Here is a 55,322-nt window from a genome sequence, read left to right on the forward strand (position 1 = left end):
GATGCGCTCGTGTGAGCGCTCACATCTTGTGGGTTCCGTAACGGGGTGTCAACTCATCGTGACCGTTTCGCGACCTTGCCGCGTCGCGCGGACCGAGCGGTACGGTGTGCACGTGACGACGACTCCGGCCCGTGGGGGCAAGGCCCGCAAGGCGCCGACGATCTTCGACGTGGCCGAACGCGCCGGCGTCTCGCACCAGACGGTGTCCCGGGTGATCAACGGCGACCCCACCGTGCGGGAGCAGTTCCGGACGCAGGTCACCGACGCCGTGGCCGCCCTCGGCTACCGTCCCCGCGCCGCGGCCCGGGCGCTCGCCGGGGGCCGCAGCCGCGCGCTCGGCATCATCACCGCGGGCGACGCCCTGTACGGGCCGTCGAGCACCGCCATCGGCTTCGAGCGGGCGGCCCGGTCCGCCGGGTACCACGTGCTGCTCTCGACCCTGCCCGAGGACCCGCGCCCCGTCGACCTGTCCGGCGCGCTCACGACGCTGCTCGCGCAGGACGTCGCCGCGATCGTCCTCGTCGCCGCGGACAACCGCGTGCTCGACGCACTCGCCTCGCTCACCGTGCCGGTCACCGTGCCCGTCGTCGTCGCGAACGCCGTGCAGCGCGACGCCGCCCGTGCACCGTCGGCACCGAGCGTCGCCGCGGTCGCCATCGACCAGGCGGCGGGCACCGCGCTCGTCATGCAGCACCTGTTCGACCGCGGACACCGGCGGATCGTGCACATCGCCGGACCGCACGTGTCCCAGGAGTCCGAGGTGCGCCGCGCGTCCTACCTGCGGATCATGGCGGACGCCGGTCTCGAGCCCGTCGTGCTCGAGGGCGACTGGACCCCCGCCAGCGGCTTCGAGGCCGCGCGGCACATCGACGTCCACACCGTCGACGCGGTGTTCGCCGGCAACGACCAGATGGCGCTCGGCGTGCTGCACGCCTTCGCCGACGAGGGGCTGCGCGTGCCCGACGACATCGCCGTCGTCGGGTTCGACGACATCCCCGAGGCGGCCCACTTCACGCCGCCGCTCACCACCGTGCGGCAGGACTTCCGGGCGATGGGCGAGCGGGTGCTCGAGAGCGTCCGGTCCCTCATCGAGGGCGAGCCGCGCGACGAGACGCTGCTCGCGCCCGAGCTCGTGGTGCGCCGGAGCGCCTGAACCGCACGGTCGGCGTCAGGGCAGGAGACCCGACCGGTACGCCCAGACCACGGTCTGCAGGCGGTCACGCGTGCCGATCTTCGTCATCACCCGGGTCAGGTGCGACTTCACGGTGCTCGTCTCGACGACCAGGCGCGCACCGATCTCGTCGTTCGACAGGCCCTCGCCGAGCAGCCGGACGATCTCGTTCTCGCGCGCGGTCAACACGTCCGGCAGCGGCTGCACCGAGGCGGTCCGACGACGTCGGACGAACTCGGCGACGACCCGTCGCGTGGTGGTGCCGTCGATCGCCGACCGGCCGGCTGCGAGCGCGCGGACCGCGCCGACGAACTCGTCCGGTTCGACGTCCTTCAGCACGAAGCCCTGCGCCCCCGCCTCGAGGGCGCCGAACACGTACTCGTCGAGGTCGAACGTCGTGGCGACGAGCACCGCAGGGGACGCCGGCGACCCGCGGCGCGCGTCCGGTTCGGCCGTCGGCGCGTCCGGTGCGTCCGGGGCGTCCGGTCCGACGATGGCCCGCGTGGCCTCGATCCCGTCGCCGCCCGGCATCCGGACGTCCATCACGACCACGTCCGGCCGGACGCGTCGGACCAGCCCGACGGCCTCGCGACCACCGGCGGCCTCGCCGACCACCTCGATGCCGCCGGCCGTCTCGAGCACGATGCGGAACCCGGCGCGGACGATGGACTGGTCGTCGACCAGGACGACGCGGATCACGTGGTGCTCCTCGTGTCCAGGTCGAGCCGGACCCGCCAACGGCCGCCCGCGACCGGACCCGCTCGCAGCCGGCCGCCGACGAGCGTCGCGCGCTCCCGCATGCCGACCAGGCCGTGTCCGGGTGGGCCCGCGGGAGCCTCCGACGGGCCGAGGTCGTTCTCGACGGTGATCGTGACCCGGTCGGCATCGGCGGACACGCCCAGCAGGGCGGGTGCTCCGGCGGTGTGCCGGCGGGCGTTCACCAGGGCTTCCTGCACGGTGCGGTACGCCGTGACGTCGGCGAGCGGAGCGAGGTCGGGGAGCGTCCCGTCGATCCGCGCGACGACCACCTGGCCGGAGGCGCGGGCCGCGTCGACGAGGTCGCCGACGTCCGCGAGTCCCGGGACCGGGGCGGTCCCGGTGGCGTCGTCCCCGGTCTCGCGCAGGATCCCGACGATCGCACGGAGCGCCTGCAGGGTCTCGCGGCCCTGCTCCCGGATGCTGCGCACCGAGTCCTTCGCCCGCTCCGGATCGACGTCGACCAGGCGTTCGGCGGCCCCGGCCTGCACCACCAGCCCGGTCAGGTGGTGCGCCGCGACGTCGTGGAGTTCGCGGGCCATGCGGGTTCGCTCGGCGGCGACGGCCGCCCGGGTGCGGGTCACCTGGTGCTCGACGGCCTCGGCTGCGCGTTCCTCGGCAGCACGCGCGTGGGCACGCCGCAGCGCGGTCCACGAGCCGACCGCGGCGCTCGCGCCGTTCACGACGACGGCGGTGAGGACGACGGCGACCGCACCGAGGACGAGGGTCAGGGGGTCCGACCGCGGTGCTGCACCGAGCAGCGCGGTGACCGTACCGGTCGCACCGACGACGGCGCCCACCGCCGCGATGCCGACGGCGGCGACGATCGCTCGGACCGCCGCCGCGGGCGGCCGCGCCGCGCCGACGGTGGCCGCGGCGACGACCGGGGCCACGCCCCACAGCGCGACGCCGGTCGGGACGGCCGCGAGCAGGGCCGCCTGCACGACCGCGACGGTCAGCAGCGTGGCCACGGGCCGTCGGCGACGCACCACGAGTGGTGCGCACTGCACCACCGCGAGGACGACCACCGCGGCGACCTGCGTGTCCGTGCCGGTGCGGGCGGTCCCGAGCAACAGGTCGGCAGCCCGCAGGAGGCCGAGCAGCGCGACGGTGACGACGGCCGACGCGACCGCGAGTGCGACGTCGCGGTTGTCAGCGGTCCGCGCACCGACACGGGCCAGGACACGGCGGACCCCTGCGGTCGCGGTACGGGACGACCCGGCGGACCCGGAGTCGGTCGACGCCGGGGTGCTCTGACGGTCTGCCACCGTTCGAGCATGCCAGGTGGCGCTGACCGAGCAGCGCGGCGCGTGCCCTGACCCGGCCATCAGTACGTCACGCTCGGAGCGAGCAGGTGGAACGCGACGGCGATCCCGGCGACCACCACCAGGGCCGCCACCACGAGCACCCTGCCGGTGACGGACGCCCAGCCGCGGTGCGTGCGGACCGCTCGCCACGCAGCGAGTGCAGCGGGCACGACCGCGAGCACACCGACGAGCTGCAGCACCTGCAGGACCCGCAGCGTGACGGTGCCGACGTCCTGGAACGCCAACGCCTGCACGGCGACCGAGGCCCAGCCGAACAGGGCCACCAGGGCCGAGACCTGGCCGATCCGCGACAGCAGGAGGAGCCGATCGCGGCTCCGGCTCCGGCCTCGACCGATCGCGGTGAGGGCCGTGACGGGCCAGCCGACCACCGACACCAGGAGCACGGCGAAGGCGGCGACCAACGACGGCAGGACGAGCGAGGCGACCTGCCAGGGTGCGGCTCGCAGCATCGTGAACGCCCCGCCCCACGCGATGGTCGTCACGGTGCCGTCGTCGTCACCGGCGGTGCGGGTCGCGAGCAGGGCGTCACCGCCGACCTCACGCCACAGGTGCGGGCCGATCGGCTCGTAGACGGCCGTCGTCGTGCCCAGCGGCTTCGGCGTCACCGCGACGGTGCCGTCCGCCCGGGCCGTGACGGTGGTCTGGCCGGCGAGGGCCAGGAGCGCGCCCGGGTTCGTGGCGGGGGAGCGCGACGTCACGAAGGTGCCGGCGAGGTCCGCCGCCGCTGCCCGCGCGGAGGCGGTGCTCATCCGGGATGTCCCGCCTGCGCTGTCGGTCGTCGTCGCGTCGCCCCGCAGGTACCGGTCGGCGAAGCCGCGCACGACCGCGTCCCGGAGCTCGATCGCGTCGGTGGCGGTGCGTCCGCTGCCGTTCATGGTGATGAAGATGCCCGCGTGCTCGTCGGGGAAGAGCCGCATGGCGCTGTGGAACACGATCGTGTCACCGTCGTGACCGGAGGCCGGCAGGCCGGGGGTGGACTCGTCGAAGAACCCGAGGTCCATCCGCTGACCCGCTGCGAGCGTGCCGAGGTCGTCGCTGTCGAGCGCCGGACGGTGCATTGACGCGAGGGTTCCCGGCTGCACGAGCGCCTGGTCGGTGGGCACGTCGCCGAGCTGCGCGAGCATGAAGCGTGCCATGTCGGTGACCGTGGACGACATCGCCCCGGCAGGAGCACCGTGCACGACCTCGGTCGGCCGCGCCGGTCCAGAGTCGTCGAGGTACCCGCGCGCGAGGCGTGCGTCGAGGGCTTCGGGCAGCGGCTGCGCGAACGACGAGGACGACATGCCGAGGGGTGTGAAGACGCGCCGCTGCAGCAGCGATTCGAAGGGTTCGCCGCTCACGCGCTGGGCGATGTACCCGGCGAGCGCTCCACCGTAGTTCGAGTACGCGGGTGTCGTGCCGGGCGTGAAGACCTGCGCCGGCGGGGCGTCGACGACGGCCGCTCGGAGCGACTCCTCGCTGCCGGGCGTGCCGATCAGACCACCGATGACCTCCTCGAAGCCGGCGGTGTGCGTCAGCAGGTTCCGCATCGTGACGGGGCCCTTCGGGGTGTCCAGGTCGAAGTCCAGGTACTGCTGCACGTCGGCGCCCAGGTCGATCTCGCCGTCCTCGACGAGTTGCATGACCGCGGTCGCGGTGGCCGTCTTCGAGACCGAGCCGACACGGAACAGGGTGCGGTCCGGGTCCACCCGCTCGGCGCGGGTCGAACCGGTCCCGGTGTCCGCCATGCCGTACCCCGCAGTGGTGAGGACGCGGCCGTCCGCGACGACGGACACGGCCGCGCCGGGGATGCCGGTGGCGGGGAGGGCTGCGCCGACGGCTCCGTCCAGCCAGGCGTCGACGTCGTCCTCGGTCAGGGTGTGCCCTCCCGGCTGGTGGACCGGAGGGGCCGGGGTCGCGGCGACCGGGGCGGCGGTCGCACCCGGGGTGGAGGCCGCCGCGGAGGCTGCGACGCCGGTGCCGAGGGCCAGCGAGGTGCCGAGTGCGACGGCAGCGGCGATCCGTCGGGCCCGTGGGACGCGCCCGGTGGGGGGAGTCGGGACGTGGTGAGGTGTCATGACTCCACGTTCGCCGGTCCCGCGGCGCAGCACAGGCGGCACGGGTCGGGACCTCGTTGCGACCTGGGTCGCAACTCCGTGCCCTCCCTGCGCCGCAGGACCCGCGCGGCGGCTCCCCGCGTCAGCGTGTCAGCGGCAGCCAGACGCGCATCGGCGCCGCACCCCGGTTGGCCCAGGCGTAGTACGGCACGGCGACCGCCGTCACCGCCGTCGCACCCGCATCCGCATCCGAGCCGGCCACGTCGTCGACGCCGGTCGTGTCGGTGGGGTGCGCCGCGCCTCCCGGTCGGTCCAGCCGTCGGTACGGCCACGCGGACTGCTCGTGTGCGGCCGGGGCGGACCCCGGCACGCGCAGCGTGACGACGCCGTCGAGCAGGTCGTCGCGGTGCTCCTCGGTGATCGGCGCGTCCGCGTCGACCGTCAGGTCGTCGACGGTGAAGCCCTGCTGGTCCGCCTGCTCGACGGCGTAGACGAGCGGGCCGCGCTCGATCGCGACCTGCCCACGGGCGGCGTCGATGCGGGCGTCGGCGACCCAACGGTGCGGGGTGGTGTCGAAGACGAGCTCGACGGTGTCGCCCGCGGTCCACGTGCGCTCGACCACGTGCAGCGTGCCCGCGGCGGGGTGGTCCCGGCCGTCCGGACCCGACACGGTCGTGGTGTCGGACCAGGCGGGGATCCGCAGGCCGAGGGCGAGCGGGCCGTCCTCGGTGACCGTCACGCGGACGCGGCCGTCGTGCGGGTAGCCGGTCTCGACGCGCACCGGGCCGAGGTCGGCGGTGGCGTACTGGTGGACCTGCAGGCCGCCGTCGGTCACGGTCGCCAGTGAGCCGTCGAGGCTCGCGAAGGTGCGCATGATGTTCGGCGGGCAGCAGGCGCAGTCGAACCAGCCGCGGCGCCCGTGCGCGGGGGAGCGGTTCTCGTCCCGGTGCGCGTGGTCCCGCTGCTGCAGCGGGTTGACGTAGAAGTACTCGGTGCCGGCCAGGCTCACCCCGGCGAGGAACGCGTTGTACAGCAGGCGCTCGATCGCGTCGGCGTACACCGGCTTGCCGGTGGCGAGCAGCAGCCGCCAGGCCCACTGGACCCCGCCGATCGCGGCGCAGGTCTCCGCGTAGCCGCGGTCCGTCGGCAGCTCGTACGGGTCGCCGAACGCCTCCCAGTCCCAGCGCGCCCCGAGGCCGCCGGTGATGAACGCCTTCGTCGCCGTCATGTCCGCGAACTGGCGCTCGCTCGCGGCGAGGAGCTCGGTGTCACCGGTCTCCACCGCGACGTCGACCGCGCCCGCCGCCAGGTACACGGCACGGACCGCGTGGCCCTCGACGGTCGCGGCCTGCCGCACCGGCACCCGGTCCGAGAAGTACGTCGGCTCGCCGCCGGCGCGCTCGATGATGCCGTGCCCGCGGGCGTCGACGAACCAGTGCGCCAGGTCGAGGTAGTCGCGGGTCCCGGTCTCGCGGTACAGCTCGACCAGGCCCATCTCGACGACGGGGTGCCCGTCGACGTCGCGCGTCTTCGGCGTGCCGTCCGGTGCGGTGCCGTCGCCGAACGTGCGCACCAGGTGGTCGGCGTTCTTGATCGCGACCTCGAGCAACGCGGTGTCGCCCGTCGCGCGGTGCTGCGCCACGGCGGCCTGGTACAGGTGCCCGGCGCAGTACAGCTCGTGGCTCCACTTGAGGTCGGTGTACCGCTCGCCGCCGCTCCGCACCTGCTGCACGGAGTCGACGTAGCCGTCCTCGGCCTGCGCCTGCGCGTACAGCGAGGTGACCTCGCGCTGCAGTTCGAGCAGGTCGTCGGCGGGGGCGCGGCCGTGCTCCCACGCGACGGCCTCGAGCCACTTCGTCACGTCGGAGTCCATGAACACCGGGCCGACGGCCTCGCCCTGCTCGAGCCCCGCGGCGATGCGCAGGTTGCGGAAGTTGCCGGCCGCCTCGAGCTGTCGGTGACCGCTCCGCACCGCGTCGCGGCCGTTGCGCTCCTGGCGGAGCGCCCAGAAGCCGCCGGTGATCCGGGCGTCGCCGGCGGGCAGCGGGCGGAGCACGACCCGTGCGTCGGCGGTCGGGAGGACCGGGGTCGCGGTGCGCGCACGGCGGTCGGTCGCGAGCGTGGTGGTCATGTCGCCTCCTTGCGATGTGACGAGCGGCGCCGGTGCCGGGGCCGGTGCCGGAAAACGCTTTCTGTCGCCGACGGTACGACACGCAGCAGGAGGCGCGCAAGGGCTCGTCCCCGCCGGTTCCGTATGATCGTGGGCACCACCCGACCGCCGGAAAGGGGTTTGCCGTGACCGTGGAGCGCACCGTGCGGCCCGTCCGGATCACCGACGTCGCCGCGCTCGCCGGGGTCTCGATCGGCACCGCGTCGAAGGCCCTGAACGGCACCGGGCAGCTGCGGGAGTCCACCCGGCAGCGGGTGCGGGACGCGGCCGATGCGCTCGGCTTCGTCGGGGACGCCCGGGCCCGTGCGCTGTCCTCCGGCCGGACCTACACGGTCGGCATGATCACCACGGACTCGTTCGGCCGGTTCTCGATCCCGGTGCTGCTCGGTGCCGAGGACGCCCTGTCCGCCGGGCAGATGGCCGTGCTGCTCTGCGACACCCGCGACGACCACGTGCGCGAGGCCCACTACCTGCGCTCCCTGGCGGCCCGCGGCGTCGACGGCATCATCGTGACCGGCCGCTCCGCCGACGCCCGACCGCCCATCGACGTGGCCATCCCCGTCGTCTACGCGTTCACGCCGTCGACCGACGCCGCCGACGTCTCGGTCACGCTCGACGACGCAGCCGGATCGTCGGCGGTGGCGTCGCACGTGCTGTCGCTCGGGCGGTCACGAGTCGCCGTCGTCACCGGGCCGTCCCGCGCGCGGTCCGCGGTCCGCCGGGCCGAGGGTGCGTCGGCGGCGCTCGGGACGCACCTGGTCGCCGAACCGCTGTTCGGCGAGTGGTCGGAGCGCTGGGGGCGACAGGCCGTGGACCTGCTCGCACGGCAGTCGCCCGACGTCGACGCGATCGTGTGCGGCAGCGACCAGATCGCGCGGGGCGTGTGCGATCGGCTCCGGGAGCTCGGGCGGTCCGTGCCGGGCGACGTCGCGGTCACCGGCTTCGACGACTGGGACGTGATGGCCCTGGCGTCGCGCCCGCCGCTGACCACCGTGGACCTGCGGCTCGAGGAACTCGGTCGCGTCGCCGGCCAGGCCCTGCTCGCCCTGATCGACGGCGGCACGGCCTCGTCGGCGTCCGTGACCCCGTCCCTCGTCATCCGCGAGAGCACCGTCGGCGCGTAGCGCGCGGGGGCGGCGGTCCGTTGCCGGTGCCGGTGCCGGCGGTCCCTCCCGACCGGTCACGACACCCCGTCACCCGTGGCCGAGCGGTCACGACTCGTCGCTCGGCGCGTACTGAGTCGACCCGTCGTGACCGCTCGACGGCGAGGCAGCGGGTTGTCGTGACCGGCACGCGCGCCGTCGTCGGGCCTGTCGCGGTACGGCGGATCGGGACTCGCCCGGCCGTGGGCTGTCGGGTGGTCCCGAATCGCGCGGTGTGGGCTGTCGAGTGGTCGGACCTGCGCGGGTGCGGGCGCCCGGCGGTCGCACGACGTCGTCACGCTCATCCGTCGAGCGGTCACGACCTGCCGTGGGTCAGGCGTCGAGTGGTCGGGAACGGTCGGCTGCGGATGCGCCGGACGACGATCCGTGACCGGTCGGCGGAACTGAGCGGGGTGTTCCGACCGCTGGGGGGAGGCGGGCGGACGAGTGCAACTGGCAGCCCCGCGCGGCGCGCCGGGCGTTGCACGGGTGAGCGCTCACGTGCCAGGATGTGAGCGCTCACGGAGAACGACGAGGTTCTGGGAGGAACGCATGGGCGACGACCGTCGACACCAGGTCGAGCACGGCCGGACGACGTTGGGGATCGAGCTCGGCTCCACCCGTATCAAGGCGTGCCTCGTCGACGAGGACCTCGTGCCGATCGCCGCCGGGTCCCACGAGTGGGAGAACGCGTTCGTCGACGGCCGCTGGACCTACTCGCTCGAGGCCGTCGAGACCGGTCTCCGCGCCGCCTACGCCGCCCTCGTCGCGGACGTCGAGGCGCAGTACGGCGTCCGCCCGACCACCTTCCGCGCCGTCGGGGTGAGCGCAATGATGCACGGCTACCTGGCGTTCGACGGCGACGGCGACCTGCTCGTGCCGTTCCGCACCTGGCGCAACACCTCGACCGGCCCGGCTGCCGAGCGGCTGAGCGAGGCGCTGTCCTTCAACGTCCCGCTCCGGTGGTCGATCGCGCACCTGTACCAGGCGGTCCTCGACGACGAGCCGCACGTGCCGTCGATCGCCGGCGTCACGACGCTCGCCGGGTACGTGCACCGCCGCCTGACCGGGCGGAACGTGCTCGGGGTCGGCGACGCGTCCGGCGTGTTCCCGATCGAGGGCGGCCCCGTCGACAGCGGCCCGGGGGAGCCCGGAGCCCGCGACTGGGACGCCGCGATGCTCGCCACGACGCAGGAGCTGCTCGGCGACCGGGTGCCCGACCTGCGCGCGCTGCTGCCCGAGGTCCTCGTCGCCGGCGAGGACGCGGGTGCGCTCACCCCCGAGGGCGCCGCCTGGCTCGACCCGACCGGGACGCTCGAGGCCGGCGTGCCGCTCTGCCCGCCGGAGGGCGACGCCGGCACCGGCATGGTCGCGACGAACGCGGTCGCACCCCGGACCGGCAACGTCAGCGTCGGCACGAGCATCTTCGCGATGGTCGTGCTCGAGCAGCCGCTCAGCACGCCGCACGAGGAGCTCGACGTCGTCACGACGCCGTCGGGCGACGCCGTCGCGATGGTGCACTGCAACAACGGTGCGAGCGAGATCGCGGCGTGGGCGCGGGTGTTCGGCCGCTTCGCCGAGGCCGCGGGCGAGCGGTCCGGCAGCACGCCGCCGGACCTCGACACCGTCTACGCCACCCTGTTGGCCGAGGCGGAGCACGCCGACCCGGACGCCGGCGGCCTGCTGTCGTTCAACTACCTGGCCGGCGAACCCGTCACGCACGTCGAGGACGGCCGCCCCCTGCTGCTGCGCAGCCCCGGCGCCCGGTTCACCCTCGGCAACCTCGTGCGTTCCGAGGTGCACGGCGCCTTCGCGACGCTGGCGATCGGGATGGACGTGCTGCACGGCGAGCACGTCCGGGTCGACCGGATGACCGCGCACGGCGGGCTCTTCCGCACGCCGGGCACCCCGCAGCGGTTGCTCGCCGCGGCGCTCCGCGTGCCGGTTGCCCTCGAGGAGACCGCCGGCGAGGGCGGCGCGTGGGGCATCGCCGTCCTCGCGGCCTACCTCGAGCACACCGACCAGCAGCTCGCCGACTACCTGTCCGGCACGGTCTTCGGCGGCGACGCCGTGCACGTCGCCGAGCCGGACCCCGCCGACGTCGACGGCTTCCAGACCTACCTGGGCCGCTACCGGGCCGCGCTGCCCGTGCAGGACGTCGCCGCGGCGGCGACCCGCACCAGTGCGACCACGCGCCCGGCCGACCCGACCGACGGCGCCGACCCGCGCCTCCCGGCAGAGCAGGAAGTGACCCGATGACCGACACCGACACGACCGACGCGACCACCCGGCGGGCCGTCGCCGAGGCGCGCGAACGCGTCGCCCGCCTGCACGGCGAACTCGTGCGCTACGGCCTGGTGATCTGGACCGGCGGCAACGTGTCCGAACGCGTGCCCGGCACCGACCTGTTCGTCATCAAGCCGAGCGGGGTGTCGAGCGACGACCTCACCCCGGAGAACCAGGTCGTCTGCACCCTCGACGGCGTGCCGGCCGAGGGCTGGGGCAACGCGCACGGACCGTCCAGCGACACCGCAGCACACGCCCACGTGTACCGGAACATGCCCGAGGTCGGCGGTGTCGTGCACACCCACTCGACGTACGCGACCGCCTGGGCCGCCCGCGCCGAGGCGATCCCGTGCGTCATCACCGCGATGGCGGACGAGTTCGGCGGCCCGATCCCGGTCGGCCCGTTCGCGATCATCGGCGACGACTCGATCGGCCGCGGCATCGTCGACACGCTGAGCGGGCACCGGAGCCGCGCGGTACTCATGCAGAACCACGGCGTGTTCACGATCGGTCGCGACGCGAAGGACGCCGTGAAGGCCGCCGTGATGTGCGAGGACGTCGCGCGGACGGTGCACATCGCGAAGCAGGGCGGCGAGGTCGTGCCCATCGACCAGGAGAACATCGATCGACTCTTCGATCGCTACCAGAACGTCTACGGACAGAACCCCGAAGGAGCGCTGCGATGACGCAGGACACCCCGACGCACGTCGTCGACCCCGCCGAGACGTTGGCGGGCTACGAGGTCTGGTTCCTCACCGGATCCCAGGGGCTCTACGGCGAGGAGACCCTGCGGCAGGTCGAGGAGCAGAGCAAGGCGGTCCACGCGGAGCTCGCCGGGCACCTGCCGGTGAAGCTGGTCTGGAAGCCCGTGCTCAAGGACGCCGACGGCATCCGCCGGGCGCTCATCGAGGCGAGCGCCGACGACAAGGTCATCGGCGTCACGACCTGGATGCACACGTTCAGCCCGGCGAAGATGTGGATCGGCGGGCTCCAGGCCCTCACGAAGCCGCTGCTGCACCTGCACACGCAGGCGAACGTCACGCTGCCGTGGGCGGACATCGACTTCGACTTCATGAACCTCAACCAGGCCGCGCACGGCGACCGCGAGTTCGGCTACGCCCTCGCCCGTCTCGGCGTCCGGCACGCCACGGCCGTCGGGCACGTCTCCGACCCGCGCGTCGTCTCGCGGGTGGAGAACTGGACGCGCGCCGCAGCCGGTGCGGCCGCGGTCCGTGAGCTCAAGCTCACGCGCTTCGGCGACAACATGCGCTACGTCGCCGTCACCGAGGGCGACAAGACCGAGGCCGAGATCGAGCTCGGCGTGCAGGTCAACACCTGGGCGGTGAACGAGCTCGCGGCGGCGGTCGCGGAAGCGGAAGCGGACACAGCAGCAGTGGACGCGCTCGTCGCGACCTACGACCAGTCGTACGACGTCGTGGCCGACCTGCGGGACGGTGGTGCACGGCGCCAAGCGCTCCGCGACGGCGCCGCCATCGAGCTCGGTCTCCGTGCCCTGCTCGCGCAGAACGGCAGTGCTGCGTTCACCACGAACTTCGAGGACCTCGGCACGCTCAAGCAGCTGCCGGGCCTCGCCGTGCAGCGCCTGATGGCCGACGGCTACGGCTTCGGCGCCGAGGGCGACTGGAAGACGGCGGTGCTGGTCCGCGCGATGAACGTCGCCGGTGCCGGCCTGCCCGGTGGTGCGAGCCTGATGGAGGACTACACCTACGACCTCACCCCGGGCGCCGAGAAGATCCTCGGTGCGCACATGCTCGAGGTGTCGCCGACGCTCACCACCACGACGCCGACGCTCGAGATCCACCCGCTCGGCATCGGCGGCAAGGACGACCCGGTGCGCCTGGTCTTCACCGCCGACGCGGGCGAAGCCGTCGTCGTCGCACTGTCCGACACCCGCGACGGCTTCCGCCTCACCGCGAACGTCGTCGACGTGGTGCCGCCGACCGCGGCCCTGCCGAACCTGCCCGTCGGCCGCGCCGTCTGGGAGCCCCGCCCCTCGTTCCCGGTCGCCGCCGAGGCCTGGCTCACCGCCGGCGCCGCCCACCACACCGTCATGACGACCGCCGTCGGCCTGCAGGTCGTCGAGGACCTGGCGACCATGGTCGGCACCGAGTTCCTGGTCATCGACGAGCACACCACCGCCCGCGGGTTCCGCGACGAGCTGCGCCTGCAGCAGACGTGGCACCGGCTCGACCGGGGGTTCTAGACCGTGGCGGCGCGCACGAACTGGGCCGGCAACGTCGTCTACCGGGCGTCGGCGCTGGCCCGGCCGAGCACGGTCGACGAGCTCCAGCAGCTCGTCGCGACGACCCCGCGCCTGACGGCGCTCGGGTCGCGGCACTCGTTCAGCACGATCGCCGACACCGACGCCGTCCAGGTCACGCTCGGCGACCTGCCGCCGCTGTTCGAGATCGACACCGACCGCCGGGTCGTGCGCGTGGCCGCCGGCTCGACGCACAGCCAGGTGGCGGCCGGTCTGGAGGCCCGTGGCTGGGCACTCGGGAACCTCGCCTCCCTGCCGCACATCTCCACGGCCGGGGCCGTCGCCACGGGCACGCACGGCTCCGGCACCCGGAACCCGTCCCTCGCACAGGCGGTGGTCGGCCTCGACGTCGTCCGTGCCGACGGCTCGCTCGCACGGGTGGACGCCGCGACCCCGGACGACGCCCTCGACGTGCACCGTGTGGCGCTCGGCGCGCTCGGCGTCGTCACCGCGGTCGAGCTCGCGATCGAACCGACGTTCCACGTCGCCACGACCGTCTCGCTCGACCTGCCGTGGGACGCGGTGCTCGAGCACTTCGACGCCGTCGTCGCCGACGGCTACTCGGTGTCGCTGTTCACCTCGTTCGACGACCGCGGCGCCCGGCAGATCTGGGTGAAGCACCGCCTGGGCGAGACCGCGCCGACGGTCGACCTCGTCGCCCTCGGTGCGCGCCCGGCCGACGGTCCGGTGCACCCGGGGGAGAACGACCCGGCCGGCGTCACCGAGCAGGGCGGCGTGCCCGGCCCGTGGTCCGAGCGCCTGCCGCACTTCCGGTCCTCGTTCACACCGTCGACGGGGGCGGAGATCCAGGCGGAGTACCTGGTCCCCGCGGGCTCGGCGGTCGCGGCGCTGCAGGCGCTCCGGCCGCTGCGGTCGGTGTTCGAGCCGATCCTCATCGCGGCGGAGGTCCGCACCATCGCGCCCGACACGGCCTGGCTCGCGCCGTCGTCCGGCCGGCAGTCGGTCGGGTTGCACTTCACCTTCCGCCGGGACGCCGATGCGGTGGCGGCTACGGTCGAGCGGATCGAGGACGTGCTCGCGCCCTTCGACCCGCGGCCGCACTGGGGCAAGGTCGCCGCGATGGACCCGGAACGGCTGCACGCGGCCTACCCGCGCCTGTCGGACTTCGCGGCGGTCGCGCGGGACCTCGACCCGACGGGACGCTTCCGCAACGCCTACCTGGCGCGTGTCCTGGCCTGAACCCGGGCGGCCGGGGCTGCTCACAGGCGCTTCGGATGGCTTGCCGGGCTGATCCACCGGGGCGTTGCTGAGCGTTCACATGTGCGAACGCAAAGGTCGGTGCATGGCGAACCTCAACCGCATCATCGGCATGGCCGGCAAGGTCATCGACAAGCAGCTGCAGAAGCGCGGGAACGGCGGGCACGGCGCACCCGGCGCCGGCTCGGGGCGTGGGGGGACGGACTGGCGCGACGTCGTCCGGAGCGCCGCGGACCGGCTGACCGGCGACGAGCGCGACCGGCAGGCGCAGCGGCCGGCGGACCCGTTCGGGCAGCAGCAGCACGGGCAGCAGCAGTACGGACAGCAGCGGTACGAGCAGCAGCAGTCCGGGCAGCGGCCGGTCGCGCAGCCGCGGAGGGGACCGGCCGACCCTGACGCCGTCGCCATCGCCAAGTACGACTACCTGCTCCGCACCGCCCCGCCGGAGCAGCTCGAGCAGGTCCACCACGACGCCTTCGCGCGGCTGACCCCCGCGCAGCGGCAGCAGATCCGGGACCGGCTGAACTCCGAGCTCCCGCCGCACGAGCACCTGCGTGACGACTCCGCCGGCGGCATGGCCCGGGCGATGACCCGCGGCGAGGTCGCCCGGCCGGGGTTGGTCCGCCGTGTCCTGGGCGGCGGATCGGCCGGGGGAGGCCGCGGCGGCCGCGGCGGTGCCTTCGTCGGCGGCGCGGCCGTCGGTGCCGGGGCGATGGCGCTCGGCGGCCTCGGGGCCGCCGTCGCGGGCGGTGCCGTGTTGAGCGCCGCAGCGGGGCCGGTGCTCGCCCAGGCCGCGGACCTCGGCGTCGACTTCGACGGCATCGCGTCCGGCCTCGGCGACCTCGGTGCCGCGGACCTCGGTGCCGCGGACCTCGGTGGCGCGTTCGAGGGGGTCGCCGGCGAGGGCGAGCAGCTCCTCGGCGGGTTCGGCGAGCAGGCGTCGGACCTCGGCAACGACTTCCTCGGCGGCCTGTTCGACCGCTGAGCGAGCCGCCCCGGTCGTCCGGACCACGGCCGGGGCCGCGCGTCGTGGCACCACCACGGGGGCGTGTGCGCGGACCGGTCGCCCCCGTAGTGTCGTCGACGGCAACGGAGGGGGAGCACAGTGACGCTGCCGATCGCCGGGTGGTACCCGGACCCGCAGGACCCGCAGCGCACGCGGTGGTGGGACGGTACCCGTTGGGGTGCCCAGGCGCCCGCGCCGGTCGTCCCGGTCCCGCCGCCGACCCCGGTGGTGACCGCACCCGCCGCGGCCTGGACCCCCGCGCCCGTGTGGGAGCAGGCACCGCGGCCGCCGGCACCGTCCGCGTACCGGTCCGTCCCGATCGCTGCGGCCGCACCGGTCCTCACCGGGCGCAAGGCCCGGATCGCGAAGGACCGCGCGACCCGGGCGATCAACCCGTACGGCTACGCCGGCCTCGTCCTCGCGCTCCTCGCCTTCATCGTGAACGTGTTCGCGATCCCCGGGATCCTCGGCCTCGTCTTCGGCGCGATCGGCCTGGCCCGTGCCGGCCAGCTCACCGGTCAGCGGATCACCGGCTTCGGGGTCTCACTCGCCGCGATCATCCTCGGGCTCGTGGCGTCGGTGTTCTTCGCCGTCCGCATGGCGCAGGTGGCCGCGCTGCTGTGACGGGCGGGAGCGGCACAGGACACCCGCGTCGGTCGAACACCCGGGCGCTCCGGCGCGGCCTCCGATGCGCGATCGCAGCTTGAGACGGCCGTCGGCCCTCACGGTGCCTCGTCTCAGCTTCTCGGCGTGGATCGTCGGTCACTCATCCCGTGGCGCCTTCTGTGTCGGGGTGCGCCTCGTGCCTGCATCAGCGACTGCGCGAGACCCGGTCGGCACGAGCCGGTAGGACGCACCGTCGGCGGTCCGCTCGAGCACACCAAGGTCGACGGCGTATGGCGGAGTGGTGCTCACGCGCACGCCAGCCGTTCGAAGCGCGGCGCCGGGTGCTGCCACTTCGGAAGCGAGGGTGTCGTGTGCTGCAGTGAGGAGCGGTGTCGGCAGCAGAGATGCGGGACGCCGCATCAGGCGGTGAGGGCGATCCGGGTCGCGCGGGCGATCACGTCGAGCGGGTCCGCTGCGCCAGTGACGAAGATCGTGATGACCGTGGACCAGTGGACGCCGCTGAGCACCGCTACTGCTCCTGCGGTCGATCCGTTCACGAGAACGGTCCCCGCGGTGGTCCATCCATCCGGTACCGATGCACGGAAGGACCGTGCGGTCTCGCGGCTGGCTGCTGTGAGGAGCGCTCCTCGGTACGTGCTGTTCGTCCGCTCGTCGAGGAGATCGCCTTGGAGCGCCGTGTTGATGTCGCTGCAGGCCTGCCGGGCAGTCGTCGTGCGCGTCGTCGTCACGCGGTCGTCCAGAGCGGCGAGACCAGCGGCAACGCTGCTTCCACCACCGAGGCGGCTGATCTGTGCGTCGACATCAGAGCGATCCTGCGGGACCGGCGGCATCGTCGCACTCGGGTCGTTCCGGGTAGCGATCGCGGGAAGGACCACCGCGAGGAGCGCATCCGCTGGGACGCCCCTTTCGCCCTTGTAGGTCGAAACTGCACCAGTCGCGCCACTCATCACGCAGGTGCTGACGGTTGCCTGCTCGGCCTGCTCCAAGGCACCCAACGCGTTCTCCACGGCCGTCGTGGGTCGGGCGCTCGACGATGGCGCCGTGAGGACCGGTGCCTCGTCACTTGTCGCAGCTGCACTCGGTTCTGCCGTCTTGCTCGGTGTGACCGTGGCGGTGGTCGACGCCTGGGCGCAACCGCTCACGATCAGGCCCGACACTGCGACGGCGAGCACCTGGCTGGTCACGCGATGCAGGGACCCACGCGTGCAGACAGTCATTCGAGTCACCGTATCGTTGTTCCGTGCCCCGCCTGCTCCACTGCCCCGCCGCCCGTTCGATCGCCTCCTTGGCGGTGCTGGTCGCCACGAGCGTGTCCCTCGCGGGCTGTTCCGCATCCCCAGAACCAGCCGCACCCCACACGAGCCCGGCGGCCTCTCGGACTCCGCAGGCGATCACGGCCGCACAGTTCTCCGAGCGTCTGGCCGCCTACGAGCGGAAGCACGACCTCCGCGTACGGGTCGACGCCATCGACACCGGTAACGACCACCACCTGGGCTTCCGTGCCACCGAGACCGTACCGCTCGACATGCGCGCTCTCACCGCGAGCGTGCTCGTGCTCGCCGATGCTTCCGACGATCAACTCGCAGCGTCTCCTGACGCCTCCGAGGCCACGGCCGAAACGGGAGCCTCCGCGACACTCCTGAACGCCGTCGCCGCTGCGCTGCAGACCAACGCGCCCGAAGCTCAGCAGACGCTCGTGGCCTGGCTCGGCGACGACGATGCCTTCCGTCGTCGCGCTGACGCGCTCCTTGGTCCCTCGTCTGCCGGACCGTCAGCGCGGAACTTCGCGACCCTGCTCGACGACGCCGTCTACGGCGAGACGCTTGCTCCTGAGCGTCGCAGCACGCTGCGGAACATCCTGCTCAACAATGCTGGATCCCCTGCCACCGCAGCCGGCACCGATGCACCGTGGGAAGTAGCCGGGGTCAGCGACAGGAGTCAAGCCGGCACCCTCGTCGAGGTCAGCACTCTCGAAGTGCCCTACCGCGCCTCGGGTGACGCGGCCCCCGTCGTACTCGCGCTCGTCGTCACCGGTGCTGCCGGCCCAGGGGCTGCGAGCCGAGCGGCCGAGGAAGTGTCCAGGCTCGTCACCCACGCCCTGCCGCCGACCCGCTGACGATCCGGGGAAGCTCACTTCGCTCCGATGGTCGGTGCCGCGCTGTTCAGCGGGACGGCTGAGTCCTTCCACGCGGATAGCATGCAGCGATGCAGCACCCCGTGAACGCCAGCAATGCTCCGCACTACACCTGGGGCGAGGTGAGTGACGGTTGGCGGCTTCTCGACGGGCATGACCTCTCCGTCATCGAGGAGCGCGTCCCGCCGGGTGGGCAGGAGGAGTGGCATGCCCACATCCACGCTCGTCAGTTCTTCTACGTGCTGCACGGTACCGCGGTGATGAGGACCGATCACGGCGACGTGAGCCTCGACGCTGGCTCAGGCATCGAGATCGTCCCTGGTGTCGGGCACCAGTTCACGAACCCTGGTTCCGAAGACGTCCGATTCCTCGTGATCAGCACGCCCAACTCGCGTGGAGACCGCGCCTGACGCCGCAGACCGTGGCGTCCCGATAGCCGATGACCCAGCGAGAGGACGAACGGCCGATCTCGATGGCGGCTCGGCCGTCCGTCACTGAGTTGGGCGGCCGGACCTACGAGGCCGTTCCCATGCTCCGGTCGGCTTCGCTTCCGCGAAGCAGATGAGTCACCTCATGCACCTCCGAGAACCGTCCATCGTCTGCGAGGGTGGCGAAGAGGTAGACCTCCTGCACGACGAGCGTCCCGTCCACCTTCGTGGCGTGAACTTCATGTCGGTCCGCGTAGGTCGTGCCCTGGACGAGCTCGTCGAGGACTCGCACCTCGGCGTGCGCCACGATTCCCCGCAAGTGGGTGATGTGGTCCTCGAACTGCGCACGATCGCTCCACACGCCGTCGGTCATCTGCCGGTAGTCGTCGGCGAAGTACCGCCCGATCGTGTCATCGACAGAACTGTCTCGGTCATTGAGGAGCGCTGTCAGCGCTGCCGCGATGTCGGCCATGGTGCATCTCCATTCTGTGCAACTTGCACAGAAACGGTAGCAGAGATACGTGCGACTTGCACGCGTATGCTCGAGGCATGGATCCAGCAGCAACGATCGCGAACGCCCTCGGCGTGATCCTCACCCGCGGGTTCCGCAGCGGGCTCTACGGAAGCGTCACGCTCGGCGTGGCTCCAGGGCTCACCGAGGGGAACTACCCGATCCTGAGCTTGCTCGCTCGATCCGGCGAGCCACTCTCGGCAGCGTCCCTGGCTCCAGACCTCGGCCTCGACCGCTCCGTTGTGAGCCGACGGGCCTCAGAACTGATCCACGCCGGCCTCGTCGCTCAGCAGCCCAGCCCGCGCGACCGGCGCCAAGCCCTTCTCACCCTCACACCGCGGGGCCTCGAAGCCATCGACGAAGCGCGCCGTCGCTTGGAGACCGTGATCACCGAGCACACGAGTACCTGGTCCGAGGCCGATCGCGCGAAACTCGCGACGCTCTTGTCACGCTTCACCGCCACACCGCTCGCGGAAACCGACCCCGCAGATCCCACCAACGACGGTGATCGATAGCGGTTCGGCTGCCGGGCACGGGAAAGGCTCGCTCTGTCGACAGCAGGGCAGTTCCCCTCCGCGTGCTCCTCACGCCCGACCGTGCGCGGGTCGCGCATGCTCTGGCGGCACACCGACCTCTTCGAGTGTGTGCCCGGTGCAGGGCTGACCTGTGACGCTTGCACGTTCCACACGGGTGACTGCGAACCAACGGATCGCCTCCCGGAGCTGGCACCAGGCAACGAGATACCAGCGTCCATCGGTGGACGCGAACAGGATGGGTTCGATGTCTCGGACTGTCCGATCGCCGGCGGCGGAGTGATACCGCACCCGGAGTACCCGCTGAGTTGTCATGCCTTCCTCGAGCGCGGACAGCACCGCACGCGTTGGACCCCGCGCGGCGTTCACCCATACGCGGTCCGCAAGCTGGACCGCCCGGTCGCGTGCGACCGGATCGAGGACGTCGAGGATCTTCTGCACACCGGCCGCGGCTTGATCCGCGTACGGCGCGTCGGGCGCAGCGGCAACGGCTGCCAGCAGTGCTGTCGCCTGTGATGACGACAACGTCACCGGCGGGAGGGTCGGCCCCGCAATGAGTCCGTACCCGCCGCCGGGGCCGGGTCGGGACCAGACGGCCGCGCCGCTGTTCGCCAGCGCAGCAAGATCACGTTTGACCGTCCGAGCTGACACCTCGAACTCGCGGGCAAGCCGATCGGCGGTGCACCCGCGAGCGCCCCTGCGTCGCAACATCTCCGACATCGCGTGCAGGCGCTCGGCCCGCTTCATCGAGAGAGTCGCAGGATCATGACGGAAATGGTGACACACAGCTGTCCATGCCCGCACCCACGCTGGTCACATGACAACGACTCCTCCTCGCAAGACTCCGATCATCCTCATCGCCGGTCACTGGCTCGGCGCGTGGGCGTGGGACGCTGTTGTCGATGCGTTGAACGCTGCGCAGTGGCAGGTAGTACCGATGACCTTGCCGGGGCTCGATCCCCGAGACCGTGACCGTAGGTCGAGGACCCTCGCCGACCAGGTCGACGCCATCGAGCAGCTCAGCGAGCGTCTCGGATGCTCCCAAGAGGAGCCGGCGGTGATCGTCGCCCACAGCGGCGCGAACGCTCCGGTGACCGTCTTCCTCGATCGTCACCCGGACCTCGTCCGCCGCGTCATCTGGGTCGACTCGGGACCGCTGGCCTCAGGGATGGCGTTCGCACCCGACCTTCCCGAGGAGATCGTGGAGCTGCCCCTGCCGCCGTTCGACCAACTCGCCGGTCAAGCCAGCGTGGAGGGTCTCAGCGACACTGATCTTCAGCAGTTCCGCGAGCGGGCCGTGTCGCAGCCCGCCTCTGTCCTTCGCGACCCGGTCGTGCTGCACGACCCTGGACGCGCCCGCGTGCTGACCACGTTGATCTGCTGCTCGTTCCCGAGCGCGCAGGTCCTCGAACTTGCCCAGAGCGGGCACCCGATGTTCGCGCCGATCGCGGAACTCGAACGAGTTGAGGTTGTCGACCTGCCGACGGGGCACTGGCCGATGTGGAGTCGACCGCAGGATCTGGCACAGCTGATCCTCGGCGAGACTGCCGTCTCTGACGGCTGATCGACGATTGCGTCCGGTACCCGATCGCCTATCGAGACGGCAGTTGTGTCCTCAAGGGACCGCGTCACGGCTTCTCGAAGTGGGTGGCCGGTCACTCATCCCGTGGCGCCTTCTGTGTCGGGGTGCGCTTCGTGCCTGCATCAGCGACCGCGCGAGACTCGGTCGGCACGAGCCGGTAGGACGCACCGTCGGCTGTCCGCTCGAGCACACCGAGGTCGACGGCGTCACGGCGGACGAGTGCGACGTCCTCGGCGACCATCGCGATCGCTGCGTTGAGCACCGGCTCCGGCACGGCGCGTGCGGGTCCGAGCCGGGCGAACACGAGCTCGACGATCCGGATCGACAGCGGGTGCCGCTCGTCGGCCCGCAGCGGCATCCGGCCGATCCGGTCGAATTCGAGCAGCGCGGCGGGCCCCTGCAGGTCGCGCAGCTCCTGCGCCGTCCGGCCGAGCGCGGCACTGTCCGGGCCGTCCTCGCCCAACCAGTCGAAGGCGGCGATCGCGGCGCGGGTCCGGTCGTCGAGTTCCGCGCCCCCGACCACCGCGGCGCGCAGCGTCGGGCTCGCCAGGACCGCGACGGCCTGCCGGGCCCGGGCGAGCGACCCGGCGGCGTCCATCAGAAGTACGTGATCCCGTGCGGCGTGCGCGGCGGGGTGAGCATCGCGCGGAGCAACTGGACCGCCGCGGGGTCGGCGGCCTGCACGAGACCGGCAGCCGCGAGCGTGACGGGGGAGACCGACCCGATGAGCAGCGCGCCGAGCTCGGCGACGTCGAGCCGGACGTCGGACGCGGCCGCGTCGACGTCGTCGGCCAGGCGCGTGACGGATCCCGTGCCCGACGTCACGTCGAGGCGGTACGTGCCGGTGGTGAAGCCGAGCGCGTCGCTGACCCCGAGGGTGAGCGAGCCGTCGACGGCGAACGGCCGCGACCCGAGCACCGCCGCCACGTCGAGCACGCGGAGCCAGACGTGGTCCTCCTCGTGGTCGACGTCGTACGCGCGGTTGTCCCCGAGCGCGGCGACGATCGGGTCGTCGAGGCGCGACCGGTTGTACTTGACGACGTCGTTCAGGTCGACGGAGAGCAGGAACTCCCACAGCGCGGTGTACGCCCGGTCGTCCGTGTACACGAGGTCGACGACCTCGACCGTGGTGTCGGCGCCGCGTTCCTCCTTCACGCGCCAGGTGACGTAGCCGTCGAGCTCTTCGGAGCCCTCGGCCCGGTGCACCGCGGCCCGCACGTCGTGCACCGGCTTGCCGTCCTGCCCGCGCAGCCCGAACACGATCGGCCAGGTGCTGCGGTTGCGGACCATCGAGCCCGGCGTGCGCGCGTGGAAGCGGTCGAACAGCTCGCGGCCGGGGCCGTCGGCGAGCCACTCGGGCGTGACGACGGCGACGGAGCCGGTCGCGGGGACGAGCAGGGGCAGGGCGCGCTCGCGGCGGACGTGCACGGTGCGCTCGCGGATCGCACTGCCGAAGCCGAAGCGGCGGTAGATGGTGCCCTCGGACGCGGTGAGGGACGCCACCGCGTAGCCCTCGGCGATGCCGCGCTCGAGTGCGTGCGTCATCATCCGGCGCAGGATGCCGCGGCGTCGCTCGGTCGGGCGGACGGTCACGGCGGAGATCGCCTGCGTCTCGACCGACGAGCCGTCGCCCCAGCTCAGGGCCTTGGGGAACCACGTGAAGGTGCCGGCCGGCCAGGTCTCGTCGACGGAACCGGGGAAGGGTTCGCGCACGTACACGCCGAGGAAGGTCTCCCCGTCGGCGATGAAGTCCGCTGCCATGCGCGCCGCGCCCTCGGCGTCGGGGTGCGCTTCGTGGAAGCCGAGCCCGACGGCGCGCATCCACGCTTCCGTCTCGGCGGTCGGCGCCCCCTGGTCGTCGGTGCTCGGCGCGAACTCGCGCAGGTCGTAGCGGTCGTCGAATGCGTCGTTGCTGGCCACGACCCGACCCTACCGGGGTTGACGGCGTCGAGGGCTGGTCGTACTGTAATGGTGTACATACACAGTTGTCAGGGAGGAACGTGCGGATCATCCTGTCGAGCACCAGTTCGGTGCCGATGTACGAACAGATCAAGACCCAGGTCCGCAACGCCGTGCACGCGGGGGAGCTCACCGAGGGGGCGCTGCTCCCGTCGCTCCGCCAGCTCGCCCTGGAACTGCGGGTCAGCGTCATCACCGTGACCCGCGCCTACAACGACCTCGTGGCCGAAGGGCTCGTCCGCAACGAACACGGACGCGGCTTCGTCGTCCGCGCGGTCGACGCCGACCAGGCCGACAGCGCCCTGGCGGCACGACTCGACACCGCCACCGCGGAACTCGTGTCCGCGGCCCGGGCGGCCCGCCTCACCATCGACGACATCCGACGGAAGGTCGAAGACGCATGGAAGCAGCACTGAACGACGACGCCATCAGCATCCGGGGCGTCCGCAAGCAGCAGGGGACGTTCGCACTGCGCGACGTCGACGTCACCGTCCCGACGGGCTTCGTCACCGGCCTCGTCGGCCAGAACGGCGCCGGCAAGACGACCCTGGTCAAGTCCGTGCTCGGACTCGTCGGCGTCGACGCGGGGACGATCACCCTGTTCGGCGACGCCGACCCGCTCGACGCCGCCGTCCGGGACCGCATCGGCGTCGTGCTCGACCAGGTGACCGCAGCGCCGGAGTGGCGGGTCGGATCCGTCGGCAAGCGCGTCGGGCTCCTGTACCGCCGGTGGGACGAGCGCCTGTTCCGCGACCTGCTCGACCGGTACGACGTCCCCGTCGGCAACCGCGTCGGCGGGCTCTCCCGCGGTCAGACCGTCAAGCTCTCGCTCGCGATGGCGCTCGCGCACCGCCCGGACCTGCTCGTGCTCGACGAGCCATCGAGCGGACTCGACCCCGTGGCCCGTCGGCACCTCGCCGACACCGTCCGCGAGTTCGTGCTCGACCCCGGGCACACGGTGCTCTTCTCCACCCACATCACGGCGGAGCTCGACGACCTCGCCGACCACGTCGTCGTGCTCGACCACGGCGAGGTCGCCTACTCCGGCGCGCTCGACGACCTGCACGAGCGCTTCGCCGTGGTCCGCGGCGCCGGCGCCTTCCCGGAGGCGGCCCGCCCCGCGACCATCGGGCTCCGGAACGAGCCGAGCGGCCGGTGGGAGGGGCTCATCCGGGTCGACGACACGGTCGCGTTCGGACCCGAGGTCGTCATCGACCGCGCGACCACCGACGACGTCGTCGTCCACTTCGCCGAGCACCGCGAACCGACCCGGAAGGAGCTCGCAGCATGAGCACCGCACTGGCCCGCTTCACCCGTTTCGACCTCACCACGATCGCCCGCACGCAGCCGCTCCGCGTGCTCCTGCCGCTCGGGTTCATCATCGTCTTCTCGGTGGTCTTCCCGGTCCCCGGCACGGGCATCGTCATGGGAGCCGCGATCGCCGCCGTCTCGGCGTCCATCCCGTTCCAGGGCGACGAGCGCGGTCGGCTCGACACCCTCTACGGCATCGCCCCCGTCGGCCGCACGGCGGTCGTGCTCGGGCGGTACGTCTCGATGGTCGTCTTCGCCGTCGTCGCCCTCGGCGTCGGGGTCGCAGCGACCCTGGCCGTCGCCGCCGTCCGACAGCAGGACGTGGCCTGGCCGTTCCTCGCGACCATGCTGCTCGTCGGCGCTGGCGCCGTCTTCGTCGCCGTCGCCGTGCAGCTGCCGTGGTTCTTCGCCCTCGGCTACACCCGGGGACGGCCGATGGTCTACATCCCGATCGCGGTGATCGCCGTCGGCGCCTTCCTGGTCGGGCAGACCGGTCTGATCGGGTCCTCCGGCAGCCCGGCGGACTTCGCGGCCCCGTCCGGGGCGGTCGCCGCCATCGTGCTCGGGGTCGGCGTGGTGCTGCTCGCCGCCTCGGCGGCCCTCGCGGTGCGGCTCTACCGGCGCCGCCAGCTCTGACCGGCACGACCCGCGGCCGTCAGCGCACCGGCAGCAGTCGGGACACGTTCCGTCCCTGTCAGCGCACCGGCAGCAGTCGGGACGCGTTCCGTGCCCGTCCGCGCGCCGGCGGCAGTCGGGACACGTTCCGTGCCCGTCCGCGCACCGGTGGCAGTCGCGACGCAGCCCGGGATGCAGCCCGGGACACGCCTCGGGACGCGCCCCGGGCAGGGGGACCCGGCCCCGTCGCGGGCGCGAGCCGTCAGGGCCGGGTACGCCGGGCCTCCTGGGCGACCACCGCGTCGAGGTCCGGCAGCCGGCGCATCTGCTGCAGCGGCCGGACCATCCGGGGGTTGTCCCGCAGGGCGTCCTCGGCGCGCGCCAGGAACGCCCAGTACCCGGCGGTGAACGGACAGGCGTCCGCGCCGACCCGCACGGTCGGGTCGAAGCGGCACCCGCCGCAGTGGTCGGACATGCGGTCGATGTAGCGGCCGCCCGACGCGTACGGCTTCGTCGCCACCATGCCGCCGTCGGCGTGCTGGGACATGCCGATGATGTTCGCCGGCATCACCCAGTCGGTGCCGTCGACGAAGACGTCGGTGAACCACTCCGTCAGGTGCACCGGGTCGTAGCCACGCTGCAGCGCCCAGTTGCCGAGCACCATGAGGCGCTGGATGTGGTGCAGCCAGCCGTGGTCGTGCAGGCCCTGCACGGCGGTGCCGAGGCAGGCTGCGTCGATCGCGGAGGCGTCGAGCTCCTGCCACCAGTCGGGCAGCGGCTCGTGTGCGCCGAGGGCGTTCTCCGAGGCGCCGTACTCGTCGCCGAACCACCAGTAGAGGTGCCAGACGTAGTCGCGCCAACCGGCGACCTGCCGCACGAACCCCTCGACGCTCGCGAGCGGCGCTGCCCCGGTGCGGTGTGCCTCGAGCGCCGCACCGACCACCTCGACCGGGTCGAGCACGCCGAGGTTCATCGGCACGCTGAGCAGCGAGTGCGCCATCGTCCAGCCGTTCGTCAGGGTGGCGTCCTCGAACGGACCGAAGTCGCCGAGCCGCACCGCGACGAAGTCCTCGGGCGCGAGCCGGGCCTCGTCCGCGGTGACCGCGAACCGGCGTCGGTCGTCGCGGCCGACGAACCGGACGAGGCCGTCCCGCTCCCACCGGTCCAGGTCGTGCCGGACCTGCTCGTCGACGTCGTCCTCGTCCGGCCACCACGGGTCGGGCAGCCCGAGGGTCGTCGCGCCCCGCGGCGGCGGCTCGCGGTTCTCGTCGTCCAGGCTGAAGCGCCCGCCGACCGGCCGGTCGCCGTCCATGAGCCAGCCCTCGCGGCGGCGGACCCGCTCGTAGTGGGCCTCCATCCGGAAGCGCCCTGTGCCCTGCGCCGCCCACTCGGCGAACTCGGCCTCGTCGGTGACGAAGCCGCGGCTCGGCAGGATCTCGGTGTCGTGCCCCCAGTGCCGCACCTCGGCGCGCATCGTGCGCGAGGGCGGGTCGACCGCCTGCAGGCCGCTCCGCCCGGCCAGTGCCTGGCGCAGGGTGTCGACCTGCACGTGCTCGGCTCGGTCGCCGAGCTCCCGGACACGGTGCCGCAGCGCGCTCAACCACAGGTGTGCCTTCGCACGGTGGACGGGCCGGGCCGCGAAGAACTCCCGGGCCTCGACGACGAGCGCGGGGCCGCCGTCGTCGAACAGGGGACCGTACTGGCCGGGCAGGACCAGGCGGCGGCGCGCTTCGGGCATGTCAGGACGCTACCGACGACCGCTGACGGTCGCGCCTGCACCCGACCGATCGACGGACGGGAGGCCCGGGGCGGCGCCGCCCCGCGCCTCCCGTCCGTCGTCGCGGTGCGACCAGGTCACCTGCCGCGGTCGTCCTGCCGGTACCGGTCGGCGACCGGAAACGGGACCATGACCGGGACCGGGACCGCGCGGCGTCCGCCGTCAGGCCCCGCGACCGACTGGTCGCCGGACGGCGCACCACACCGCCGCGGCCAGGGCGAGGACGGCCGCGGTGCCCCAGCCGGCGGCCGGGCTCGCGGCGGTCGTGACGAGGACGACCGCCGACGTCCCCACGGCCGTCCCGAGCTGGGCGCCGGTGTTGACGATGCCTGCGGCGCTGCCCGCCAGGGTGCCACCGACCGAGGTGCCGAGCCCGGTCGCGCTGACCGAGGCCGCGGCGAGCCCGAGGCCCAGGACGGCGACCCCGCACCCGATGCCGAGCCAGGACCCGCCGGCGACCACGAGGACGACGTTGCCGGTGCCGACGACCAGCAGCCCGACGGCTCCGAGCCGGTCCGGACCGAGGCGGTCCGCCAGGCGCCCCGTGACCGTCGACCCGAGCACCACCGCCAGGCTGAAGGCCATGAGCGTCAGTCCGGAGAGCAGCGCCGGGATGCCGAGCCGGTCCTGCAGCACCAGGGTCGCGACGACGGACGACGAACTGGTGGTCGCGGTGTTCACGAACGACTGGGCGGTACCGCGACGGAGCGGACGGGCGGCGAATGCTGCTCGGGGCACCAACGGCGACCGCGCGGTGCGGAGTCGCCACACCAGCGCCGCCGCGACCAGCACACCGACCAGGAGCAGCCCGGCACCGGCCGCACGGCTGGTCGACCGTTCGAGCAGCGCCGTACCGGCGACCACGGGCATGACCGCGGCGACCAGCAGCACCGCGCCGAGCACGTCGAGCGGAGCGCGGTCGCGATCGCCGGGTTCGTCGTGCACCACCAGGAGCACCCCGGCGGCGAGTGCCGCGGCGACGGGCGCGTTGACCCAGAACACCGCGGGCCAGCCGAGCGCCGAGGTGAGGACCCCGCCGACCAGGAACCCGGTGGCGCCCGCCGCCGCCCCGACCGCGCTCCACGCGGCGAGGGCGCGCGACCGTGCCGACGGTGCCGGGGTCGCGTGCAGGAGCAGCCGCAGGGCCGACGGGGCCGAGACCGCGGCGGCGGCTCCCTGCACCGCCCGGGCGACCAACACCTGCGGCAGGGTGTCCGCCGTCCCGCCCACCACGGACACGGCGCCGAAGGCCGCGATGCCGACGAGCAGCACCCGACGGTGTCCGTACCGGTCGCCGAGGCGGGCACCGAGGACGAGCACCGCGCCGAAGAACATCGCGTACGTCGTGGCGACCGGACCGGCTGCCCCGGCGTCCGCGCCGACCCCCTCGAGGATCGCGGGCACGGCCGTCACCACGCTGGTGACGCCGAGGACGTCCACGAACTGCACCAGGCACAGGACGGTCACGACGGCGGGACGCATGCCTGCACCGTACGTGACGTCGGCTCACTGTGTCGCTCGGGGCGGCCAGTCGTCAGCGACGTCCGCTCGGCGCGGCCCGTCGGGTGCCCCGACCGCGCTGGTGCCGGGGGAGTGCGGCACCGTGCAGGCGGCGCGTGGGGCCGGCACGGCGGGCGGTCCCGACGTGACGCCGCCGGTCGGTGCTGCCGGTGCTGCCGGTGCTGTCTGTACTGATGCGCCGTCGTCCGTGCCCGCGCTGCCCGGACGAGCGCCGGACCGCGGCCGTGACGCCCCTCGTCACCAGGACCGCGCCCCAGGCGATGAGCGCCACGGCGACGGTCGGCACGAGCCAGCCGCGCGCGCCGTTCACGGCCTGGTTCACGTACCCGACCACCGGGACGCTGTACCAGACGACGCCGCGCACCTGGGCGGAGGACACCGGAGCGTCCGCCTCGGCGTTGGCGTCGCCCTTCGTCGTGAACGTGGACGCGCCGTCGGAGGACCGCGCGACGGCGACCACCCGGTGGCTGACGAGCACCTGTTCGCCGGAGACCGCCTGGTAGGTGACGACGTCGCCCACGGCGATGTCGTCCGGCGGGGTCGGCCGGACCACCAGGAGCGTCCCGGGTGGCAGGGTCGGTTCCATGGACTCGGTGAGGACGGTCAGCGGCACGGACCCGGTCGCCTTCGGCACGACGACGAGCACCGCGGCGAGTCCGGCGAGCAGCAGGAGCAGGCCGACACCGAGACCGCCGGCGACGGCGCGTGCGACGGGCCACCACGCGCTGCGGCGGACGTCGGCACCGCGGGCGGTCACGCGCCGCACCGGATGGTCGTCCCGTCGGGGTCCGCGGAGCGTGTGACCGGGCCCTCGCCGGCGACGGTCGTGGTCGGACGCCCGGCGTCGTCGAGGACCTGCACGACCACGGTCTGCGTGCCGTCGGCGGGCAGTTCGTCGGCGCGGACGGTGAGCTGCCCCGGGCCTGTGCCCGTCGGCGACCCGACCGCCGTGCCCCCGACGAACGCGCCGTACGGGGTCGTGTCCGGTCGCGTCGACGTGGGCCACGTGATGTCGACGGCGGTGCCGTCGCGCTCCGTGCAGGTGATCGCGGGTGCGGTGTTCAGGTAGAACCCGCTCCGGGACGCGTCGGACCGCCACGTCCCCGTCGTGCTCACCGCGCTGACGACGATGTTCGCGCTCGACTCGGCCGGCGTCCCGGCCTTCGGGGTGCTCCGCGTGCACCAGACCGCGCTCCCGCCGACCGCGAGCGGTGTCGTCAGGCTCGGCAACGCGGCCCACGTGCCCGAGACCGAGCCGGAACCGACCGGGGCGTCGTCGGTGCAGGCGCCGACCGACGGCACGCGCCACGCGACCACGTCGATCCAGGACGCGAGCGGTTCGGGCGTGCCGCTCGGGGACGACACGGTGGTCGTCGTCGTGCCCGCGATGTTCCCGGGGTTCCGCAGCGTGACGGCCTTGGTCACCGAGGGGGCCAGGGAGGAGAACGTCGAGGACGTCGCGCCGCTCGTGGCGAGCGAGGTCGCCGGCTTGCCCATCGTCGTGCTCGACCCCGTGTCGCGGCTGGTCGACCAGAGCGCCCAGGCCGTGCCGGACCCGCTCGCGAGGAGGACCGAGCAGATCAGGACGGCGAGCAGCAGGCGCAGCCGGCCGCTCACGGTGCCACCTGCGTGCCGCTGACGGTCAGGGTGAAGTCGGTGACGGCACCGGACACCGACTGCGGGGCGTCCGTCGACAGGGCGACCTCGATGCAGGCGGTCCCGGTGGCGCCGACGGGGAGTGTGTAGTACCCGCTGCCGGTGTCGAACGAGGCGAGCGGTCCGCGGGCACCGCCGAGTCCCGGTCGGCACGACGACGCGGAACCGACGCTCGACAGGTGCAGCGTCTGGGAGCCGAGGACCTGCGCGTCGGTGGCGTTGCCCCAGGTGACCTCGGTCGACGACGTCACGACCCGGATGGACAGCGGGACCGTGCCGGAGTTCCGGACGGTGAACGTGCCGGTCGTGCTGGTGCCCGGGCCGAGGGCGGGTGTCCGCGTGGTCGAGAGCGCACTGACCGACAGCGCGGCCGTGCCCGACCGGATGGTCGCGCCCTGCGTGGTCGCCGAGGCGTTCCACAGCGCGTACGTCCCGCCGGACCCGAGCAGGGCGACGAGCACCCCGGCGGTCAGGGCGGCCGCCGTCGTCCAGACCCAGCGGTGACGCCGGGGCGCGCGGTGCCGCCCGGTCGGACGGGCCCTGCCGGTCATGCTCGTGGCCTCCGTGTGGTGTGACGGTCGACGATGGGGTGGGTGCGGCCGGCGCCGGACGTGCCGGCCGCCGCGGACGTCAGGAGCCGATCGTGCGCTGCTGCAGCGTGAAGGTCAGACCGCTGACGTCGACGGTGCCGTCCTGGCCGGTCTCGGCGGACTCCGGCAGGGCGATGGTGAAGAGGACCTCGACGGTCGTCGTGGCGTCCGACGGCGCGACGTCGAAGGTGTTCGAGCCCGGGTCGGACTGCGTCACGGCACCGCTGTCAGAGGTGACCGACAGCGTCCGCTCGGTCGCGTCGACCAGGGCAGGGTCGCCGGTGATGCTCTGCGGCTGGTAGGTCAGGGCCGCGGACATGTCGTCGCCGGTCGCCTCGACCTGGAGCGTCTGCCGGAACCGGTAGGTGTTGCCCGGCACCATGCGCACGTCCGCCGGTCGGATGACCGCGGAGCGCCCGTTCGTGACGTCGGTCCACCGACCGTCGTCGACCGCGTGCAAGGACAGCGTGCCGGAGGCCACGGTGCCGGCCTGGGTGGACGCCTCCGCGTTCCAGAGGGCGAAGGTGCCGGCGCCGCCGAGGAGCAGGGCGATGCCGGTTGTACCGGCGATGGCGCCGGTGACGATCTTGTGCACGAGGGTTCCGTTCCTGCGCAGCGCACTGCGCTTCCGGGCAGCACTGTGGTTCGGGTCGGCGTGCTGCGGTGACGGTGTCTCCGGTCCAGGGGGACCGCCGGCTGACCGGTGCCGGTGCGGATCCGCGGGCCCCGGTTCGATGACACGGAACGGGCCCGGATCGCGCTTGAAGACGACCGTACGCCCGCCCACGAGCGCGGGCACCGCGAATCATGCGCTTGCATGCACCCAGAACAGGGGTGATTTCTGTCCGCCCTTGTGCGGACCGACTTGTACCCCGATTTCACCGGGAGATCTGGGCACGCCCGTGATCACTCCGAGCACGCGTCACGCGGTCTCGGCACGATCGGCGCACGGTCACACCGCGAGGTCGAGGCAGTACGCCATCACGGCCTGCTGCACGGGCAGCAGCGCCGCCTTGAAGCCGTGCCCGACGAAGGCGCGGTGCTCGAGCGCGTCGGCGGTCGCCTCACGCCCGCGGATGAACGGCGGGCACGGAGCGAACCGCACGCCTTCCGGCGCGTGGTCCAACAGCTCGGCGGTGACACGGTAGGGCGCCAGCTGGTCGCCGTGCGCCCCCGGACCGTCCGTCAGCACCACGTCGGCGGAGCGGATCGCGTTGTCGAGGTCCTCGTCGAGACGGACGCCCGCCATCGCGAGCGCCGCGGGGCAGCTCTGCACCAGGTCGAGGCCGAGGACCTGCGCCGCCTCGCGCCAGGCCCGGCCGATGTTGCCGTCGGCGCCGACGAACAGGAACCGCAGGGACCGCGGATCGACGCCCTCGGCACGCAGCGCGAAGAGGTCGGACAGCACCTCGCAGGGGTGGTCGACGTCGGTCATCGCGTTCACGACCGGCAGGACCCCGGCCGCCGCCAGCGCCTCGGCGACGCGGACGTCGCGGTGCCGCACCACGACGAGGTCGGCCCAGGACGACAGGTACGCGGCGACGTCCGACAGGTCCTCCGGCTTGTCGAGCGTCTGTTCCGGGAACAGGATCGGCTGCAGCCCGAGCAGGGTCGCCCCGCGCTCGAACGACACCCGGGTCCGCAGGCTCGTGGCGGGGAAGAACAGCACCGCGCACCCGTCCGTCACCGGCCCGCGACCTGCGCGGTAGGCGTCCGCGAGCGCGAACACCTCGTCGACGTCGGAGGCGGACCAGTCATCGAGTCGGACGAGCGAGCGCATCCGACCACCGTACGGGCCGCCCGGTCGGCCCGGTCGTCGCCCTGGTGGTCGCGGCGCACCGCGGAGCGCGTCGCGTCAGTCGGGGGTCCGCTCGCGGCTGAGCGCGACCGCGAGCGCCAGGCGTGCCGACGCGAGCAGATCCGGATCGCCGTCCAGCCGCAGCTCGACCGCCCTGCGGAAGTCATCGACGGCGCGGTCCGCCCGGCCGGCGGCGAGCAGGGCCTTCCCGCGGTGCTGGCGCATGACGGCCTCGTGCCCGGTGCCGACGCACTCGGACACCAGGGCGTCGTACTCGGCGACCGCGGCATCCGTCTCGCCGAGGTCGCGGAGGCAGTCGGCCCGCAGCGCGCGCACCCGGCGCGACGGCGCGTGCCCGTCGAGCAGGTCGAGCGCCGCCGCCGCACCACCGCTCCACAGGAGCTCGAGCGGCTCCGCCAGCGGGTCGCCGGTCAGACCGAGACGGAAGGCACGGAGGTCCGTGATCTCCGGGCGCAGGTCGTCCGCCCGGATCACCCAGCCCAGCCCACCGACGACGTGCGCGGTCACGGCCGGGTCCGGAACGGCCAGTCGGCCGGGTGGGTGAAGGGCGTGGCGACCACCTGGACGGGGTCCTCGTGGACGACGTGTCCCGGTGTCCGCGTCCGGAGCTCGACCCATGCGACGCCGTACCGGTCGAGGAGCGCGAGGTACGGCTCGCACAGCTGCAGGCAGGACGCGGCACCGTCCCGGAACCAGGACCGCGCTCCGGGGTGCAGCACCGGGTCGTAGCAGTCGGGTGCGACGGTGGTCGGGTCCGCGTAGTGCTCCTCGGCCCGCGCGTTCGCGCGCGCGAGCCAGTCGCGGTCGGCGTCCTCCAGCATCCCGTCGTGGCGCAGGCCGTTGGCCAGGGCGAACACCCCGGGGTGCCGCCCGTGCCGGTTCGGCACCGCGCTCTGGTACCGGACGAACCCGGTCACGCGTCGAGCCCGTCGTCGAACGTGCGTCGTGCGTCCTCGATCGCCGGCATGTGTCGGGACGCCCACGCCAGGATCAACTCGACCGGTGGCCGCAGGGTCTTGCCGAGCGGCGTGATGCGGTACTCGATCGCGACCGGCCGGGTCGCCAGCACGACCCGTTCGACGATGCCGTTCCGCTCGAGGCGGCGGAGCGTCGCGGTGAGCGACTTCTGCGTGACGGCGGGGATGCGGCGTCGGAGTTCGCTGAAGCGTGCGGGGCGCTCGCACAGTTCGTTCAGCACCTCGAGCGACCACTTGTCGAGCACCTGGTCGAGGAGTTCGCGGTGGGGAGCGCTGATCGCGAAGCGGGAAGCAGTGTCGTGGGCGGTGTCCGTCACGAAACCCAGTCTCGTTGAAGTGACCGCCGGACACCAGGTACCCATTGGATACCGAACAGAAGGAGCACCACCGTGCACGTCGAACTCAGCTCACCCGCGGGCCTCATGCAGCCCGTGCCCTACCACCACGTGGCCGTCGCCACCGGCACGCGCCACGTCCACGTGTCCGGCCAGATCGCCCGGACCGCCGACGGCGCACCGGTCGCGCCCGGCGACCTCGCCGGACAGGTGGCGCAGGCCCTCCGGAACACGCACGTCGGTCTCGCGAGCGCCGGGGCGGGGTTCTCCGACGTCGTCCGGCTCACCTTCTTCGTCACCGGCTGGGCCCCCGAGCAGATCGGTGCCTTCATGCACGGCGTGGACGCTGTCGCCGAGGAGCTCGGTCTGCCGACGCCGATGCCGCCGGCGTCGCTCATCGGCGTCGACTACCTGTTCGAGCCGGACGTGCTCGTCGAGGTCGAGGCGACCGCCGTGCTCGCCTGACCCCACCGCGGTCGGACGGGGTGCATCGCTGCCGCCGGTCCGGTCGCCACAGGTCGCCCGCGACCGTCGCGCGGCCGTGTGGGGACCGGCTGCCGGACGGGAGGCGCGGGCCGGGCCCGACCCGCGCCTCCCGTCCGGTGGGTGTGCTCGATCGCTCCCGGCCGTCGGGTCAGCAGGACTCGTAGTGGTACCGGCTGTTGCCCTTCGGGACGACGTCGCGGTCGCGGAGGATGACGGAGATGTTCCTGCCCTGGGCAGCACATGCCGTCCCGTAGGCGGTCTTGCCGTTGTCCGTGTACTCGATCTCGATGACGTTGTTGCCGTACACGCTCGTGTAGTCGGCGCACTCGGTGTTCACCTGGCACTCTTCGGCGATGGCGAAGTCGAACTTCGCCGTGTCCTTGCCCGCGGAACCGAGATCGGTGGTGTTCTTCTGGGCGATCGCGAGTCCTGCGGCGTGGGCCCGGGTCGCGAGGAGGGTGCCGTAGGCGATGGCGTTCGCCTTCGTCAGCTTGTTCCCGACACCATCTCGCGTCCAGGAGTCGAGGTTGTCCGGCTCCACAGCCTGGAAGCCGCTCGTGCCGCACGCGTCGATCCAGCCTCCGACGATCGACGCGATGCTGCTGCGCTTCGCCGCGGTCGAGATGTCGAGGATGCGCTCGTCGGGCCAGTCCGGGTCGATGACCTCGGAGCCGTTGCTGTTCTTCAGGATGAGGTCGGGGTGCTCCGTGTGCCAGAACGACAGCTCGTCCGGCTGCGTCTGGAACGCATTGACGTAACAGATGTTGTACCTGCCCGCCACGGGTGCCGCGGAGCGGTCCCGGTCGACGATCGACACCGTCGACGACGGCGTGTACGCCCCGCCGATCTGGTAGTCGAACTGGCCGTTCACCGGGGGGAGGGTCACCGCCGCGGCGTTCGCGGACGACGAGCCGGCGACCGCGGTGACGACCACCGCGACGGCGGCCGCGAGCAGAGCGACCGAACGTGAGAACCTGCGCATGGACTTCCCGATCTTCGGGTACCCCGCCTCGAGCTCATCTCTGGCGTGTGGTGCCGGCCCGCCGTCGCCGGCGTCCGGCTGGGCTCCCCGAGACGGGATCACCGTACGTGCGCCGGACGTCGTCGGCCACGGTGCCCCGAGAAGCGCGCAGCGATCTTGCGCGTTTCCGGACCCTTGGTTCGCCCTCGAGCCGCGTGGAGACCTCACCCCCACACGGAGAACGCCACGATCCCGCCGACGACGATCGCTGCGACGGGGACGAGGAGGACCCAGTCGTGCCGGATCGGTCCCCTCCCCGGCTGGTGGTCGCGCTGGAAGGGCGCGACCGGGTTCCCGCTCACTCCCGGCAGGAAGTCGGTGGAGTGCTGCCGAGCCGGTCGGTCGGGACGGTGGTCGGTCATGTGTTCCCCCGGTGGTCGTTCCGGGCGTGACGTCACCCGGTGTGCCCGATCCTGCCGGATCGACCGGGCGGTGGTCGCTGTTCAACGGAGTGTGACGCTGCCGGAGGGCTTCAGCGATCCTCCGGAACGAGGTCCACACGGTCGTGGGGCACGGCCGCGAAGCGCCGGCCGGGGTAGCGCAGCCCGCTGAAGTACATGTTCGTGTGGGCGATGACCTGTGCTCCGGTGATCGCCACCCCGTCGTGTTCGGAGTCGGTGGTCGTGTGCGCGTCCGACACCAGCGTGACGTCGAACCCTCGTGCCGCCGCGGCCTGCGTCGTGGTGCGGATGCAGTGGTCGCTCTGCGCGCCGGCGACCACGAGGTGCCGGGTGCCGAGACCGTCGAGGACCGCGGCGAGGTCGGTGGCGGCGAAGGCGTCGCGGTAGGTCTTGCGCACCAGGGGTTCGTCCGCGGCGCGACGGAGCGGCGGCTGCAGCTCCCACTCCGGGCTGCCCTCGACGAAGTCGTCGTGGTCCTGCACCCAGACGACCGGCACGCCCTCGGCCCTGGCCCGGTCGACGAGGGCAGCGGTCCGGGCGACGACCCCGTCGGCGTCGGTGCAGCCGGGCAGGACCCCGACCTGCAGGTCGATGACGAGGAGGACAGTCGTTCCGCGCATGGTGTGATCCTGCCAGCACCACCGTGCGGGCGGCGCACGGCCCGTCAGTCCGTCGCGCCCCGGGGCGGATCGACGAGCAGCCCGACCCGGTCGGCCAGGTAGTCCTCGAGCGGCACCGCGGCGCCGGCCGTGGGGGACCAGCGGACGAGCGGCGCGTCGCCGTCGACGAAGAGCACCCCTTCGGAGCCGCGCAGCGAGTCGTCCAGGGGGAGCGGCACGGCGTCGTGGTTGACGGTGTCCCCGTCGCGGAAGTGGCCCTTCGCCGCCGCCGCCCGGTACGCGCGGCGGACCTCGGCGGACACCGACACGAACTGCGACCTGCCGGGGTCGGTCACGCGGGTGATCCGGCCGGTCGCCCAGACGCGGCCCGCGGTCTCCGACGACGAGCCGAGCAGCAGGGCCCCGACGCGCCAGACCCGGCCGAGCGGACGCATCACGGGCTCGCGACGGATGCCGAGCACCGCCTTCGGGCGCACGTACTCGCCGAGCGCCTCGTCCGGCACCCGCGCGACCTGCAGCCGTGCGGCGGCTGCGTCGAGCAGCTCCCGCGTCCGCCGTACCCCGTCCGTCACGGTGCACGAGCGTAGTCCGCACACCGTCACGCGGCGCCGCACGGCGGCCGGAATGCCGGGCACCCCCGTACCGTTGGACCGGTCGAATCCGAGGAGGGCCCATGGGCATCGTGCGTTGGCTGTTCGACGCGCAGATCGTCATCGGTGACCAGACGGTGCTCTGGCGCGAGGTGATCGGCAACGTCTTCGGCCTGCTCAGCGCCCTCGGCGGCATGCGCCGCAAGGTGTGGGCGTGGCCGGTCGGACTGGTGGGCAACGCACTGCTCTTCACCGTCTTCATGGGTGCCCTGTTCGACACCCCGAACCCGGTCAACCTGCTCGGTCAGGCCGGCCGCCAGGTCATGTTCATCATCGTGAGCGTCTACGGCTGGTACCGCTGGACGCACCGACCGGAGCAGGCGACGACCTCGATCGACCCGCACTGGGCGTCGTGGCGCACGCGGGCGCTGCTCGTCGTCGGCATGGTCGGCGGCACCGCCCTGCTCACCCCCGTGTTCCGGGCGCTCGGGTCGTACGAGCCGGTGTGGAGCGACGCCTGGATCTTCGTCGGGTCGCTGCTCGCCACCTACGGCATGGCGAAGGGCTGGGTCGAGTTCTGGCTCATCTGGGTCGCCGTCGACCTGGTGGGCGTGCCCCTGTTGTTCTCGGCGGGGTACTACGCCTCCGGCCTGATGTACGTCTTCTACGGGGTGTTCACCCTGACCGGCTTCTTCGTCTGGATGCGCCAGCGCACCAGGCCCTCGGCCGCCCCCGTCACCGTCGGCTGAGCGCGTCCGGGGGCAGCGCCGGGGCACGCCCCCCGGTCGGGGTCACGACAACGGCCCGCCGATGCGGTGGAATGAGCAGATGGTGACCCTGCACGACGCGCGCGCAGAGGACGACCAGTCCCTCGCGGAGCGCACCGTCCGCGGCGCGATCCGCGCCTACCGTCTGCACTCGTTCAACGAGGTCGACGCCGCCGTGGTCGCCGAGGTGTCGTGCGTCCCGCTCGAGACCGTCGAGCGGCTGTTCCCCGCGTGGGACGCCCTGCTGCTCGTCACCTACGACCGGTGGACGCAGCTGCGGGGGACCCGACGGCAGGCACCGCCCGCGTGCACCATCGACCACGTGCGGATGACCCTGGCCGAGGACGTCGCCGACCCGGGCCTCGTGCGCCTGCTCGCCGGGGTCGTCACCATCGCGAGCTCGGAGTCCCGGTTTGCGGACCTGTTCCGGAAGCGCTTCGAGGAGTACGTCGAGGAGCTCGCCTGCGGCCTGCAGGGTGACTTCGACCGCGGGACGGAGGAGTCGGCGATCCCGGCGCACCAGGCGGCGACGCAGCTGCTCGCCGTCTACGAGGGGATGCAGATCCAGATGCTCGTCCGCCCCTACGTGGACGTCCTCGTCGAGTTCGACCGGGCGGTCCACACCCTGCGGCAGGGCTGGCGGCAGCGTGAGGTGCACTCGTGGGAGATCGAGGCGATCACCGCGGGCGTCTGACCCGCCGCCAGGACAGGACCTGCCGAACGGTCACCTTCGAGCCGTACTGGGCGACCGAGTGCCGGAACAGGTACTGCGCGAACCACAGGAACAGCCCCGCCACGACGAAGACCTCGGCGACGCAGACGATCGACTCGACCACCGTCAGCGAACCGACGGCGTTCCGCACCATCGCGGTGACGGGGGTGAACGTCGGGAAGTACGTGAAGAACGTCGCGACCGGTGACGACGGTGTGGTCATCACGAAGAAGGCCGCGTAGATCGGGATGATGAGCGCGAAGATCGCCGCCGACTGCAGCGCCGAGGCGTCCTTGATGGACGGGACGGCGGCGCCGACGGCGACGAACAGCCCGGACGCGAGCAGCACGCCGCCGACGAGCAGCAGCGCCCCGACGAGCATCCGCCACGGGTCGACGACCACGCCGCCGAGCCGCGACGCGACGAGCGGCAGCAGGGCGGCCGTCCCGACGAGGCCGGGCACGACGAACACCGCGACCTGCACGAAGCCGACGAGCAGCATCGCGATGAGCTTGCCGCGGATGAGGTCGCCGGCGGTCACGGTGGTGAGGATCATCTCGGAGATGCGGTTCTCCTTCTCCTCGACCACGACCGTCACCATGCGCGAGGCGAGCAGGATCACGAGCCCGAAGAACGCCGCGACGTAGAGCAGCGGCGGCACGATCGACAGCCAGCCGGGAGCCACGGCGCCGTCGGCGTACGTCGTCAGGTCGGTGTCCGGCGGGTTCCGGAGCAGGTCGACCGTCTCGGGGTCGTCGACGGCGGTCGCGACGCTCTGCTCGAGCACGCGCTCGGCCAGGGTCGAGTAGCCGCCGTTCACGAAGAGCCCGCGGTCGGCGCCGTCGATGCGCACCGGCTGCGACGACGGCGACGCGGGGTACTCGATGAGCAGGTCGAGCGTGCCGTCGCGCACCCGGTCGCGGTCGGCGCCGACGTCGTCCGAGGGGGAGCCGCCCCACCGCGCGGCGATCCGTTCCGACACCAGTCCGGAGTGGTCGACGTAGTGGAACGGGGTCTTCGTGGCGGACGTCCCGCTCACCACCGAGGACGTCCCCGCGGCCTGGCCGATGCCGACGAGCAGGGAGACGACGACGATGACGACCGGCAGCGCGAGCGTGCCGATCCAGAACGCGGGCTTCTTGACCGCCCGCACGAACTCGAACCGGACGACGGTGCCGAGACGGCTCACGCGCGGGCCCCCGCACCGGCGGCCTCGGCGGTCAGCGCGTCGTGGCCGTACACCTGCACGAAGATCTCGTCGAGGGGGATCCGGCGCATCGCGAACGCGGTGACGTGCACGCCGGCGGCGACGAGCGACGCCAGGATGTCCGCGCCGTCGGCGGCCGCCGCCCGGGTCGGCACCAGGTAGGCGACGTGCCCCTCGTGCCGCGCGAGCCGGTACAGGTCGGACGGCGGGACCGTGCCGTCGACCCCGACGCGCGCGACGGCGCCGCCGAAGGCGTCCTGCACGTCCGGGATCGTGCCGTACGCGGCGGCGGTGCCGTCCTTGAGCAGCAGGATGCGGTCGCAGAGCCGTTCGACCTCGTCCATGTGGTGCGTGACGAGGATCACGGTGGCGCCGTCGGCCTTGCGCTCGGCGACCAGGTCGAGGAGCAGCCGTCGGTTGACGGGGTCGAGGCCCTTCGTCGGCTCGTCGAGGATGAGCAGACGCGGCCGGTCCATGATCGTGATGCCGAGCTGCACCTTCTGCTGCTGGCCGCCGGAGAGCTTGTCGACGCGCGCCTTCGCGCGGTCCGCCAGGCCGACGCGGGCCAGGTAGTCCATGCTCCAGGCCGTGGCGTCCGTGCCGCGCAGCCCCCGCAGTCGACCGAAGTACGACATCACGTCGATGACGGACTCCTTGCGGTACAGCCCGCGCTCCTCGGGCAGGTAGCCGATCCCGCCGGTCGCGGGTCGGTACGGTTCGCCGTCGATCGTCAGGGTGCCCTCGGTCGGGACGGTGATGCCGAGCAGGGCCCGGATCGTGGTGGTCTTGCCGGAGCCGTTGCTGCCGAGCAGCCCGAACGTCTCGCCGGGGGCGATGTCGAACGACAGGCGGTCGACGACGGTGCGGTCGCCGAACCGCATCACGAAGTCCCGCACGTCGATGCTCGCCCCGCTCATGCCGCGACCCTACCGGGACCGGCTGACGGATCGGGACGGTGACGACGGACGGACGGGAGGCCCGTGGCGGCGCCGCCACGGGCCTCCCGTCCGTCACCCGGTCGCGTGCGTGACGCGTGCCCGGTCAGGAACGCAACCAGGCGGTCCCGACGCCGGCCAGCGTGCCGTCGGCCACCGGAGCCGAGGCGAGCAGCAGCTCGCCCGACGGCAGGGCGAAGGGCTCGTCGCCGAACACCGTCACGCTCGTCCAGCCGTTCGGACGGCGGAAGGCGAGCACGTCGTCGCGACCGGTCTCGAGCCACTCGAGCCGCTCCTCGGACTGCAGCTGCCCGCGCAGGGCGAGGGCCTTCCGGTACAGGTTGAGCGTCGAGTCCGGGTCGGCGTCCTCGGCCTCGACGCTCGACTCGGCGAACCAGGCCGGCTGCGGCAGGTGCGAGCCGCCCGGACCGAAGCCGTACGACGGGCCGGAGCGGGTCCACGGGATCGGGACACGGCAGCCGTCGCGGCCGACGTCGACACCGGGGTTCCGGAAGAACGCAGGGTCCTGGCGGTCGGCGTCCGGGATGTCGCCGACCTCGTGCAGGCCGAGCTCCTCGCCCTGGTACAGGTACGCGGAGCCGGGCAGGGCGAGCTCGAGGAGCGTCGCCGCCTGCGCGCGGCGGAGTCCGAGGGCACGGTCGAGGTCGTCGCGGGAGCCGCCGGCGAGCAGCCAGGCACTGCCCTGCTTGTCGGGTGAGCCGTTCCGCGGCGGCAGCGCGTAGCGGGTCGGGTGGCGGACGACGTCGTGGTTCGAGAACACCCACGTGGTCGACGACCCCGACTGCTCGGCGAGCCCGAGGTTGAACTCGATGATCTCCTTGAACGTGCCGGCGTCGAAGTCGGCCTCGAGCAGGTCGAAGTTGAACGCCTGGCCGAGCCCGTCGGCGCTCGCGTAGCGCGCGCGGCGGTCGGCCGCGACCCAGGCCTCGGCGACCGCGGTGCGGGCCGGCGTGTACTCGTCGAACACCTTCCGCCACTCGGCGTAGATCTCGTGCACGTCGTCGCGGTCCCAGAGGATGTGCGAGCCGTCCTTCGGCGCCGCGAGGACCTCGTCCCACGTCGGCAGCTCGCCCTCGGGCAGGTCCTTCGCCAGCCCGTGGGCGACGTCGATCCGGAAGCCGTCGACCCCGCGGTCGGACCAGAAGCGCAGCGTGTGCAGGAAGTCGTCGCGGACCTCGCGGTTCGCCCAGTTCAGGTCGGGCTGCTCCTTCGCGAAGTTGTGCAGGTACCACTGGCCGTCGCCGACGGGGGACCAGGCCGGGCCGCCGAAGATCGACACCCAGTCGGCCGGCGGCTCCTGGCCGTCCGGGCCGGTGCCGTCGCGGAAGACGTAGCGGTCGCGGGCCGCCGAGCCCTTCTCCGACGCCAGGGCCTCGCGGAACCACACGTGGCGGTCGCTCGTGTGGTTCGGGACCACGTCGACGATGACCCGGATGCCGGCGCCGTGCAGGGCCTCGACCAGGCGGTCGAAGTCGTCGAGGGTGCCGAGCCGCGGGTCGACGTCACGGTAGTCGTCGACGTCGTAGCCGCCGTCGGCGAGGGCGGACGGGTAGAACGGGCTGAGCCAGACGGCCTCGATGCCGAGCGAGGCCAGGTAGGGCACGCGCTCGGTGATGCCGGGCAGGTCGCCGATGCCGTCGCCGTTCGCGTCGGCGAACGAGCGCGGGTAGATCTGGTAGACGCTCGCCTGGCGCCACCAGGTCTCGTCGGTGGCTGCCGTTCCCGTCGTGGGCAGGACGTCGGTCATCGCGGTGCTTCCTTCGTTGTGGTGGTCGTGCCGGTCCCTGCACTCTTCTCCGGTCCCGCCGGGTCCGGCCGGAGGAACGCGGGAGTCTCCCAGCTCCGGTCGGGCGGCGCGCGGGGCGCTCTGGGCTCGGGTCGGGGTGGTCGGTGGGGCGCGCTCGGCGCCGGTCGGGCGGTCCGCGGGGCGCTCTCGGCGCCGGTCAGGTGGTCGGCGGACAGCTCTCTGCGCCGGTCGCGGCGGTGGGCTGAGTGCTCTCGGCTCGGCTCGGCTCGGCTCGGCGCCGGTCAGACGGTCGGCGGCAGTGGGACGACGCGGTCGGCGTCCCACGGCTCGGTCCAGCCGAGCCGGTCGAACAGCGCGTCGAGCAGTCCGGCGGTGAACCCCCACACCAGGTGCGGTCCGTGCGCCGACTCCACGGTGAACGCGGGGCCGCGCCACTCCCGCCCGCCGTCCCGCAGGACGGTGACGCCGCGTCGGGCCGGGTCGAGCAGGTCCGCCACGGGCACCCGGAACACCGCGGCCGACTCGCGTTCGTCGACCACCCGGATCGGTGACGGCTCCCGCCACCAGCCCAGCACCGGACGGACCAGGTGGTTCGAGTGCTCCAGCGGCACCGCGGGCAGCGTCCCGAGCACCTCGACGCCGGCGGTGTCGATGCCGGTCTCCTCACGGGCCTCGCGCAGGGCAGCGGCGGTGGCGTCGCGGTCCCCGGGGTCGATGCGGCCGCCCGGGAAGGCGACCTCGCCGGGGTGCGAGCGGAGGGTCGCCGCACGGGCCAGGAGCAGGACGTCGAGGTCGCGGCCGACCGCCGGGGCACCGGTGGGGTGGTCGCCCGGCGTGCGGGTGCTCGGGACGTCGTCGAGCACGCCGAAGAGCATCAGGACGGCAGCTCGTCGTGGGCCGGTCGGGGACCGCCTGTCGACCGACCTGCCCGCGGCGGGGCGGTCCGATTCGACGACGCCGGCGAGCGCGGCCCGTGCTGCGACTGCTGTCTCCGGCCGGTCGATCGTCACCGGTCCAGCCTAGGCGGCGCGCTCAGCGCTCTCCCGGCCGGGTCCGCCACGGTGGACCAGGAACGGGTCATTCGAACGTCTGGGGAACAACGATGGACCGCATGCGTGCACTGCCGCTGCCAGCACTGCTGCCGCTGATCTTCGCGCTGCTCTTCGCGGCGTGGTTCGCCCTCGGGGTGCTCGTCGAGGGCGGCGACTTCGCGCCGCTCCAGCGGGCGGTCGGCGCGTTCGTCTACGCGGGCGTCGCGACGGTGTGCTTCGGGTTCGTCATCCGCAACCGCCGTCGGCGTCTCGGTGGCGCGCAGGCCTCGGTCGCGGTGCAGCGCGCGGTCCGGACGGGCGTCCTGCCCGAGGACGAGCGGGTCGACACGACCGTGTGGCGCCCCGAACTCGAGCTGCTGCGGAGCCGGTACCGCTCCACGCTGGTGATCGTCCCGGTGATGGCAGTGCTCGGCGTCGGGTTCTCGGTCTGGGCCGCGTTCACGATCACGCCGCTGTGGTGGGGGTTCCTCGTGGTCTTCGTCGTGCTGTCCGCCTGGGGGTACCGGGACGCCCGACGGTCGGTGCGCTCGATCGACGGACTGCTCCCCGCCCTTGAACTGCTCCCCGCCCTGCCCGGGTCGTCGAGCGTCGCCCCGGTCCGGGATCCGGCCTGACGACACGGACCCCGGACCGGATGGCCGCCCCGTCACGGTCGTCGCGCCCCGGTGAGCTCGGGCGCGACGACCGCAGCGGGGCGCGATCGCGCAGGCCCCCTCGGGCCCGCACCGCTCACTCGGTGGTGGACACCCAGTCGATGAGCAGGTGTCCGGACGCGCCCCAGTTGCCGACCTGGAACATGAATCGGTGCGGCGTCGTCGGGACGTCCTTCGTCACGGTGTGGAGCACCTGTCCGTCGACGCTGTATGTGACCGACCGACCCGGGTCCCAGTCCACCGTGTAGGTGTGCCAGTCGCGCCACGAGACGCCGCTCGGCACCTGGACCCGCTCGGCTTCGCGGCCCGGGGTCATCGAGTGCTGGAACGCGGACGGGCTCGCCTCGAAGTTGCCCTCGGGGAAGTCGATCTCGCCGTCGGCCCACCGGTTCGACGTCGGCCAGAGCATGAAGGCCGCCCCGTTGCCGTCGCCGCCGGTCGCCCGTGCACGCACGGAGAACGAGCCGCCGACGTGGTCCCAGGCGCCGGCCTTCGTGCCGAAGGTGCCCGCAGCACCCGCGCCGGTGCCGAGCGCGACGTCGAGGACGCCGTCGTGCGCCGTGACCGTGCGACTCGGCGCGTAGATGCCCGAGGTGCCGTCCGGGTACGGCTGCCACGACTGCGCGTACGCCGACGCGACCTGGCCGAGCGCGGCACCCGCCGAGAACTGCTCGACGAACGACGAGTCCGGCGGGGACGCTGCCGTGGCGGCCTCGTCGACCGGGGCGGTGGCAGGCTCGGGCGTGGGGCTCGCGGTCGGTTCGTCGGTGGGGGCGGGAGCCGGGTCCGGCGTCTCCGTGGGCTGCGGGTCCGTCGTGTCAGACGGTTCCGGGGCAGACGTCTCCGAGGGTGCCGGGGTCGGAGTGTCCTCGCCGGTGGGTCCCGGCGTGGGCGGCGCCGTCGGCGGGGCGTGGTGGTGGTGCCCACCCCAGCCCCACCAGGTGGTGGCGGAAGCGGCGGTCGGGACACCGATCACGAGCGCACCGGTCGTGGCGGCGGCGATCAGGGCGCGGCGGTTCACCGCGTGCTCCGGTCGGTCGTGGTCAGGTGGTCACTGGTGCGCCGGGGACGGCGCAGGGTTCGGGTTGCGATGTCGGGCTCCTCGGTGAGGTGGGGCTCTGGCATGGACGGGGCCCATCGTGGGGCGCCCGGGACATCATGCACGATGCTGCCCCCCGTTCGGGGGTAATGACCGTAATCTGCACCCCCGGCGGTTCCTTCGCCTCCTGTTCACCGCCCCGCCCCGCCGCGCCGAGGCCGTCGAGCCGCCGGTTCCCGCGGCCGTCGGGTCGTCGGGGCCGTCGGGTCGCCGGAACGCCGGATCGCCGGATCGCCGGATCGTCGAGCCGCCGTGATCGTCAGGTCGCCGCGTCGCCGCACTGCCGGGCCGCGCGTGCCACGGCCGTCGGCTGGGGGCGGAGTAGCCGTCGCGCGCCGTGACGGTCGTGGTTCGCGATCCCCGGACTGCACGAACCAGGACCGTCAGCGATCAGGAGAGAGGACGGGTCCTGGCCCGTGCTACGTGCTCCGTGCCCCGGGCCCCGGCGCGGGCTCCGGACCCCGGTCGCGGTGCCCGGCGCGGACCCGGGCACGAGGTGCGGCGCGGTGCGGTGCGGCGCGGTGCGGCGCGGTGCCCGGTCGCGGTGCCTGGCGCGGTGCGGTGCGCGGCGCGGACCTCGGGCGTGGTGTGCGGCGCGGTGCCCGGCGCGAGGCCCGGCGCCGGCGCCGATGCGGTGCCCGGTCGCCGCGGCACTCGGCGGACGCCGGTGGCCCACGCAACGCCGCCAGCGGCAGCGGGCACGCTCGCTCCTGGTCGTCCTCGTCCACCCACCGCCGAATGAGCCGACGGTTCCCGCGCACAGGGCGGGCCGAGGTCGCGGACAGTCCCCGAGCCCGTGTCAGCGGGGGAGCGTCCGCAGCACCTCCGCCGCCCGCACGGCGTCCTCCTGGCTGACGTCGAGGTGCGTCACGAGCCGGACCCGGCGCGGCCCGAGCTGCATGAGCCGCACCCCGTCGGCGGCCGCGGCCTCGACGAAGGCCGCCGGGTCGGCGACCTCGGCGAAGACGATGTTCGTGTCGACGTGGGACGGGTCGACGTCGAGGGCCTCGGCCAGCAGCCGGGCGTTCGCGTGGTCCTCGGCGAGCCGGTCGACGTGGTGGGCCAGGGCGTACCGGCCGGCCGCGGCGAGGAAGCCCGTCTGCCGCATGCCCCCGCCGTACCGCTTCCGCCAGATCCGCGCCGCGGCGATGCGCTCCGCCGAGCCGACGAGCACCGACCCGACCGGGGCGCCGAGTCCCTTCGACAGGCAGACCGAGACGGTGTCGAAGCCGTCCGCGAGCTCGTGCAGGGGCGTGCCCGACGCGACGTGCGCGTTCCACAGCCGGGCGCCGTCCAGGTGTACGGCGACGTCGTGCGCCCGGGCGTACGCCTGCACCGCGCGGACCTCGTCCTGCGGCTGCACGGTCCCGCCGCCGAAGTTGTGGGTGTTCTCGATCGCGATCGCGGTGGTCGACACCGAGTAGGCGCCGGCGTTCGGTTCGGCCAGCTCGCGCACGGCGTCGGCGACGAGCCGACCGCGGTCCGACGGCCACGTCCTGGTCGTGATGCCGGAAAACACCGCGGCGGCACCGAGCTCGGCCCGCACCACGTGCGCCTGTTGGTCGGCGACGAGCTCCGCTCCCGGGGCGACGAGCAACCGCAGCCCGAGCTGGTTCGCCATCGAGCCCGTCGGGGTGAACAGGCCGGCCTCGTGCCCGAGCAGTGCGGCGACCTCGTGCTCGAGCGCCGTGGTCTCCGGGTCCTCGCCGAAGACGTCGTCGCCGACCTCGGCGTCGAGCATCGCGGCGCGCATCGCCGCGGTCGGACGGGTGACGGTGTCGGAGCGGAGGTCGATGAGCGCGTCGGTCACCAGGCAACGCTAACCCGCCCGCCAGCCGCCGGACCACCGGCGCAGGTACCGTGGCGGGCATGCAGCCGCCGGCACCGGGAACCCTCCGCATCCTCCACCTGTCCGACACCCACCTGACGGGCGACGGCGCCCTGCACCAGGGGTCCGTCGACACCGCCGCCGCGCTCGACCGCGTGCTCGCCCACGCCGACGGCGTCCCCGGGGTCGGGCTCGTCGTGGTCTCCGGGGACGTCTCCGAGGACGGCAGCCGCGCGTCGTACGCCGCCGTGCTCGACCGCGTCGGCGGGTGGGCCGAACGGCACGGAGCGGCCCTCGTCGCCGTGCCCGGCAACCACGACCTGCGCGAGGGCTTCCGCCAGGTGCTCGTGAACGGACACGTGCTCGGCGAGGGCGGCGTCCGGCTCGCACACACGATGGAGTACCACCCGCCGACGGTCCCGGTCGCCGGGCAGTCGATCGTCGCCGGCCGGCGCATCGTCACCGTGGACACGAGCGTGCCGGGAGCCGGGTACGGCGAGGTGTCCGAGGCCGCGCTCGACAAGCTCCGCACCGCGCTCGCCGGCGACGACGCGCCGCACGGCAGCGTCGTCGTCCTGCACCACCCGCCGTTGCCCGCGCCGACCGCACTGCACGACGCCCTCCGCCTGCAGAACCCCGGCGACCTGGCCGGGGCGATCGGCGGCTCCGACGTCCACGTCGTGCTCGGCGGCCACTACCACCACCACTTCGCCGGGTCGCTGGCGGGCGTCCCGGTCCTCGTCGCCCCGGGCGTCGCGAACGACACCGACGTGACCGGCGCGTACGACGAGGAGTCGGCGCACGTCGGCAGCGGGGCGCTCGTCGTCGACGTCGCCGAGGACGGCTCGATCTGGTCGACGCCGTTCCGCGTCCCCGACCCCGACGCCGATCCGATCGCCTTCCACCTCGACGCCGACGCGGTGGCGTCGGTCATCGCGCAGGCCGGCAGGCACTGACGACGCGCGCGGTGGACGCGCGTCGGGACGGACGGGAGGCCCGTGGCGGATCCGCCACGGGCCTCCCGTCCGTCGCCTGGTCGCGTCCGCACGCCGGTACCCCGCCTGTTCGGGCTGCACGCGGGAACACCGAGTAGGCCGGAGCCACCACGCAGCGAAGGAGCAGCCATGCGACACGGCAGTGCAGTCCAGTTCGACCGGTACGGTGACTTCGACGTCGTCGAGCTCGTCCCGCAGGAGAAGCCGACGGCCGGACCCGGTGAGATCGTCGTCGAGATCGTCGCGGCCGGCCTCAACCACATCGAGCGGTTCCTGCGCGAGGGCAAGCTCCGCGACCACGTGGACCTCGAGTTCCCCGCGCACCAGGGCGTCGACTTCGCCGGCATCGTCCGCGCACGCGGCGACGGCGTGAAGGACCTGCGCGTCGGTGACGAGGTCATGGGCCACGCACCCACGGGCGGTGCCCACGCGACCTGGATCGCGGTGCCGCGCGGTGCGGTCATCAAGAAGCCGGAACACGTCGGGTGGGAGGTCGCCGGCGGCCTGTACCTGGCCGGCTGCACGGCCGTCTCCGTGGTGCGGTCGCTCCGCCTCGGCCCGGACGACACCGTGGTGATCACCGCGGCCGCCGGCGGCGTCGGGCACATCGAGTGCCAGCTCGCGCACGACTCCGGTGCGACCGTCATCGCGCTCGGCAGCCCCCGCAACCACGACTACCTGCGGCAGATCGGCACGCTGCCCGTCGCCTACGGCGAGGGCGAGGAGGACCGGATCCGCGACATCGCGGACGGCCGCCCGATCACCGCCTTCATCGACAACCACGGCGAGAGCAACGCCGAACTGCTGGCGGAGCGACTCGGTGTCAGCGACGAGCGGTTCGTGTCGTCCGAGGAGCGGCGGGACATCGAGGTGCGGTTCCTGCGCGCCCCCGCCGAGGACGAGGAGACCCGCGAACTCCTCACCCTGCTCGCGAAGGCCGTGCAGGACCGCCGGGTGCAGGTCCTCATCTCGGGGTTCTACCCCTTCGAGTACATCGTCGAGGCGTACGAGGACCTGGCCGAGATGAAGTCGCGCGGCAAGGTCGTGATCGGCATGCAGACCGTCGAGACGGGTGCGCGACTCGACTGGTACCGCTCAGAGAAGGCCCGCGACCTGCGCGACCGGTACGCCGAGGCGCGCACCACCGAGGACCCGCAGGGCACCGAGCCGAGCATGGCCGGCGGGTCGATCACCCCCGCCGACTGACCGGCGGGCCGCCGGCCGGCCACCAGCCGGCCGCAGGAGGGGACGTGCCCGGCCGGCGGCCGGGTGCCCGGCTGACCGGCCGGATCGACGTGCTCAGGCCAGGACGTCCTTCGTGGCGAACCGGCTGTACGCCAGGGCACCGAAGACGACGACGTAGCCGAGTTGCAGCACCGCGTTCGACCCGAACGAGTCGAACGAGATCGGGTCGCGGAGCAGGTCGCCGAACCCGAGCCACTGGTGCGAGAACAGGAACGGGTGCAGCCACTCGAGCTGCGGCAGCTGGTCGAGCACCTGCGACGCCCCGGCGAGCACGACCGTCGCCGCCATCGCGCCGACCGGCACGTTCGTCAGGGTGGACGCGAACAGCCCGATCGCGGACAGGCCGAGCATCGACAGCGTCACGTACAGCGCGAGGAGCAGGGCGCGGCCCGCGTAGGACCACCCGCCGACCTGCGTGCCGGACAGCAGCGTCACGGGCCCGATCGGGAACAGCACGGCACCGATGGCCGCGCCGACGAGCACCACGAGCAGCGTCGCGGCGAGGCAGAACGCGACCGCGCCGACGTACTTCACCAGGACGAAGCGCAACCGGCCGGTCGGGGCCACGAGCAAGTACCGGATCGTGCCGTGGCTGGCCTCGCCCGCGACCGTGTCGCCGGCGACGACCCCCACGGTCAGCGGCAGGAACAGGGGGATCGAGACCGTCAGCGCGGTGAACGCGACGAACAGGCCGTTGTTCGTGATGTCGCCGAGGAACGCCGGGCCGCCGTCGTCACCGGACGTCGCGACCCGCACTGCGACGGCGATGAGGATCGGCACGAGCGCCAGGGCCCCGAGCATCGCCCAGGTGCGACGACGACGGAACACCAGCGCGAGCTCCGAGCCGAGCAGTGCGAAGGTCCGCTGTCGACGGACGACGGCGTCAGGCTGCGACATCGAACCCCTCTCCGGTGAGCGCCACGAACAGGTCCTCGAGGGTGCCCCCGCCGACGCTCAGCCCGCGGACGCGGACGTCCGCACGGACGAGCTCGGCCGTGATCGTCTCCGGGGGTACCTCCTGCGGCAGGTCCGCGACGAGGACGTCCGCGCCGCCCTCGTGCCGCGGCGCCAGGCCGAGCGCGGTCAGGACGGTGGCGGCCTGCCCGACGTCCGGCGTGCGGACCGTGACGGTGCGGGCACCGGCGGAGCGGAGGTCGTCGAGGGTGCCCTGCGCGACGAGCTTGCCGGCGCGCATCACCGCGGCGTGCGTGCAGACCTGCTCGATCTCGGCGAGCAGGTGGCTCGACACGAACACCGTGGTGCCGTCGTCGGCGAGGGACCGGATGAGGTTGCGGACCTCGCGTGTCCCCTGCGGATCGAGGCCGTTCGTCGGTTCGTCGAGCACGAGCAGGTCACGCGGCGCGAGCAGGGCGTTCGCGAGGCCGAGGCGCTGCTTCATGCCGAGCGAGTACGCGTGCGCCTTCTTGTCGGCGGCGTGCGACAGCCCCACGCGGTCGAGGGCGCGCGCCACGCGCTCCCGACGGGTGCGCGGGTCCGACGTCGGGTCGGCGGCGTCGAAGCGCTGCAGGTTCGCCCGACCGGACAGGTAGGGGTAGGCGGCCGGACCCTCGACGAGTGCGCCGACGCGGGGGAGCACCCGGTGCAGCGCCGACGGCATCGGTTGCCCGAGGACCTCGATCGAGCCGCCGGTCGCGCTCGAGAGCCCGAGCAGCATGCGGATCGTCGTCGTCTTGCCGGAGCCGTTCGGCCCGAGGAACCCGAACACCGCGCCGCGCGGCACCGCCAGGTCGATGCCGTCGACGGCACGCTGCCGCCGGAACACCTTCTGCAGGTCCGTGGTGCGGATCGCGAGGTCGGTGTCGGTGCCGATGGACGGCGTCGATGGCGTGGTCGGTCCCGCGCCGGGTGGTTCCGTCGTGCTCACTTCGCGGCGGCGACCAGCGACGACACCGGGACGGCACCGGCGAGGACCCGGCCGTCGTCGGTCAGGTAGACCGAGACGAGGGACGTCTGCACCGCACGACCGCCGTCGACGGGCGTCGTCAGCTGGTCGAGCAGCCCGGAGGCCTGCTCACCGAGGGACGACTGGTCGACCGTGCCGGCGGGGAGCTCCGCGATGGTGTCCCAGCCCGTACCGGTGACCGCCGGGCCGGCCGGCCGATCGCCCCGGGCGTGGTCGCGGGCGTGCTGGCGGACGTCGGAGAGGTCCTTCTCGGTGACCGTCGCGTTCGCGGGCGCCGTGAAGTCGAACAGCCGCGCAGCGGGTGCGCCGTAGGACAGGCTGGTGAAGCCGACCTGCACGGCCGGGTCGTCCTGGCCCGCTGCCGTGACGGCGGCGCGCAGCGGCAGCCCGGTCTGCTGGTCGACCGCCAGCTGCACCGAACCGACGAGGGTGTCCGACGACTTCGGGGTCAGCGTGATCTGCCAGGCGTCGTGCCCGGCGACGCTGACGCGGGTCGGCTTCGACACCGTCGTGGTCGGCGTGATGGCGTCGACGGCCTGCCGGGCGATGTCCGCCGGGGTCGCCGTGCCGTCCCGCAGGTGGTCTCCTGCGGAACCGCTCGGCAGCGTCACGTGGGTGGCGGTGCGGTCCTCCGAGTCCCAGGTCCAGACGTCGGACCCGTTCCGGACGACGTCCTGCTCGGCGAGCTGCTGCGTCAGCTGGAACCGCTGCTTGTCCTCGCCGTCCACGTAGACCCGCGCGGTGTGCGACGAGGTGAGGAGCCCGAGCACGTCGGAGGCGTCGCCCTCGAGCGAGGACCCGCCCGACCCGGTCGGCAGCTCGGGGAGCCCGAGGTCGCTCGTCTGGGCGAGCTTGCCCGAGTAGGCCGCGTCGGACGAGTGCGCGATGCTCGCGATGACGTCCGCGGCGCTCGGCTGCGTGCCGGCGATCGGTTCCTGTGCCGCGCTCGCGATCATCGGGGCGGCGACGGCGACGGCGCCGGCCACGACGACCGGCGCGATGACTGCTGGCAGCCAGGCTGACTTCTTCATCGGGATCCCCTCGTGGAGCGTTCGAGACGTGGGTACCGTACGTCCGACCCCCGACAGCCCGCTGTGCGTTCCGGGGGGAGTGCGTCCTCCGACCCACCGGGCGCCGAGGGCGTCCCGCTACGATCGCCCCATGTCCGCCGAGCTCCCCGCCGCCGAGGGTTCCCGGACCCGCTTCCCGCTCGACACCGTCTACCAGGCGGCGCGGATGTACTACCTCGAGGACGCCACCCAGGCCGAGATCGCCTCGCGGCTCGGGGTCTCCCGCCCCACCGTGTCACGCCTGGTGAGCGAGGCCCGCCGCGCCGGACTCGTCCGCATCGAGGTCGTCGACCCGTTCCAGGACGAGACCGTGGCGCTCGCCGAACGCCTGCAGGTCGTGCTCGGCCTCGGCGCCGTGCACCTGGCGGCGGTCACCCACACGGCGACGCTCGGCGTCGACCTGGCCGGCCCGATCGCCGCCGCCGTCGAGGGCATGAACCTCGCGCCGGGCGACGCCGTCCTCATGTCGTCCGGCAGCACCGTCTACGACGTCGCGCACACCGCCGTGCCGCCGATGCCCGGCGTCCAGCTCGTGCCGACGGTGGGTGGCCAGGCGGACCCGACGCCGTGGTTCCAGACGAACGAGATCACCCGGGCCGCCGCCGAACGCTCCGGTGCGATCCCGGCGTTCCTGTTCGCGCAGGCCCTGCCGTCCGCGGCGATGCGCGCGACGCTCGACGAGGACCCGGCGTTCCAGCACGTCGTCGGGCTGTGGGGACGGGCGAAGGGCGCGATCCTCGGCATCGGGGCACCGGCGCCGACCCGGGACTCCTCGGCGCGGGGCGTGCCCGTCGACGACGCCGTCTTCGACCGTGCCGCGGGCGACGTCTGCCTCAACTTCTACGACACCGACGGCGCCGCCATCGAGTTCCCCGGCAGCGACCGGATGGTGCGGACCTCTCGCGAGGTCCTCGCCGCCGTCCCGCACGCCGTCGGGGTCGCCGTCGGCAGCGCCAAGGTCACGAGCATCCTCGGCGCGGTGCGCGGCGGTCTCGTCAACGAGCTCGTCACCGACGCCGCGACGGCGCGGGCGGTGCTCGACGCACTCGCCTGACGTCGGGCGGCGTCGGCGGCGTCGGTGCACGCGCATCGAGCGACGACCCACGCGTCGATCGTCTCGTGGTCCGTCGCAGGATGCACGCGCACCCGATGCGGGCGCATGTTCCGACTGCCCACGCGTCGATCGAGTCGTGGACGGTCGGAGGGAGCGCGAACACGCACGCCGCAGGCGCTCCCGCTGCCGGGCGCGGCGCCGCCGTCAGTCGTGCCGGTGCTCGGATGCGGGGTCGACCGCGGGCCAGACCGGGAACGGGTCCGCCCAGCCGCGCCAGACGTCCGGGCCGGCGAGCAGCTCGTCCGGCGTCAGGAGCGCACCGTCCAGGGCCCGCTCGATCGCCCGGACGTCGAGTCGCTCACCGACGAACCACAGTGCCTGCCCGACGGGGGCGTCCGCGTCCCACGACGGGTTCGCGGTGGGGTCGAGGGCGAGCATCGCGCCGACGCTCGACCACGAGCCGACGTGGTCCGGGCGCGAGGCCAGCCGGAAGAAGCCCTTCGACCGCAGAACCCGGCCGTTCACCCCCGCCGCCAGGTCCTGCTCGATGACGGCGGCCAGGCGTCCGGGGTGGAACGGCAGCGGCTCGCGGTAGCGCATCGACACGAGGTCGTCGCGGACCTCCCGCCCGGTGTCCGCGCCGCTCGACAGCGCCCGCATCCAACCGGCCCCGGTCGCGAGCACGCGCGCCGCGCCGCCGTTCGACGCCGGCAGGTCCGCGGCGCTCCGGATCGTCGGCAGAGCGACGATGACGGCCTGGGGTGCCAGCCGGTGCAGCAGGGCCACGAGTGCCCGCCGCCGGACCCCGGACAACGGTTCGACACGGTCGAGGGCGATGACCGTCGCGTACTCGACGAGCGCGGCGACCCGGTCGGCCTCGACGAAGGCGTCGTCGACGTCCGACCACAGCAGGTGCGCGAGGTCGTCCGCCCGCAGCACACCCACGACGTGCCGCAGGACGCGATCGTCGCCGGTCTCGGCCCTGGCGGCGTTCGCGAGCAGCATGCCGACCGCGCGGGCGTCGGTCCCCGGGTGCAGCGTGACGACGAGTCCGTGCTCCGCCGAAGGTCCGCACACCAGGTCGAGCTGGTCAGTTCGATCGGCGATCGCACGCGCGGCGGCGAGGGCGCGCTCCGCGACGTGCATCCGGTGGCCGGAGCTGATCCGAGCAGCGACGCGGTCCGCGTCCTCCTGGTGGAGGGCCGTGACGAGGGTGATGACGGGAGACATGTCGGCTACTCTAACTGAAAAGCATTCTCAACAAGGAGGCACGCATGAAGGTCCGCAACTCGCTCAAGGCGCTCAAGAAGATCCCCGGCTCGCAGGTGGTGCGCCGCCGCGGCCGCGTCTACGTCATCAACAAGAAGGACCCACGCTGGAACACCCGCCAGGGCTGACGTCGGCGGCCGTCCGTAGGGTGGCTCCATGCGACTGCTGCTCATCCGCCACGGCCAGACCCCCGCGAACGTGCACGGCATCCTCGACGCCGAGGTGCCCGGCCCCGGCCTGACCGAACTCGGCCAGCGGCAGGCCGACGCCCTGCCCGCGGCGCTCGCCGACCGCGGCATCGAGCGGCTCTTCGTCTCGTCGATGGTCCGGACACAGCACACCGCGGCACCCCTGGCGGCGTCGCTCGGGCTCGAGCCGGTGGTGCTGCCGGGCCTCCGCGAGATCTCGGCGGGGGACACCCAGGGCAAGCGCGACGCGACCTCGGTCCAGATCTACATCTCGACCGTGCACGGGTGGTCCGGCGGCGACCGCAGCACGCGGATGCCCGGCGGCGAGAGCGGCGACGAGTTCTTCGCGCGCTACGACGACGCGGTGCGGCAGATCGAGGCGAGCGGGGTCGCGGTGGCGGCCGCGGTCAGCCACGGCGCCGCGATCCGCACGTGGGCGAGCGCCGCGGCGCAGAACACCCCGGACCACTTCGGCACGAAGCGGAACCTCGAGAACACCGGCATCGTCGAGCTCGAGGGGTCGTCGGACGACGGCTGGCGGCTGGTGGACTGGGAGGGCGAGCCGATCGGCGGCGAGCAGCTCATCGACCGCACGGCCCAGGACCCGACCGGCGAACGCGCCTGACGCGACCAGCCGACCGCGAACGCGACCAGCGGCCCGCGGCCCGC

The 55,322-nt window shown here is 73.3% G+C and carries 56 protein-coding genes and 2 pseudogenes; 25 read left to right on the forward strand and 33 right to left on the reverse strand.

The features are described 5' to 3' along the window. Positions 1-112: 112 nt before the first annotated feature. Complete coding sequence (locus tag BIU94_RS17480) at positions 113-1,153, forward strand: substrate-binding domain-containing protein (RefSeq protein WP_071261980.1); 1,041 nt, start codon at positions 113-115, stop codon at positions 1,151-1,153. A 15-nt stretch (positions 1,154-1,168) separates the two neighbouring features. Here BIU94_RS17480 and BIU94_RS12600 read toward each other — a convergent pair whose 3' ends face one another. The 4 genes from BIU94_RS12600 to BIU94_RS12615 all read right to left on the reverse strand — a co-directional run bounded on the left by BIU94_RS12600 (position 1,169) and on the right by BIU94_RS12615 (position 7,422). Continuing rightward, on the reverse strand, positions 1,169-1,870 hold the full coding sequence (locus BIU94_RS12600) for a response regulator transcription factor (RefSeq protein ID WP_071260761.1): 702 nt from the start codon (positions 1,868-1,870) through the stop codon (positions 1,169-1,171). Beyond that, positions 1,867-3,195 (reverse strand): sensor histidine kinase, encoded by a 1,329-nt coding sequence (locus BIU94_RS12605; protein WP_071260763.1) that lies wholly within the window; start codon positions 3,193-3,195, stop codon positions 1,867-1,869. The genes BIU94_RS12600 and BIU94_RS12605 overlap by 4 nt, the downstream gene beginning before the upstream one ends. Positions 3,196-3,254: 59 nt before the next feature. Next, a complete protein-coding gene (locus BIU94_RS12610; protein ID WP_071260770.1) occupies positions 3,255-5,312 on the reverse strand; it encodes a serine hydrolase in 2,058 nt (685 codons plus the stop codon). Between the two features lie 121 nt (positions 5,313-5,433). Further along, positions 5,434-7,422 (reverse strand): glycoside hydrolase family 127 protein, encoded by a 1,989-nt coding sequence (locus tag BIU94_RS12615; RefSeq protein ID WP_071260772.1) that lies wholly within the window; start codon positions 7,420-7,422, stop codon positions 5,434-5,436. Between the two features lie 164 nt (positions 7,423-7,586). Between BIU94_RS12615 and BIU94_RS12620 the strand changes: the two genes are divergently transcribed. From BIU94_RS12620 to BIU94_RS18015, 7 genes are all read left to right on the forward strand, one after another. Continuing rightward, positions 7,587-8,585, forward strand: a complete 999-nt coding sequence (locus tag BIU94_RS12620; protein ID WP_071260774.1) for a LacI family DNA-binding transcriptional regulator — start codon at positions 7,587-7,589, stop codon at positions 8,583-8,585. A 570-nt stretch (positions 8,586-9,155) separates the two neighbouring features. After that, the gene (locus tag BIU94_RS12625; RefSeq protein WP_071260777.1) at positions 9,156-10,862 is read left to right on the forward strand and encodes a xylulokinase; all 1,707 of its coding nucleotides are present in this window, start codon (positions 9,156-9,158) and stop codon (positions 10,860-10,862) included. Beyond that, the gene (locus tag BIU94_RS12630; RefSeq protein WP_071260779.1) at positions 10,859-11,575 is read left to right on the forward strand and encodes an L-ribulose-5-phosphate 4-epimerase; all 717 of its coding nucleotides are present in this window, start codon (positions 10,859-10,861) and stop codon (positions 11,573-11,575) included. The genes BIU94_RS12625 and BIU94_RS12630 overlap by 4 nt, the downstream gene beginning before the upstream one ends. Further along, on the forward strand, positions 11,572-13,113 hold the full coding sequence (gene araA, locus BIU94_RS12635) for an L-arabinose isomerase (protein ID WP_071260781.1): 1,542 nt from the start codon (positions 11,572-11,574) through the stop codon (positions 13,111-13,113). The genes BIU94_RS12630 and araA overlap by 4 nt, the downstream gene beginning before the upstream one ends. A gap of 3 nt (positions 13,114-13,116) precedes the next feature. Next, positions 13,117-14,370, forward strand: a complete 1,254-nt coding sequence (locus BIU94_RS12640; RefSeq protein ID WP_071260784.1) for a D-arabinono-1,4-lactone oxidase — start codon at positions 13,117-13,119, stop codon at positions 14,368-14,370. A gap of 103 nt (positions 14,371-14,473) precedes the next feature. Further along, positions 14,474-15,373 carry a cation-transporting ATPase gene (locus BIU94_RS12645; protein WP_254784816.1) on the forward strand — a complete coding sequence of 300 codons (900 nt, stop codon included), beginning with the start codon at positions 14,474-14,476 and terminating at the stop codon, positions 15,371-15,373. A 120-nt stretch (positions 15,374-15,493) separates the two neighbouring features. Next, entirely contained in the window at positions 15,494-16,018 is a 525-nt protein-coding gene (locus tag BIU94_RS18015) for a DUF2510 domain-containing protein (RefSeq protein WP_071260786.1), read from the forward strand. 401 nt (positions 16,019-16,419) lie between these two features. Here BIU94_RS18015 and BIU94_RS12655 read toward each other — a convergent pair whose 3' ends face one another. Further along, positions 16,420-17,205 carry a hypothetical protein gene (locus BIU94_RS12655; protein ID WP_139196393.1) on the reverse strand — a complete coding sequence of 262 codons (786 nt, stop codon included), beginning with the start codon at positions 17,203-17,205 and terminating at the stop codon, positions 16,420-16,422. A 56-nt stretch (positions 17,206-17,261) separates the two neighbouring features. Between BIU94_RS12655 and BIU94_RS12660 the strand changes: the two genes are divergently transcribed. Together BIU94_RS12660 and BIU94_RS12665 are read left to right on the forward strand one after the other, a co-directional pair. Beyond that, positions 17,262-18,137, forward strand: coding sequence for a hypothetical protein (locus BIU94_RS12660; RefSeq protein ID WP_071260790.1), 876 nt, complete (start codon positions 17,262-17,264; stop codon positions 18,135-18,137). Between the two features lie 89 nt (positions 18,138-18,226). Beyond that, entirely contained in the window at positions 18,227-18,565 is a 339-nt protein-coding gene (locus BIU94_RS12665) for a cupin domain-containing protein (protein WP_071260791.1), read from the forward strand. 103 nt (positions 18,566-18,668) lie between these two features. Here BIU94_RS12665 and BIU94_RS12670 read toward each other — a convergent pair whose 3' ends face one another. After that, complete coding sequence (locus BIU94_RS12670; protein WP_071260792.1) at positions 18,669-19,055, reverse strand: hypothetical protein; 387 nt, start codon at positions 19,053-19,055, stop codon at positions 18,669-18,671. A 77-nt stretch (positions 19,056-19,132) separates the two neighbouring features. On the opposite strand from BIU94_RS12670, the gene BIU94_RS12675 reads away from it, so the two are divergent. Next, positions 19,133-19,609 (forward strand): MarR family winged helix-turn-helix transcriptional regulator, encoded by a 477-nt coding sequence (locus BIU94_RS12675; protein ID WP_071260794.1) that lies wholly within the window; start codon positions 19,133-19,135, stop codon positions 19,607-19,609. 69 nt (positions 19,610-19,678) lie between these two features. On the opposite strand, the gene BIU94_RS17115 is transcribed toward BIU94_RS12675, so the two are convergent. Beyond that, complete coding sequence (locus BIU94_RS17115; protein WP_083404810.1) at positions 19,679-20,374, reverse strand: YafY family protein; 696 nt, start codon at positions 20,372-20,374, stop codon at positions 19,679-19,681. A gap of 70 nt (positions 20,375-20,444) precedes the next feature. Between BIU94_RS17115 and BIU94_RS12685 the strand changes: the two genes are divergently transcribed. Beyond that, on the forward strand, positions 20,445-21,191 hold the full coding sequence (locus tag BIU94_RS12685; RefSeq protein WP_071260798.1) for an alpha/beta fold hydrolase: 747 nt from the start codon (positions 20,445-20,447) through the stop codon (positions 21,189-21,191). Between the two features lie 91 nt (positions 21,192-21,282). Here BIU94_RS12685 and BIU94_RS12690 read toward each other — a convergent pair whose 3' ends face one another. Both BIU94_RS12690 and BIU94_RS12695 read right to left on the reverse strand, forming a co-directional pair. Beyond that, positions 21,283-21,807: a DUF2087 domain-containing protein gene (locus BIU94_RS12690; RefSeq protein ID WP_071260800.1), complete on the reverse strand. Its 525-nt coding sequence runs from the start codon at positions 21,805-21,807 to the stop codon at positions 21,283-21,285. Then, positions 21,807-23,129 (reverse strand): GNAT family N-acetyltransferase, encoded by a 1,323-nt coding sequence (locus tag BIU94_RS12695; protein WP_071260802.1) that lies wholly within the window; start codon positions 23,127-23,129, stop codon positions 21,807-21,809. Before BIU94_RS12695 ends, BIU94_RS12690 begins: the two co-directional genes overlap by 1 nt. Positions 23,130-23,209: 80 nt before the next feature. Here BIU94_RS12695 and BIU94_RS12700 point away from each other — a divergent pair, with 80 nt between their 5' ends. The 3 genes from BIU94_RS12700 to BIU94_RS12710 are packed head-to-tail and all read left to right on the forward strand — an operon-like array spanning position 23,210 to position 25,115. After that, positions 23,210-23,584, forward strand: coding sequence for a GntR family transcriptional regulator (locus tag BIU94_RS12700; protein ID WP_071260805.1), 375 nt, complete (start codon positions 23,210-23,212; stop codon positions 23,582-23,584). Continuing rightward, entirely contained in the window at positions 23,569-24,459 is an 891-nt protein-coding gene (locus BIU94_RS12705) for an ABC transporter ATP-binding protein (protein ID WP_083404811.1), read from the forward strand. Before BIU94_RS12700 ends, BIU94_RS12705 begins: the two co-directional genes overlap by 16 nt. Next, positions 24,456-25,115, forward strand: a complete 660-nt coding sequence (locus BIU94_RS12710) for an ABC-2 transporter permease (protein WP_071260807.1) — start codon at positions 24,456-24,458, stop codon at positions 25,113-25,115. The genes BIU94_RS12705 and BIU94_RS12710 overlap by 4 nt, the downstream gene beginning before the upstream one ends. Positions 25,116-25,356: 241 nt before the next feature. Here BIU94_RS12710 and BIU94_RS12715 read toward each other — a convergent pair whose 3' ends face one another. From BIU94_RS12715 to BIU94_RS12760, 10 genes are all read right to left on the reverse strand, one after another. Then, positions 25,357-26,832 (reverse strand): cryptochrome/photolyase family protein, encoded by a 1,476-nt coding sequence (locus BIU94_RS12715; protein ID WP_071260808.1) that lies wholly within the window; start codon positions 26,830-26,832, stop codon positions 25,357-25,359. Between the two features lie 201 nt (positions 26,833-27,033). Beyond that, the gene (locus tag BIU94_RS12720; protein WP_071260809.1) at positions 27,034-28,353 is read right to left on the reverse strand and encodes an MFS transporter; all 1,320 of its coding nucleotides are present in this window, start codon (positions 28,351-28,353) and stop codon (positions 27,034-27,036) included. Between the two features lie 52 nt (positions 28,354-28,405). Continuing rightward, positions 28,406-29,149, reverse strand: a complete 744-nt coding sequence (locus BIU94_RS12725; RefSeq protein WP_139196394.1) for a signal peptidase I — start codon at positions 29,147-29,149, stop codon at positions 28,406-28,408. After that, on the reverse strand, positions 29,146-30,009 hold the full coding sequence (locus tag BIU94_RS12730) for a hypothetical protein (RefSeq protein WP_071260813.1): 864 nt from the start codon (positions 30,007-30,009) through the stop codon (positions 29,146-29,148). Before BIU94_RS12730 ends, BIU94_RS12725 begins: the two co-directional genes overlap by 4 nt. Next, positions 30,006-30,599: a TasA family protein gene (locus BIU94_RS12735; protein ID WP_071260816.1), complete on the reverse strand. Its 594-nt coding sequence runs from the start codon at positions 30,597-30,599 to the stop codon at positions 30,006-30,008. The genes BIU94_RS12730 and BIU94_RS12735 overlap by 4 nt, the downstream gene beginning before the upstream one ends. A 79-nt stretch (positions 30,600-30,678) precedes the next feature. Then, a complete protein-coding gene (locus BIU94_RS12740) occupies positions 30,679-31,233 on the reverse strand; it encodes an alternate-type signal peptide domain-containing protein (protein WP_071260819.1) in 555 nt (184 codons plus the stop codon). A 357-nt stretch (positions 31,234-31,590) separates the two neighbouring features. Beyond that, positions 31,591-32,418 (reverse strand): ornithine carbamoyltransferase, encoded by an 828-nt coding sequence (locus tag BIU94_RS12745; RefSeq protein ID WP_071260821.1) that lies wholly within the window; start codon positions 32,416-32,418, stop codon positions 31,591-31,593. A 75-nt stretch (positions 32,419-32,493) separates the two neighbouring features. Next, the gene (locus BIU94_RS17490) at positions 32,494-32,964 is read right to left on the reverse strand and encodes a hypothetical protein (RefSeq protein WP_071260823.1); all 471 of its coding nucleotides are present in this window, start codon (positions 32,962-32,964) and stop codon (positions 32,494-32,496) included. After that, complete coding sequence (locus BIU94_RS12755; RefSeq protein WP_071260825.1) at positions 32,961-33,374, reverse strand: hypothetical protein; 414 nt, start codon at positions 33,372-33,374, stop codon at positions 32,961-32,963. Before BIU94_RS12755 ends, BIU94_RS17490 begins: the two co-directional genes overlap by 4 nt. Then, positions 33,371-33,751 carry a helix-turn-helix domain-containing protein gene (locus tag BIU94_RS12760; RefSeq protein WP_071260827.1) on the reverse strand — a complete coding sequence of 127 codons (381 nt, stop codon included), beginning with the start codon at positions 33,749-33,751 and terminating at the stop codon, positions 33,371-33,373. Before BIU94_RS12760 ends, BIU94_RS12755 begins: the two co-directional genes overlap by 4 nt. Before the next feature lie 72 nt (positions 33,752-33,823). On the opposite strand from BIU94_RS12760, the gene BIU94_RS12765 reads away from it, so the two are divergent. After that, positions 33,824-34,234: a RidA family protein gene (locus tag BIU94_RS12765; RefSeq protein ID WP_071260829.1), complete on the forward strand. Its 411-nt coding sequence runs from the start codon at positions 33,824-33,826 to the stop codon at positions 34,232-34,234. Between the two features lie 169 nt (positions 34,235-34,403). Here BIU94_RS12765 and BIU94_RS12770 read toward each other — a convergent pair whose 3' ends face one another. From BIU94_RS12770 to BIU94_RS12785, 4 genes are all read right to left on the reverse strand, one after another. Continuing rightward, positions 34,404-35,237, reverse strand: a complete 834-nt coding sequence (locus tag BIU94_RS12770) for an endo alpha-1,4 polygalactosaminidase (RefSeq protein ID WP_071260831.1) — start codon at positions 35,235-35,237, stop codon at positions 34,404-34,406. Positions 35,238-35,440: 203 nt separating this feature from the next. Then, positions 35,441-35,638, reverse strand: coding sequence for a hypothetical protein (locus BIU94_RS12775; protein ID WP_071260833.1), 198 nt, complete (start codon positions 35,636-35,638; stop codon positions 35,441-35,443). 110 nt (positions 35,639-35,748) lie between these two features. Next, a complete protein-coding gene (locus BIU94_RS12780) occupies positions 35,749-36,297 on the reverse strand; it encodes a cysteine hydrolase family protein (RefSeq protein WP_071260838.1) in 549 nt (182 codons plus the stop codon). 44 nt (positions 36,298-36,341) lie between these two features. Next, the gene (locus BIU94_RS12785) at positions 36,342-36,869 is read right to left on the reverse strand and encodes a hypothetical protein (RefSeq protein ID WP_139196395.1); all 528 of its coding nucleotides are present in this window, start codon (positions 36,867-36,869) and stop codon (positions 36,342-36,344) included. A 101-nt stretch (positions 36,870-36,970) separates the two neighbouring features. Between BIU94_RS12785 and pnuC the strand changes: the two genes are divergently transcribed. The 3 genes and pseudogenes from pnuC to BIU94_RS18280 form a co-directional block, all read left to right on the forward strand. Beyond that, the gene (pnuC, locus tag BIU94_RS12790; protein ID WP_071260840.1) at positions 36,971-37,636 is read left to right on the forward strand and encodes a nicotinamide riboside transporter PnuC; all 666 of its coding nucleotides are present in this window, start codon (positions 36,971-36,973) and stop codon (positions 37,634-37,636) included. A gap of 61 nt (positions 37,637-37,697) precedes the next feature. Next, the gene (locus tag BIU94_RS12795; RefSeq protein WP_139196396.1) at positions 37,698-38,348 is read left to right on the forward strand and encodes a hypothetical protein; all 651 of its coding nucleotides are present in this window, start codon (positions 37,698-37,700) and stop codon (positions 38,346-38,348) included. Further along, a pseudogene (locus BIU94_RS18280) lies at positions 38,315-38,488 on the forward strand (hypothetical protein); the annotation flags it as partial. The gene BIU94_RS12795 and the pseudogene BIU94_RS18280, both read left to right, overlap by 34 nt. Here BIU94_RS18280 and BIU94_RS12800 read toward each other — a convergent pair. The 4 genes and pseudogenes from BIU94_RS12800 to BIU94_RS12815 all read right to left on the reverse strand — a co-directional run. Next, positions 38,443-39,555, reverse strand: a pseudogene (locus BIU94_RS12800) (ABC transporter permease); the annotation flags it as partial. The pseudogenes BIU94_RS18280 and BIU94_RS12800 sit on opposite strands and share 46 nt — an antisense overlap. Further along, positions 39,552-40,490 (reverse strand): ABC transporter ATP-binding protein, encoded by a 939-nt coding sequence (locus BIU94_RS12805; RefSeq protein ID WP_071260846.1) that lies wholly within the window; start codon positions 40,488-40,490, stop codon positions 39,552-39,554. The pseudogene BIU94_RS12800 and the gene BIU94_RS12805, both read right to left, overlap by 4 nt. Before the next feature lie 124 nt (positions 40,491-40,614). Further along, positions 40,615-42,276 (reverse strand): glycoside hydrolase family 13 protein, encoded by a 1,662-nt coding sequence (locus BIU94_RS12810; protein WP_071260858.1) that lies wholly within the window; start codon positions 42,274-42,276, stop codon positions 40,615-40,617. A gap of 281 nt (positions 42,277-42,557) precedes the next feature. Then, a complete protein-coding gene (locus BIU94_RS12815) occupies positions 42,558-43,286 on the reverse strand; it encodes a CoA pyrophosphatase (protein ID WP_071260870.1) in 729 nt (242 codons plus the stop codon). A 101-nt stretch (positions 43,287-43,387) separates the two neighbouring features. Here BIU94_RS12815 and BIU94_RS12820 point away from each other — a divergent pair, with 101 nt between their 5' ends. Beyond that, the gene (locus BIU94_RS12820) at positions 43,388-43,942 is read left to right on the forward strand and encodes a hypothetical protein (RefSeq protein WP_139195968.1); all 555 of its coding nucleotides are present in this window, start codon (positions 43,388-43,390) and stop codon (positions 43,940-43,942) included. 115 nt (positions 43,943-44,057) lie between these two features. Here the strand turns inward: BIU94_RS12820 and BIU94_RS12825 are convergent, their stop codons facing one another. Together BIU94_RS12825 and BIU94_RS12830 are read right to left on the reverse strand one after the other, a co-directional pair. After that, the gene (locus BIU94_RS12825; RefSeq protein WP_071260874.1) at positions 44,058-45,002 is read right to left on the reverse strand and encodes a glycoside hydrolase family 16 protein; all 945 of its coding nucleotides are present in this window, start codon (positions 45,000-45,002) and stop codon (positions 44,058-44,060) included. An 877-nt stretch (positions 45,003-45,879) separates the two neighbouring features. Next, on the reverse strand, positions 45,880-46,890 hold the full coding sequence (locus BIU94_RS12830; RefSeq protein WP_083404813.1) for a low specificity L-threonine aldolase: 1,011 nt from the start codon (positions 46,888-46,890) through the stop codon (positions 45,880-45,882). A gap of 59 nt (positions 46,891-46,949) precedes the next feature. On the opposite strand from BIU94_RS12830, the gene BIU94_RS12835 reads away from it, so the two are divergent. Both BIU94_RS12835 and BIU94_RS12840 read left to right on the forward strand, forming a co-directional pair. Further along, positions 46,950-47,864: a metallophosphoesterase gene (locus tag BIU94_RS12835; protein WP_071260878.1), complete on the forward strand. Its 915-nt coding sequence runs from the start codon at positions 46,950-46,952 to the stop codon at positions 47,862-47,864. A gap of 168 nt (positions 47,865-48,032) precedes the next feature. Beyond that, a complete protein-coding gene (locus BIU94_RS12840) occupies positions 48,033-49,109 on the forward strand; it encodes an NADP-dependent oxidoreductase (RefSeq protein ID WP_071260880.1) in 1,077 nt (358 codons plus the stop codon). A gap of 93 nt (positions 49,110-49,202) precedes the next feature. Here BIU94_RS12840 and BIU94_RS12845 read toward each other — a convergent pair whose 3' ends face one another. The 3 genes from BIU94_RS12845 to BIU94_RS12855 are packed head-to-tail and all read right to left on the reverse strand — an operon-like array spanning position 49,203 to position 52,103. Further along, entirely contained in the window at positions 49,203-50,045 is an 843-nt protein-coding gene (locus BIU94_RS12845; RefSeq protein ID WP_071260882.1) for an ABC transporter permease, read from the reverse strand. Continuing rightward, on the reverse strand, positions 50,032-50,979 hold the full coding sequence (locus BIU94_RS12850) for an ABC transporter ATP-binding protein (protein ID WP_071261988.1): 948 nt from the start codon (positions 50,977-50,979) through the stop codon (positions 50,032-50,034). Before BIU94_RS12850 ends, BIU94_RS12845 begins: the two co-directional genes overlap by 14 nt. A 50-nt stretch (positions 50,980-51,029) precedes the next feature. Further along, positions 51,030-52,103, reverse strand: coding sequence for an outer membrane lipoprotein carrier protein LolA (locus BIU94_RS12855; protein WP_071260884.1), 1,074 nt, complete (start codon positions 52,101-52,103; stop codon positions 51,030-51,032). Between the two features lie 130 nt (positions 52,104-52,233). On the opposite strand from BIU94_RS12855, the gene BIU94_RS12860 reads away from it, so the two are divergent. Beyond that, positions 52,234-53,196 (forward strand): sugar-binding transcriptional regulator, encoded by a 963-nt coding sequence (locus BIU94_RS12860; RefSeq protein WP_071260886.1) that lies wholly within the window; start codon positions 52,234-52,236, stop codon positions 53,194-53,196. 204 nt (positions 53,197-53,400) lie between these two features. Here the strand turns inward: BIU94_RS12860 and BIU94_RS12865 are convergent, their stop codons facing one another. Further along, positions 53,401-54,426, reverse strand: coding sequence for a GTP-binding protein (locus BIU94_RS12865; RefSeq protein ID WP_071260889.1), 1,026 nt, complete (start codon positions 54,424-54,426; stop codon positions 53,401-53,403). Between the two features lie 44 nt (positions 54,427-54,470). On the opposite strand from BIU94_RS12865, the gene ykgO reads away from it, so the two are divergent. Then, positions 54,471-54,593, forward strand: a complete 123-nt coding sequence (ykgO, locus tag BIU94_RS12870; RefSeq protein ID WP_056224971.1) for a type B 50S ribosomal protein L36 — start codon at positions 54,471-54,473, stop codon at positions 54,591-54,593. Between the two features lie 28 nt (positions 54,594-54,621). After that, complete coding sequence (locus BIU94_RS12875) at positions 54,622-55,278, forward strand: histidine phosphatase family protein (protein WP_071260892.1); 657 nt, start codon at positions 54,622-54,624, stop codon at positions 55,276-55,278. Positions 55,279-55,322: the final 44 nt, after the last annotated feature.

The organism is Curtobacterium sp. MMLR14_006 (assembly GCF_001864985.1).
In the GTDB taxonomy this organism is placed as follows: Bacteria; Actinomycetota; Actinomycetes; order Actinomycetales; family Microbacteriaceae; genus Curtobacterium.

Excerpts from the sequence above, each read along its gene's own strand:
- BIU94_RS12810 (WP_071260858.1), bottom strand. The coding sequence starts at position 42,276 with ATGACCGACGTCCTGCCCACGACGGGAACGGCAGCCACCGACGAGACC.
- araA (WP_071260781.1), top strand. The coding sequence starts at position 11,572 with ATGACGCAGGACACCCCGACGCACGTCGTCGACCCCGCCGAGACGTTG.
- BIU94_RS12855 (WP_071260884.1), bottom strand. The coding sequence starts at position 52,103 with ATGAAGAAGTCAGCCTGGCTGCCAGCAGTCATCGCGCCGGTCGTCGTG.
- BIU94_RS12705 (WP_083404811.1), top strand. The coding sequence starts at position 23,569 with ATGGAAGCAGCACTGAACGACGACGCCATCAGCATCCGGGGCGTCCGC.
- BIU94_RS12770 (WP_071260831.1), bottom strand. The coding sequence starts at position 35,237 with ATGCGCAGGTTCTCACGTTCGGTCGCTCTGCTCGCGGCCGCCGTCGCG.
- BIU94_RS12690 (WP_071260800.1), bottom strand. The coding sequence starts at position 21,807 with ATGGACGCCGCCGGGTCGCTCGCCCGGGCCCGGCAGGCCGTCGCGGTC.
- BIU94_RS12675 (WP_071260794.1), top strand. The coding sequence starts at position 19,133 with ATGGATCCAGCAGCAACGATCGCGAACGCCCTCGGCGTGATCCTCACC.
- BIU94_RS12780 (WP_071260838.1), bottom strand. The coding sequence starts at position 36,297 with ATGCGCGGAACGACTGTCCTCCTCGTCATCGACCTGCAGGTCGGGGTC.
- BIU94_RS12845 (WP_071260882.1), bottom strand. The coding sequence starts at position 50,045 with ATGTCGCAGCCTGACGCCGTCGTCCGTCGACAGCGGACCTTCGCACTG.
- BIU94_RS12645 (WP_254784816.1), top strand. The coding sequence starts at position 14,474 with ATGGCGAACCTCAACCGCATCATCGGCATGGCCGGCAAGGTCATCGAC.
- BIU94_RS12795 (WP_139196396.1), top strand. The coding sequence starts at position 37,698 with ATGCGGTGGAATGAGCAGATGGTGACCCTGCACGACGCGCGCGCAGAG.
- BIU94_RS12805 (WP_071260846.1), bottom strand. The coding sequence starts at position 40,490 with ATGAGCGGGGCGAGCATCGACGTGCGGGACTTCGTGATGCGGTTCGGC.
- BIU94_RS12715 (WP_071260808.1), bottom strand. The coding sequence starts at position 26,832 with ATGCCCGAAGCGCGCCGCCGCCTGGTCCTGCCCGGCCAGTACGGTCCC.
- BIU94_RS12865 (WP_071260889.1), bottom strand. The coding sequence starts at position 54,426 with ATGTCTCCCGTCATCACCCTCGTCACGGCCCTCCACCAGGAGGACGCG.
- BIU94_RS12615 (WP_071260772.1), bottom strand. The coding sequence starts at position 7,422 with ATGACCACCACGCTCGCGACCGACCGCCGTGCGCGCACCGCGACCCCG.
- BIU94_RS12875 (WP_071260892.1), top strand. The coding sequence starts at position 54,622 with ATGCGACTGCTGCTCATCCGCCACGGCCAGACCCCCGCGAACGTGCAC.
- BIU94_RS12840 (WP_071260880.1), top strand. The coding sequence starts at position 48,033 with ATGCGACACGGCAGTGCAGTCCAGTTCGACCGGTACGGTGACTTCGAC.
- BIU94_RS12710 (WP_071260807.1), top strand. The coding sequence starts at position 24,456 with ATGAGCACCGCACTGGCCCGCTTCACCCGTTTCGACCTCACCACGATC.
- BIU94_RS12625 (WP_071260777.1), top strand. The coding sequence starts at position 9,156 with ATGGGCGACGACCGTCGACACCAGGTCGAGCACGGCCGGACGACGTTG.
- BIU94_RS12775 (WP_071260833.1), bottom strand. The coding sequence starts at position 35,638 with ATGACCGACCACCGTCCCGACCGACCGGCTCGGCAGCACTCCACCGAC.
- BIU94_RS12685 (WP_071260798.1), top strand. The coding sequence starts at position 20,445 with ATGACAACGACTCCTCCTCGCAAGACTCCGATCATCCTCATCGCCGGT.
- BIU94_RS12720 (WP_071260809.1), bottom strand. The coding sequence starts at position 28,353 with ATGCGTCCCGCCGTCGTGACCGTCCTGTGCCTGGTGCAGTTCGTGGAC.
- BIU94_RS12835 (WP_071260878.1), top strand. The coding sequence starts at position 46,950 with ATGCAGCCGCCGGCACCGGGAACCCTCCGCATCCTCCACCTGTCCGAC.
- BIU94_RS12665 (WP_071260791.1), top strand. The coding sequence starts at position 18,227 with ATGCAGCACCCCGTGAACGCCAGCAATGCTCCGCACTACACCTGGGGC.
- BIU94_RS17115 (WP_083404810.1), bottom strand. The coding sequence starts at position 20,374 with ATGAAGCGGGCCGAGCGCCTGCACGCGATGTCGGAGATGTTGCGACGC.
- BIU94_RS12820 (WP_139195968.1), top strand. The coding sequence starts at position 43,388 with ATGCGTGCACTGCCGCTGCCAGCACTGCTGCCGCTGATCTTCGCGCTG.
- BIU94_RS12860 (WP_071260886.1), top strand. The coding sequence starts at position 52,234 with ATGTCCGCCGAGCTCCCCGCCGCCGAGGGTTCCCGGACCCGCTTCCCG.
- ykgO (WP_056224971.1), top strand. The coding sequence starts at position 54,471 with ATGAAGGTCCGCAACTCGCTCAAGGCGCTCAAGAAGATCCCCGGCTCG.
- BIU94_RS12630 (WP_071260779.1), top strand. The coding sequence starts at position 10,859 with ATGACCGACACCGACACGACCGACGCGACCACCCGGCGGGCCGTCGCC.
- BIU94_RS12735 (WP_071260816.1), bottom strand. The coding sequence starts at position 30,599 with ATGACCGGCAGGGCCCGTCCGACCGGGCGGCACCGCGCGCCCCGGCGT.
- BIU94_RS12670 (WP_071260792.1), bottom strand. The coding sequence starts at position 19,055 with ATGGCCGACATCGCGGCAGCGCTGACAGCGCTCCTCAATGACCGAGAC.
- pnuC (WP_071260840.1), top strand. The coding sequence starts at position 36,971 with ATGGGCATCGTGCGTTGGCTGTTCGACGCGCAGATCGTCATCGGTGAC.
- BIU94_RS12745 (WP_071260821.1), bottom strand. The coding sequence starts at position 32,418 with ATGCGCTCGCTCGTCCGACTCGATGACTGGTCCGCCTCCGACGTCGAC.
- BIU94_RS12610 (WP_071260770.1), bottom strand. The coding sequence starts at position 5,312 with ATGACACCTCACCACGTCCCGACTCCCCCCACCGGGCGCGTCCCACGG.